Origin of the sequence: Vibrio sp. S/42/10 (assembly GCF_029890535.1) — a bacterium.
Classification (GTDB): domain Bacteria; phylum Pseudomonadota; class Gammaproteobacteria; order Enterobacterales; family Vibrionaceae; genus Vibrio; species Vibrio cyclitrophicus.
This window is the reverse complement of sequence record NZ_JAKMZC010000003.1, coordinates 288,358-346,028: the sequence shown is the minus strand read 5'-3', so window position 1 is coordinate 346,028 and position 57,671 is coordinate 288,358. Positions and strand designations below refer to the sequence as shown.

The 57,671-nt window shown below is 44.3% G+C and carries 54 protein-coding genes, 8 tRNA genes and 1 other RNA gene (2 of these 63 only partly in view); 51 read left to right on the top strand and 12 right to left on the bottom strand.

Annotation, left to right across the window (positions count from 1 at the left end; translation table 11 throughout):
• Positions 1 to 22: the end of a small-conductance mechanosensitive channel MscS gene (gene mscS / locus L8S15_RS05590; RefSeq protein WP_010435697.1), read on the top strand. The gene continues 845 nt to the left of window position 1, outside the view; the window shows 22 of its 867 coding nt (coding positions 846-867); the start codon falls outside the window, past its left edge; its stop codon occupies positions 20 to 22.
• 99 nt (positions 23 to 121) lie between these two features.
• Here the strand turns inward: mscS and L8S15_RS05585 are convergent, their stop codons facing one another.
• Positions 122 to 751, bottom strand: a complete 630-nt coding sequence (locus L8S15_RS05585) for a LysE/ArgO family amino acid transporter (RefSeq protein ID WP_016768180.1) — start codon at positions 749 to 751, stop codon at positions 122 to 124.
• Positions 752 to 893: 142 nt separating this feature from the next.
• Here L8S15_RS05585 and L8S15_RS05580 point away from each other — a divergent pair, with 142 nt between their 5' ends.
• Positions 894 to 1,790, top strand: coding sequence for a LysR family transcriptional regulator ArgP (locus tag L8S15_RS05580; protein ID WP_010435702.1), 897 nt, complete (start codon positions 894 to 896; stop codon positions 1,788 to 1,790).
• Positions 1,791 to 1,900: 110 nt separating this feature from the next.
• Complete coding sequence (locus tag L8S15_RS05575) at positions 1,901 to 2,614, top strand: oxidative stress defense protein (protein WP_016798247.1); 714 nt, start codon at positions 1,901 to 1,903, stop codon at positions 2,612 to 2,614.
• A gap of 119 nt (positions 2,615 to 2,733) precedes the next feature.
• On the opposite strand, the gene serA is transcribed toward L8S15_RS05575, so the two are convergent.
• The 5 genes from serA to zapA all read right to left on the bottom strand — a co-directional run bounded on the left by serA (position 2,734) and on the right by zapA (position 6,093).
• Positions 2,734 to 3,963: a phosphoglycerate dehydrogenase gene (gene serA / locus L8S15_RS05570; protein ID WP_280572064.1), complete on the bottom strand. Its 1,230-nt coding sequence runs from the start codon at positions 3,961 to 3,963 to the stop codon at positions 2,734 to 2,736.
• Between the two features lie 261 nt (positions 3,964 to 4,224).
• Positions 4,225 to 4,881: a ribose-5-phosphate isomerase RpiA gene (gene rpiA, locus L8S15_RS05565; protein WP_009847664.1), complete on the bottom strand. Its 657-nt coding sequence runs from the start codon at positions 4,879 to 4,881 to the stop codon at positions 4,225 to 4,227.
• A gap of 102 nt (positions 4,882 to 4,983) precedes the next feature.
• Entirely contained in the window at positions 4,984 to 5,583 is a 600-nt protein-coding gene (locus L8S15_RS05560; RefSeq protein WP_171386965.1) for a 5-formyltetrahydrofolate cyclo-ligase, read from the bottom strand.
• A 6-nt stretch (positions 5,584 to 5,589) separates the two neighbouring features.
• Positions 5,590 to 5,773, bottom strand: a non-coding RNA gene (gene ssrS, locus L8S15_RS05555) — 6S RNA.
• Positions 5,774 to 5,784: 11 nt separating this feature from the next.
• On the bottom strand, positions 5,785 to 6,093 hold the full coding sequence (gene zapA, locus L8S15_RS05550) for a cell division protein ZapA (RefSeq protein WP_004735366.1): 309 nt from the start codon (positions 6,091 to 6,093) through the stop codon (positions 5,785 to 5,787).
• Between the two features lie 309 nt (positions 6,094 to 6,402).
• Between zapA and L8S15_RS05545 the strand changes: the two genes are divergently transcribed.
• From L8S15_RS05545 to L8S15_RS05535, 3 genes are read left to right on the top strand one after another with little or no spacing between them, the layout of a single operon-like run.
• The gene (locus L8S15_RS05545; RefSeq protein ID WP_010435718.1) at positions 6,403 to 6,978 is read left to right on the top strand and encodes a YecA family protein; all 576 of its coding nucleotides are present in this window, start codon (positions 6,403 to 6,405) and stop codon (positions 6,976 to 6,978) included.
• A 24-nt stretch (positions 6,979 to 7,002) separates the two neighbouring features.
• Positions 7,003 to 8,181, top strand: coding sequence for a 2-octaprenyl-6-methoxyphenyl hydroxylase (gene ubiH, locus L8S15_RS05540; RefSeq protein WP_010435721.1), 1,179 nt, complete (start codon positions 7,003 to 7,005; stop codon positions 8,179 to 8,181).
• Between the two features lie 12 nt (positions 8,182 to 8,193).
• A complete protein-coding gene (locus tag L8S15_RS05535; protein WP_280572063.1) occupies positions 8,194 to 9,417 on the top strand; it encodes an FAD-dependent 2-octaprenylphenol hydroxylase in 1,224 nt (407 codons plus the stop codon).
• 120 nt (positions 9,418 to 9,537) lie between these two features.
• Here L8S15_RS05535 and L8S15_RS05530 read toward each other — a convergent pair whose 3' ends face one another.
• The 3 genes from L8S15_RS05530 to ygfZ all read right to left on the bottom strand — a co-directional run bounded on the left by L8S15_RS05530 (position 9,538) and on the right by ygfZ (position 11,745).
• Complete coding sequence (locus L8S15_RS05530; protein WP_010435728.1) at positions 9,538 to 9,744, bottom strand: DUF1107 domain-containing protein; 207 nt, start codon at positions 9,742 to 9,744, stop codon at positions 9,538 to 9,540.
• A gap of 563 nt (positions 9,745 to 10,307) precedes the next feature.
• Positions 10,308 to 10,769 (bottom strand): YbaK/EbsC family protein, encoded by a 462-nt coding sequence (locus L8S15_RS05525; RefSeq protein ID WP_016768186.1) that lies wholly within the window; start codon positions 10,767 to 10,769, stop codon positions 10,308 to 10,310.
• A 4-nt stretch (positions 10,770 to 10,773) separates the two neighbouring features.
• Positions 10,774 to 11,745 carry a tRNA-modifying protein YgfZ gene (gene ygfZ / locus L8S15_RS05520; protein WP_010435735.1) on the bottom strand — a complete coding sequence of 324 codons (972 nt, stop codon included), beginning with the start codon at positions 11,743 to 11,745 and terminating at the stop codon, positions 10,774 to 10,776.
• Positions 11,746 to 11,912: 167 nt separating this feature from the next.
• On the opposite strand from ygfZ, the gene L8S15_RS05515 reads away from it, so the two are divergent.
• Together L8S15_RS05515 and L8S15_RS21835 are read left to right on the top strand one after the other, a co-directional pair.
• A complete protein-coding gene (locus tag L8S15_RS05515; RefSeq protein ID WP_004735374.1) occupies positions 11,913 to 12,173 on the top strand; it encodes a succinate dehydrogenase assembly factor 2 in 261 nt (86 codons plus the stop codon).
• Complete coding sequence (locus tag L8S15_RS21835; protein WP_315897535.1) at positions 12,121 to 12,561, top strand: protein YgfX; 441 nt, start codon at positions 12,121 to 12,123, stop codon at positions 12,559 to 12,561. The genes L8S15_RS05515 and L8S15_RS21835 overlap by 53 nt, the downstream gene beginning before the upstream one ends.
• 82 nt (positions 12,562 to 12,643) lie before the next feature.
• Here the strand turns inward: L8S15_RS21835 and nadB are convergent, their stop codons facing one another.
• Positions 12,644 to 14,260, bottom strand: coding sequence for an L-aspartate oxidase (nadB, locus tag L8S15_RS05510; protein ID WP_010435737.1), 1,617 nt, complete (start codon positions 14,258 to 14,260; stop codon positions 12,644 to 12,646).
• A gap of 389 nt (positions 14,261 to 14,649) precedes the next feature.
• Between nadB and rpoE the strand changes: the two genes are divergently transcribed.
• The 11 genes from rpoE (at position 14,650) to acpS (ending at position 23,939) form a co-directional block, all read left to right on the top strand.
• On the top strand, positions 14,650 to 15,228 hold the full coding sequence (gene rpoE, locus L8S15_RS05505) for an RNA polymerase sigma factor RpoE (RefSeq protein ID WP_008223963.1): 579 nt from the start codon (positions 14,650 to 14,652) through the stop codon (positions 15,226 to 15,228).
• 26 nt (positions 15,229 to 15,254) lie between these two features.
• The gene (locus L8S15_RS05500; protein ID WP_010435744.1) at positions 15,255 to 15,878 is read left to right on the top strand and encodes a sigma-E factor negative regulatory protein; all 624 of its coding nucleotides are present in this window, start codon (positions 15,255 to 15,257) and stop codon (positions 15,876 to 15,878) included.
• A complete protein-coding gene (gene rseB, locus L8S15_RS05495) occupies positions 15,875 to 16,837 on the top strand; it encodes a sigma-E factor regulatory protein RseB (protein WP_016790280.1) in 963 nt (320 codons plus the stop codon). Before L8S15_RS05500 ends, rseB begins: the two co-directional genes overlap by 4 nt.
• Positions 16,834 to 17,304 carry a SoxR reducing system RseC family protein gene (locus tag L8S15_RS05490; protein WP_010435750.1) on the top strand — a complete coding sequence of 157 codons (471 nt, stop codon included), beginning with the start codon at positions 16,834 to 16,836 and terminating at the stop codon, positions 17,302 to 17,304. The genes rseB and L8S15_RS05490 overlap by 4 nt, the downstream gene beginning before the upstream one ends.
• Positions 17,305 to 17,441: 137 nt before the next feature.
• Entirely contained in the window at positions 17,442 to 19,235 is a 1,794-nt protein-coding gene (gene lepA, locus L8S15_RS05485; RefSeq protein WP_010435753.1) for a translation elongation factor 4, read from the top strand.
• Positions 19,236 to 19,332: 97 nt separating this feature from the next.
• Entirely contained in the window at positions 19,333 to 20,229 is an 897-nt protein-coding gene (gene lepB / locus L8S15_RS05480) for a signal peptidase I (protein ID WP_016790040.1), read from the top strand.
• Positions 20,230 to 20,255: 26 nt separating this feature from the next.
• On the top strand, positions 20,256 to 20,933 hold the full coding sequence (gene rnc / locus L8S15_RS05475; RefSeq protein ID WP_010435759.1) for a ribonuclease III: 678 nt from the start codon (positions 20,256 to 20,258) through the stop codon (positions 20,931 to 20,933).
• A complete protein-coding gene (era, locus tag L8S15_RS05470) occupies positions 20,926 to 21,897 on the top strand; it encodes a GTPase Era (RefSeq protein WP_010435762.1) in 972 nt (323 codons plus the stop codon). Before rnc ends, era begins: the two co-directional genes overlap by 8 nt.
• A gap of 103 nt (positions 21,898 to 22,000) precedes the next feature.
• Entirely contained in the window at positions 22,001 to 22,729 is a 729-nt protein-coding gene (gene recO, locus L8S15_RS05465) for a DNA repair protein RecO (protein ID WP_010435765.1), read from the top strand.
• Positions 22,726 to 23,463, top strand: coding sequence for a pyridoxine 5'-phosphate synthase (gene pdxJ / locus L8S15_RS05460; protein WP_009847651.1), 738 nt, complete (start codon positions 22,726 to 22,728; stop codon positions 23,461 to 23,463). The genes recO and pdxJ overlap by 4 nt, the downstream gene beginning before the upstream one ends.
• A gap of 95 nt (positions 23,464 to 23,558) precedes the next feature.
• Positions 23,559 to 23,939 (top strand): holo-ACP synthase, encoded by a 381-nt coding sequence (gene acpS / locus L8S15_RS05455; protein ID WP_010435769.1) that lies wholly within the window; start codon positions 23,559 to 23,561, stop codon positions 23,937 to 23,939.
• Positions 23,940 to 24,054: 115 nt separating this feature from the next.
• On the opposite strand, the gene barA is transcribed toward acpS, so the two are convergent.
• Positions 24,055 to 26,868, bottom strand: coding sequence for a two-component sensor histidine kinase BarA (barA, locus tag L8S15_RS05450; protein WP_010435772.1), 2,814 nt, complete (start codon positions 26,866 to 26,868; stop codon positions 24,055 to 24,057).
• A 165-nt stretch (positions 26,869 to 27,033) separates the two neighbouring features.
• Here barA and rlmD point away from each other — a divergent pair, with 165 nt between their 5' ends.
• The 13 genes from rlmD (at position 27,034) to rpoS (ending at position 41,255) form a co-directional block, all read left to right on the top strand.
• Positions 27,034 to 28,353, top strand: a complete 1,320-nt coding sequence (rlmD, locus tag L8S15_RS05445) for a 23S rRNA (uracil(1939)-C(5))-methyltransferase RlmD (protein WP_016768189.1) — start codon at positions 27,034 to 27,036, stop codon at positions 28,351 to 28,353.
• Between the two features lie 135 nt (positions 28,354 to 28,488).
• Positions 28,489 to 30,711: a GTP diphosphokinase gene (relA, locus tag L8S15_RS05440; protein WP_010435778.1), complete on the top strand. Its 2,223-nt coding sequence runs from the start codon at positions 28,489 to 28,491 to the stop codon at positions 30,709 to 30,711.
• A 261-nt stretch (positions 30,712 to 30,972) separates the two neighbouring features.
• Positions 30,973 to 31,770, top strand: coding sequence for a nucleoside triphosphate pyrophosphohydrolase (gene mazG, locus L8S15_RS05435; protein ID WP_016768190.1), 798 nt, complete (start codon positions 30,973 to 30,975; stop codon positions 31,768 to 31,770).
• A gap of 150 nt (positions 31,771 to 31,920) precedes the next feature.
• Complete coding sequence (locus L8S15_RS05430) at positions 31,921 to 33,561, top strand: CTP synthase (RefSeq protein ID WP_010435781.1); 1,641 nt, start codon at positions 31,921 to 31,923, stop codon at positions 33,559 to 33,561.
• Positions 33,562 to 33,645: 84 nt separating this feature from the next.
• Positions 33,646 to 34,944 (top strand): phosphopyruvate hydratase, encoded by a 1,299-nt coding sequence (gene eno, locus L8S15_RS05425; protein WP_010435783.1) that lies wholly within the window; start codon positions 33,646 to 33,648, stop codon positions 34,942 to 34,944.
• Positions 34,945 to 35,228: 284 nt separating this feature from the next.
• Positions 35,229 to 35,510, top strand: a complete 282-nt coding sequence (gene ftsB / locus L8S15_RS05420) for a cell division protein FtsB (RefSeq protein WP_010435786.1) — start codon at positions 35,229 to 35,231, stop codon at positions 35,508 to 35,510.
• Positions 35,510 to 36,211, top strand: coding sequence for a 2-C-methyl-D-erythritol 4-phosphate cytidylyltransferase (gene ispD, locus L8S15_RS05415; protein WP_010435790.1), 702 nt, complete (start codon positions 35,510 to 35,512; stop codon positions 36,209 to 36,211). The genes ftsB and ispD overlap by 1 nt, the downstream gene beginning before the upstream one ends.
• A 2-nt stretch (positions 36,212 to 36,213) precedes the next feature.
• The gene (ispF, locus tag L8S15_RS05410) at positions 36,214 to 36,693 is read left to right on the top strand and encodes a 2-C-methyl-D-erythritol 2,4-cyclodiphosphate synthase (RefSeq protein WP_010435793.1); all 480 of its coding nucleotides are present in this window, start codon (positions 36,214 to 36,216) and stop codon (positions 36,691 to 36,693) included.
• Between the two features lie 22 nt (positions 36,694 to 36,715).
• Entirely contained in the window at positions 36,716 to 37,762 is a 1,047-nt protein-coding gene (gene truD / locus L8S15_RS05405) for a tRNA pseudouridine(13) synthase TruD (RefSeq protein ID WP_280572062.1), read from the top strand.
• 75 nt (positions 37,763 to 37,837) lie between these two features.
• Positions 37,838 to 38,581: a 5'/3'-nucleotidase SurE gene (gene surE, locus L8S15_RS05400; RefSeq protein WP_010435796.1), complete on the top strand. Its 744-nt coding sequence runs from the start codon at positions 37,838 to 37,840 to the stop codon at positions 38,579 to 38,581.
• A complete protein-coding gene (locus L8S15_RS05395; RefSeq protein WP_010435798.1) occupies positions 38,582 to 39,208 on the top strand; it encodes a protein-L-isoaspartate(D-aspartate) O-methyltransferase in 627 nt (208 codons plus the stop codon). It begins immediately after the preceding gene.
• Positions 39,209 to 39,243: 35 nt separating this feature from the next.
• Complete coding sequence (nlpD, locus tag L8S15_RS05390; protein ID WP_016768192.1) at positions 39,244 to 40,176, top strand: murein hydrolase activator NlpD; 933 nt, start codon at positions 39,244 to 39,246, stop codon at positions 40,174 to 40,176.
• Positions 40,177 to 40,274: 98 nt separating this feature from the next.
• The gene (gene rpoS / locus L8S15_RS05385; RefSeq protein ID WP_010435803.1) at positions 40,275 to 41,255 is read left to right on the top strand and encodes an RNA polymerase sigma factor RpoS; all 981 of its coding nucleotides are present in this window, start codon (positions 40,275 to 40,277) and stop codon (positions 41,253 to 41,255) included.
• A gap of 109 nt (positions 41,256 to 41,364) precedes the next feature.
• On the opposite strand, the gene mutS is transcribed toward rpoS, so the two are convergent.
• On the bottom strand, positions 41,365 to 43,926 hold the full coding sequence (gene mutS / locus L8S15_RS05380; protein ID WP_016768193.1) for a DNA mismatch repair protein MutS: 2,562 nt from the start codon (positions 43,924 to 43,926) through the stop codon (positions 41,365 to 41,367).
• A 123-nt stretch (positions 43,927 to 44,049) separates the two neighbouring features.
• On the opposite strand from mutS, the gene pncC reads away from it, so the two are divergent.
• From pncC to L8S15_RS05285, 19 genes are all read left to right on the top strand, one after another.
• A complete protein-coding gene (gene pncC / locus L8S15_RS05375) occupies positions 44,050 to 44,544 on the top strand; it encodes a nicotinamide-nucleotide amidase (RefSeq protein WP_016768194.1) in 495 nt (164 codons plus the stop codon).
• Positions 44,545 to 44,683: 139 nt separating this feature from the next.
• The gene (recA, locus tag L8S15_RS05370) at positions 44,684 to 45,724 is read left to right on the top strand and encodes a recombinase RecA (protein ID WP_010435812.1); all 1,041 of its coding nucleotides are present in this window, start codon (positions 44,684 to 44,686) and stop codon (positions 45,722 to 45,724) included.
• A gap of 328 nt (positions 45,725 to 46,052) precedes the next feature.
• Complete coding sequence (alaS, locus tag L8S15_RS05365) at positions 46,053 to 48,635, top strand: alanine--tRNA ligase (RefSeq protein ID WP_010435813.1); 2,583 nt, start codon at positions 46,053 to 46,055, stop codon at positions 48,633 to 48,635.
• Positions 48,636 to 48,855: 220 nt separating this feature from the next.
• Positions 48,856 to 50,037, top strand: a complete 1,182-nt coding sequence (locus L8S15_RS05360) for an aspartate kinase (protein ID WP_010435816.1) — start codon at positions 48,856 to 48,858, stop codon at positions 50,035 to 50,037.
• Between the two features lie 92 nt (positions 50,038 to 50,129).
• Entirely contained in the window at positions 50,130 to 50,327 is a 198-nt protein-coding gene (gene csrA, locus L8S15_RS05355) for a carbon storage regulator CsrA (RefSeq protein ID WP_009847619.1), read from the top strand.
• Between the two features lie 475 nt (positions 50,328 to 50,802).
• Positions 50,803 to 50,895, top strand: a tRNA-Ser gene (locus L8S15_RS05350).
• A gap of 44 nt (positions 50,896 to 50,939) precedes the next feature.
• Positions 50,940 to 51,016, top strand: a tRNA-Arg gene (locus L8S15_RS05345).
• Positions 51,017 to 51,060: 44 nt separating this feature from the next.
• Positions 51,061 to 51,153 (top strand) — tRNA-Ser (locus L8S15_RS05340).
• 89 nt (positions 51,154 to 51,242) lie between these two features.
• Positions 51,243 to 51,319: transfer RNA gene (locus tag L8S15_RS05335), tRNA-Arg, on the top strand.
• A gap of 80 nt (positions 51,320 to 51,399) precedes the next feature.
• Positions 51,400 to 51,476, top strand: a tRNA-Arg gene (locus L8S15_RS05330).
• A 58-nt stretch (positions 51,477 to 51,534) separates the two neighbouring features.
• Positions 51,535 to 51,611 (top strand) — tRNA-Arg (locus L8S15_RS05325).
• A 57-nt stretch (positions 51,612 to 51,668) separates the two neighbouring features.
• Positions 51,669 to 51,745 (top strand) — tRNA-Arg (locus L8S15_RS05320).
• An 81-nt stretch (positions 51,746 to 51,826) separates the two neighbouring features.
• Positions 51,827 to 51,903, top strand: a tRNA-Arg gene (locus L8S15_RS05315).
• Positions 51,904 to 52,278: 375 nt separating this feature from the next.
• Complete coding sequence (locus L8S15_RS05310) at positions 52,279 to 52,536, top strand: oxaloacetate decarboxylase subunit gamma (protein ID WP_010435831.1); 258 nt, start codon at positions 52,279 to 52,281, stop codon at positions 52,534 to 52,536.
• A 31-nt stretch (positions 52,537 to 52,567) separates the two neighbouring features.
• Positions 52,568 to 54,352 carry a sodium-extruding oxaloacetate decarboxylase subunit alpha gene (gene oadA, locus L8S15_RS05305; protein ID WP_016768196.1) on the top strand — a complete coding sequence of 595 codons (1,785 nt, stop codon included), beginning with the start codon at positions 52,568 to 52,570 and terminating at the stop codon, positions 54,350 to 54,352.
• Between the two features lie 9 nt (positions 54,353 to 54,361).
• Positions 54,362 to 55,492, top strand: a complete 1,131-nt coding sequence (locus tag L8S15_RS05300; protein ID WP_010435846.1) for a sodium ion-translocating decarboxylase subunit beta — start codon at positions 54,362 to 54,364, stop codon at positions 55,490 to 55,492.
• A 170-nt stretch (positions 55,493 to 55,662) separates the two neighbouring features.
• Positions 55,663 to 56,616 (top strand): NADP-dependent oxidoreductase, encoded by a 954-nt coding sequence (locus tag L8S15_RS05295; protein WP_016785576.1) that lies wholly within the window; start codon positions 55,663 to 55,665, stop codon positions 56,614 to 56,616.
• 6 nt (positions 56,617 to 56,622) lie between these two features.
• The gene (locus L8S15_RS05290; RefSeq protein WP_010435850.1) at positions 56,623 to 57,084 is read left to right on the top strand and encodes a YqaA family protein; all 462 of its coding nucleotides are present in this window, start codon (positions 56,623 to 56,625) and stop codon (positions 57,082 to 57,084) included.
• A 9-nt stretch (positions 57,085 to 57,093) separates the two neighbouring features.
• Positions 57,094 to 57,671, top strand: partial view of a pitrilysin family protein gene (locus L8S15_RS05285; protein ID WP_016768200.1) — the beginning only. 2,281 nt of this gene lie beyond the right edge of the window; 578 of the gene's 2,859 nt are visible here — the first part of the coding sequence; the start codon lies at positions 57,094 to 57,096; its stop codon lies off the right edge, out of view.

The window sequence follows — 57,671 nt, the reverse complement described above, 5'->3', positions numbered from 1 at the left end:
CATGAATAAAGTAGAAGCTTAATCTCTAGTTCGTTTTTATAGCGATAAGCTTTTATAAAGAAAGGCGGATAACTTAAGTTATCCGCCTTTTTTGTGGGCTACGTTTTGTTTTGAAATCAGGTTACACGTATTGTTCAACTAGTCCGTTGGCAAGTACAAACGCAATAGCAAACATCATAGCCGCTACTGCGATATCGATGCCTTTCTTAACATTCGGTTTAGATAGCGTTGGGCCTAATTTTGCAGCGCCTAGTGACAATGAGTAAAACCACACGAATGAAGCCAAGATCGTCCCCATAGCAAACGCAATTCTGTCATTACCTTCAAATTGCCCACCGATTGAACCTAGAATCACTACGGTATCCAAGTAGAGGTGCGGGTTTAACACGGTCACCGCTAACGCACCTAAAACAACGGTACGCTTGCCACGAGCCAGTATCTCACCCTTTGATTCATTACTTGTACGTGTTCTAAATGCACTACGTAGTGATAACAACCCATAGACCGTTAGAAAGGTAATACCACCCAAAGTGACAGAGGTTAACAACAATTCATTTTGCGAAAGGATCGCTCCTCCGCCAAAAATACCCAATGAGATAAATAAGGTATCGAGCAGGCTACAAATTGTCGCTGTCGTTAAATGATGATTGCGCTTTATCCCTTGATTTAGGACGTACGCATTTTGAGCGCCAATAGGGATGATCATGCTCGCCCCTAGACCAAAACCTTGTAATAAAACCCAAAAATTCATTTTAACCTCCACTTATTTAACGATATTTATGTGCTATATGGCGAAGATACTCTGACCCTTTGAATAAGTATAATTAATGATTTTAATCTATTATTAGAGTTGCTAATGTAAAGGATGATTAGGTTAAAAAGGAAGCAAGTTGATGCGTGGGTTGGACTATAAGTGGATAGAAGCACTCGATGCTGTGGTAAAACAACGCAGTTTCGAAAGGGCCGCTGAGCAGTTATATATTTCTCAATCAGCGGTGTCACAGCGTATCAAGCAGCTCGAAAAGTGGATAGCACAGCCGGCTTTAGTGAGAGAAAATCCACCAAGGCCGACACCGGCAGGTAAAAAGCTTTTGGGTTTATATCGTCGAGTTCGCTTACTAGAGCATGAGCTTGTACCTGAGCTAATGAATGAAGAGGGTTCTCAACCATTATCGATCTCTATCGCAACCAACGCTGATAGCTTAGCAACTTGGTTGTTACCAGCATTATCGGATGTAATGACGTCGCGTCAGGTTGAATTGAATCTTGCGATTCATGGTGAATCGAGAACCATTGAGAAGATTAAAAGCGGTGAGGTTGCAGGGGCGATCAGTTTAGAGTCCCAAGCGATTCCGGGCTGCAGTGCAGACTATCTGGGTAGGATGGATTATGTGTGTGTATCTAGTCCGGATTTCCATGAACGCTATTTTTCTGAGGGTGTAAATTACGTAACGCTCAGTAAAGCTCCGGCTGTTTCTTATGATCAATACGATGATCTACATAAGAAGTTTTTGCATGATCATTTTAATGTGCCGAGAGACAGTGTGATAAACCATACGGTTGGCAGTTCAGAAGCATTTGTTCGCTTGGCGTTGTCGGGTGTCGCTTACTGCTTGATCCCTCGATTGCAAATTATTGAGGAGTTGGAATCTGGTGCTTTGATTGATATTACTCCCGGCTTCTTGTTGTCTTATCGAATCTATTGGCACCATTGGCAACTAGAGAGCGGGGTATTAAAAGAGATATCTCAAGCGATATTAAGCTATACCCACAATCACTTACCTCAGTAAGCTGTTGGTTTTTGCAGCGTCAAAGTTGTGTTAGAAGTCCTGCCGTGGGATTGGTTATGTGACAAATTGCTCTATGATAAAAGAACATTTGTTCAGCATAGGTCTACCTAATGAAGTTTGTACCAAAGATGTTAGCAACGTCTCTTACTCTTACTGCTGCGTTGAGTACTGTGAGTTTTCCATCATTGGCTAACTCACCATCTTTTCCGCATATCTCAACGACGGGCTACGGTGAAGTGATCGCAACACCAGATATGGCGACATTTTCCGTGAGAGTCGTAGAATCGACGATGACTGCTGAACAGGCTAAAAATACCGTTGATAAAGTGGTGACTGGTTTTCTTAACAAGCTGCATCAAGCTGGTGTAGATGAGGCGAGTGTGCACAGCTCGAACCTCTATTTATCGCCTCAGTACCATTACCCTAAAGATGGTAAGCCTGAATTGGTGGGCTATAGAGCTTCACGTAATGTGACAGTTCAAGTGAATGAGTTAGCAAATCTCAATGAGTATATGGATATTGCTATTGGGCAGGGCATTAACCAGATCGATAACATCCAGCTTCAAGTTCGTGACCAAGCTAAGTATCAAGAGCAAGCGCGTTTAGAAGCAATCAAAGATGCAAGATCAAAAGCCAAATCATTAGCGAGCGGTTTTGAACGAGAGTTAGGTGATGTTTGGCGCGTAGATTACAACGCACAATCTTCTCAGCCTGTATTGATGCGTTCAATGGCGATGGATGCAAGAACCGAGTCGAATTCTTATGAAGATTCGACGATCACCATTCGTGACCGAGTGAATGTGATCTACCAACTAGAAGAGTAGTGAGCGTACTTCAAAGAGTCGTTAGATCATCATGATCTATTTACCTACGGTAGACTAAATACTAAAAAGGCTCTCATTGTGAGAGCCTTTTTGTTGTTACTTAAGATCTAATTCGATGATTAGTGAAGTAAACGAGCGCGGATTGTGCCTTCAATTTCTTTCAACTTAAGTAGTGCTTCTTCTGAACGGTTTGCTTCTACATCAATAACCACATAACCCATATCTGCTGCAGTCTGTAAGTACTGACCTGCGATGTTAATCCCTTCTTCAGCGAAGATGGTATTAATTTGAGTTAGGATTCCTGGGCGGTTTTCGTGAATGTGAAGTAGGCGAGAAGTACCTGTATGCAGTGGCAATGATACCTCTGGGAAGTTAACGCTTGATAGTGTTGAACCGTTATCTGAGTATTTAGCTAACTTACCTGCAACTTCTACACCGATATTCTCTTGTGCTTCTTGTGTTGAACCACCTACATGAGGAGTAAGAATCACGTTATCGAATTGCATCAATGGCGACTCAAATGGGTCGGCATTGGTTTTTGGTTCTGTTGGGAATACATCAATTGCTGCACCTGAAAGGTGACCAGAATCTAGAGCGCCACACAGAGCCGGAATATCGACTACAGTACCGCGTGCTGCATTGATAAAGATAGAGCCAGGCTTCATGCGCTCGAACTCTTCTTTACCCATCATGTTCTTCGTTTCATTGGTTTCAGGTACGTGTAAAGAGATCACGTCACACTTATTCAGCAATTCAGTCATGGTATGGACTTGAGTTGCGTTACCTAGAGATAGTTTGTTTTCAATATCGTAAAAGTAAACGTGCATGCCAAGGTTTTCCGCAATAATCCCCAGCTGAGTACCAATGTGGCCGTAACCAATAATACCGAGACGCTTACCACGAGCTTCGTTTGAGTTATCGGCACTCTTTTTCCAAATGCCGCGGTGAGCAAGTGCGTTCTTTTCAGGAATACCACGTAATAGTAGTAGAACCTGGCCAAGAACCAGCTCAGCCACGCTTCGAGTGTTTGAGAACGGTGCATTGAAAACAGGAATACCGCGTTTTGCTGCCGCTTGAAGATTGACTTGGTTAGTACCAATACAGAAACAACCAACTGCAACTAGCTTTTCAGCGGCATCAATCACTTCTTGGGAGATGTTTGTGCGAGAACGGATACCAATGAAATGAGCATCTTTAACTGCTTCAAGAAGTTCATCTTCAGGTAGCGAGCCTTTATGGTACTCAATATTTGTGTAACCAGCGGCTTGCAGTACTTCTACAGAAGAAGGGTGAAGACCTTCCAGAAGTAGAATTTTAATCTTTTCTTTTTCCAGTGAAACTTTGGCCATTGTTCTCGTCCTTAAAATGGAAAGGTTGGGCAAATGCGGCGCACGTGCTACAAAATGGCTGAAAGGGGAACAAATTCACCACTTTGTCAGGAGACAAACGTTTTCCCTGTGCGTCTTCTGAACAATAAAGTAACAAAAAAAAAATGTTTTGGGTAAGAAAATTACGGAATAAGACATAATTTTACAGACAGAAAGCAAAAAAAACGGCGCCCTTGGGCACCGTATGTAATGAAGTAACAGAAAAACTCAATTTTCTATTATTTATTCTTCGATTTTTGCACCTTCAGGTGTGCCAGTGATTACCACATCAGCACCACGGTGAGCAAAAAGACCAACCGTCACCACACCTGCGATACCATTGATGATATCTTCCAGTTGTTTTGGATTTTCGATGGCCATGCCGTAAACATCTAAGATCACATTGCCGTTATCGGTTGTGCAGCCTTCGCGGTAAACTGGGTCACCACCAAGTTTTACTAGTTCACGTGCAACGTATGAACGTGCCATCGGGATAACTTCAACAGGCAGTGGGAATTTACCCAATACATCAACGGCTTTAGTACCGTCAACAATACAAATAAACTTATCAGAGATCGCTGCTACGATTTTTTCACGGGTCAGTGCAGCGCCGCCGCCTTTGATCATGTCACGTGAACCGTTAATCTCATCTGCGCCGTCGACATAGATGTCTAGTTTGAACACGTCGTTGCACTCAAAAACTTTGATTTCTAGTGCTTCTAATTTTTCAGTAGAGGCTACAGAGCTTGAAACCGCACCTTTGATTTTGTCTTTCATTGTGCCAAGTGCGTCGATGAAGTGATTTACTGTAGAGCCAGTACCTACGCCGACAATGCTGCCTTCTTCAACATATTGAAGTGCTGCCCAGCCAGCTGCTTTTTTCATTTCATCTTGAGTCATGCCATTCTCCTGAATAAGGTCTTGCGCTTTGAATTAATCGTTCGCGTATTGAAGTTAACGTTTATATATCGAGGTTAACGTTTGCGGCGCGATTATAGCGCTTTAATGGTTGTTTTCCCATTGCCAAGTTTTACTCGGAGTCACGATTTTAGGTAACGGAATGTCCCATTCTTCAATCGGTAGGGTATCAACATGCTGGCAATCATGAGCTAAACCAATGGGAGTTGCGCCTTCCCCTGTCTCGAACCACTTCGCCAAGGTGCGATCGTAATATCCGCCGCCCATACCTAGGCGATGGCCATGGGAGTCAAAGCCGACAAGGGGCGTAAGAATAAGGTCTAGTTGTTGGCACGGCTTAACGAGCAATTTATTGAGCTGAGGTTCGACAATACCGTATTTATTCAACACAGTGGGTGTGGTTGGCGAGTAGTGCAGGAACAGAATATGTCCGGCAGAGAAGGGGTGTAATACTGGTAAATAAGTTTGCTTACCTTGCGCCCATAACCATTCGACTAAAGGCTGAGTATCGAGTTCGCCATCAATGGAGATATAGAGGGCAATATGTTGAGCTGACTGAATCTCATTGAGTTGAGAACATTGCTTTACTAAGTCGATACCGGATTGAGTTTGTTGTTCGCCAGATAAGGCATTGCGTTTGATACGGATCTGTTTGCGAAATTCGCTGCGTGTGAGCGTCTTCATAAGAAGGGATACCCCAAAGTGCCGTTGAGAATAGATGGCCCTTGAACCAGCGAGTTCAAGGCGGATCAGCAATGATTACCGTAGGCTTCTCGGTCAGGCCGAGCATGCTCAATAGCACTCAAGTACTAACCCTTAGGGATTGCTTATCGGCTCGGGGACGTGAATCCTCTGACAAACACTCCAGGGTAAATTTTGTGTACGCTATTGCTGTCCGTGCTTAACTTTACTGAGAACATCTGAAAGTGATGTCGTGAGCTGTTCCATTCGCTCGGTCAGTGCGTTTTGTTCGTCATTTGCTTCAAACTTCTTCGTTTGTAATTCGTAGCAAATATTCAGAGCTGCAATCGTTAGCAGCTTCACTTCATTGGTTACCTTAGTACGTTCAGCCATCTCTTTCAATCGATTATCAAGATCGGCCGCCGCTGCAATCAATGACTCTTCTTGCCCTGGGGGACAATTCACTCGAGTCAGTTTTCCTAATATTTCAACGTCTACCGCTTGATTACTCATGATGGATGAACTCTTTAACGCGCTATTTTTAAGGCTGCTGCTCTTTATCATTTTTTTTAAAAGAAAAAGTGCAAGTACCGATGAGGAAGCAATCTCCTCTGAGGGAGAAACTATAGGTAAACCGCTATTAAGATTCAAGCTTTTCAGAGTGACTGTTTGTAAATGAGAGCTTGAGCACACAGTAATTCAGCAAATTGAACAATTGGTAGTCAGTCATCCTTCAATTGCTCAGGATCGATGCTTACCAGAATTGGGGTGAAGTGGTACGATTAAACTATCGATATAAAGAATAACTGAGCGAGCTATCTGATGAGCGAAACTACTTTACCTGACTACCTAACGGTTGCGACTGAACTTCAATCGGCAAGTCTAGCCGTAACCCCTGCTGAGATGCATGGTTTATTAACGGGTATGTTGAGCGGAGGCTTAAACCTAACAGATAAAAGCTGGCAACCACTTATCTTTGATTACACCAACGAAGGTATGGGATGGCCAGATCGTGCTTTGACATTAGCGGAAGCGACACTAAAAGTAACGACCAGTGAAATCACAGGTTCAGGTATGGAACTATCTATGTTGCTGCCTGATGAAGATGCAAGTGCAAGCTTGTTTGATTTGGCGGATGGCGTTTCTGACTGGATTAACCACTTTATTTCTGGTTTAGGTCTGGTTGGCGCTCAATTAAACAAAGCGTCTGACGGTACTAAAGAAGCATTAGCTGATCTTGAAGAGATGGCAAAGCTCGGTATCGACGAAGAAGATGATCTAGAAGAGCAAGCACAGTTGCTAGAGCATGTTATTGAGCACGTAAAAGCGTGTGCATTGACAATTCATGCTGAATTCGGTGCTCGCCCATCTGAAGATGTGGCTCCAACCATTCATTAATCCGTTTGTCGGTTTGAGGTTATGATGGCTCAGTATGATGTTGTAATTGCTGGTGGTGCAATGGCAGGGGCTACGTTAGCTCTTGCTCTGAACCAATTAAGTCAAGGTTCCTTGTCGATTGCGGTAGTGGAGCCTTATCAGGTTAACCATCAAGCTCATCCAGGGTTTGATTCTCGTTCGATTGCTTTGTCTTATGGCACGGTACAGATCCTCGATTCTTTGCACTTGTGGCAAGCTATTGCTCCGGTTGCGACTCCGATTAAAGATATTCACGTATCGGATCGAAGTCATGCCGGAATGACAGATATCTACAGTGAAGAGCTTGCGGTAGATGCACTTGGCTATGTGGTTGAATTGGCGGATGTGGGGCGAATCTATCAGCAAAAGCTTGAATCAGAAGCCACAATTACGATGCTTTGCCCTGAGTCTGTCAGTAACGTGGTACGTGATGAAGCACTAACTACCATTGAACTGACAAGTGGAAAGACAGTCACAACCAAATTATTGGTTGCTGCTGATGGTGCTATCTCAACCTGTTGCCAGCAACTGAATATACCATTGAGTGAACATGACTTTGAGCAAGTCGCTGTGATTGCTAATATTGTGGCGAGTGAACCCCATCAAGGTCGAGCATTTGAGCGTTTTACTCATCATGGGCCCGTCGCTCTATTACCGATGAATGACAACCGTTTGTCGCTGGTTTGGTGTTTGTCACCGGAACAAGCACATCAAGTTATGGCTTTAAACGATGACGAATTTCTTGAGCAGTTGCAGAATGACTTTGGTTGGCGACTTGGCCGATTAAAGAAGGTAGGCAAGCGTGCTAACTACCCATTGATTCTTCGCCACCGCCAACAAAATATTTCTCATCGATTCGCGATTATAGGTAATGCAGCTCAAACTCTTCACCCGATTGCCGGGCAAGGTTTTAACCTCGGTATTCGTGACGTCGCTTCATTAGCTGAAGAGCTGTGTTCTCAATTGGATGACGTGGGTCGTTATACCGGTCTTGTTAACTTTAGAAAGCGTAGAGAACAAGACAGAGATACCACGATAACGCTGACATCAAGCCTAGTCCACCTGTTTTCAAACGATTTTTTGACTGCTCGTATTGGGCGAAATCTTGGGTTAGCTGTCATCGATAACCTCCCACCTCTTAAAGGTCCACTTTTGCGTCATACGCTTGGCCTAGTAGAAAGATAAGGTAGAAAAATAATGATGCAAAGTGTTGATATCGCCATTGTTGGCGGTGGCATGGTTGGTTTAGCACTCGCTGCAGCACTGAAAGACAGTGACTTAAGAATTGCTGTTATTGAAGGCAAGGCACCTAGCGAAGGGCTTAGTGAATTACCTGATGTTCGAGTTTCGGCTCTGAGTCGTTCGAGCGAATTGATTCTTCGTAATTTAAGCGCATGGCAAGGCATTGAACAAAGGCGCGCTGCACCTTACCAAGCGATGGAAGTATGGGAACAAGACAGCTTTGCTCGCATTGAGTTTGATTCAACGCGCTTGGCTCAGCCTAATCTTGGCCACATTGTTGAAAACCGTGTGATCCAATTAGCTTTGCTTGAGCAGGTTAAGAAGCAAGACAACGTTAGCCTATACATGCCTGCAATCTGCAAAACGATGGCGATTGGTGAAAGCGAAGCATGGTTAACATTAGATAATGGACAAGCACTGACAGCCAAGTTGGTCGTTGGAGCGGACGGTGCAAATTCTTGGGTTCGTAAGCAGCAAGACATCCCTCTGACACATTGGGATTACGGCCACAGTGCGATTGTCGCGAATATCAAGACCACAGAGCCGCATCACAGCGTTGCTCGTCAGATATTCACACCACAAGGGCCTTTGGCATTCCTACCAATGCAGCCAAGCCATATGAGCTCGATTGTTTGGTCAACGGATCCTAATCGTGCAGAGAAGCTTGTATCAATGTCAGATACTGATTTTAACAAGCAACTGACTGCTGAATTTGACTCAAAACTTGGCTTATGCGAAGTGGTTGGTGATCGTTTTGCCTTCCCTCTGCGCATGCGTTATGCACGTGACTTTGCTGTAGATCGTGTTGCTTTGGTGGGTGATGCTGCTCATACGATTCACCCGTTAGCAGGGCAAGGCGTGAACCTTGGCCTATTAGACGCAGCAAGCTTAGCGCAAGAGCTATTAACGTTATGGGGTGCTGGTGAGGATATTGGTACCAAGCGCAATCTTCGTGGTTATGAGCGCTGGAGAAAAGCAGAGGCGGCGAAAATGATTGCTTCAATGCAGGGCTTTAAAGATCTGTTTGAAGGCGATAATCCAGCCAAGAAGTTGATTCGTGGCATCGGTATGAAGCTAGCGGGTCAACTGCCTGGCGCGAAAGATGAAATCATGAAGCGGGCACTTGGCTTATCAGGTAATCTTCCTGATTTAGCCAAACGTCCCGTATCGCAACGATAGTCGCGCACGACGAGTCATTGTTGATAGCAAATAGAAGATTTTAGTCATTGCATCACAAACACGAAAAAAGGGTTGGCATAATGCCAACCCTTTTTGTTTTTAATTCTTTAGGTAATCAGATCATGCGTATGCGCAGCGCAGTTTCATAATTTCACTATTTATCTCTTTCACAGTTTGAAAGTGACGTTTTTCTGCTCGATCTGGCAGCACTAGTTTACCGTTATCAAACTCAAATTTTCCTACGCCGTAAATGTAGATTCGTCCTTTGAAAAGTCGACTTACATGTTTAGCAATCATACCCGGTGTATAGCGCTTAAACAGTCTCATTCTAAATTATCCTTATATTTACCTAGCCTGCATATTATAGAAAAACTCCGAGATAATAAGTGTGACAAGTATGGAGTTATATGCAGTAGAGTTAACGTGAATTAGATATTTGTGCTGCTCTAGGCACTTTCTTCAGTAAATATCTATTTTTACGTGAGCTCCTCCCCAAAATAATACTGAGTAGTGAACTGCTGTGAACTTTCCTGTCCGGTATTAAGCAGTGGTAATGTTACAAGTATAAGAATAGGCGGGATTTTTTTGTTTGTGTAATCAAATTGTAAATTTTAAGTATAAAAAAAGCCCGTCTAAAACGGGCGAATAGTCACAGATGCATTACACAAAAGTGGATACTGATGTTACTCAGTGGATTCACTTGTACTGATTTGCCTTAAGGCGAGTCAGTAAACCCACAATAACGCAAATTCACCCCTGTGACTACTTATGCTTTTATTTTGATTAAATATTTACTACTACAGTGCTCTTCTTATGACAAACTTCACACTAAAAATGTACTCAATGCAAAGTTGTAGTTAAGTTTGAGAGCGAAGGCGCGATCGAAAAGATCATCGACTGATGTCTGCAACGATTGGTGCACAAAGTGCCATTAGATCATTGGGATTCAGCGCAACTCCAGCCATTCGGTCACCGGAGCTAATAGTAACGGTCGAGTTTTTTTGAATGGAAGGATCAAAAATGATCGGCATGTGTCTCTTCAGAGCAATCGGCCCGACACATCCAGCTTTAAAGCCGGTGATGGCTTCAACATCTTTCAGTGATACGCAGGTCATTCGACGGCAATTCAGTACCGAGCGTACTTTCTTCGGGTCGATAGAGCGATCACCAGCAATACAAGCTAACGCATACTGGTTTCCCATATCCTTGAGCAGGATGCACTTGACCATTTGAGAGGCATCGATGCTTCGTTCTTGCGCTGTCTCTTCAATGCTGGTGGTTGGTTTGCTTTGCATCAGCAGGCGATAGTCCACCTGCTGTTGATCTAACCATTGTGTTATCAGTGTTTCCACGTGGTCACTCTTCGTCAAGGCTGTAAGGCAGTGGCAGAATGTTCCACACTTGGTCAGGTTGTGCTGTCAATCGAAGCTGAACATCGTCATCAAGGTTGTTTGGTAGCACCATCAAACCAATCGCGTAGTTATCAGCAAATTGATACACGTTTAATAGTCGACCTGCACCACGCCAGTTTTCACCCACGCTGCGTTCTAGTTCAATCGTATTCTCAAGAGACAGTACATCTGAAGTCGTTCCTGAAACAATGCGCATTTCACGCTTGTTCATGCCACGATACTTAGCACGAGCAACCGTTTCTTGACCTGTGTAGCAGCCTTTTGAAAAGCTGATACCGCCAATCGCTTGCAGGTTAAGTGCTTGAGGAATGTGTTCGTTTTGCTCTGCTTTCGATAGGTTAGGCTGAGCATCAAGAATTTCATGATACTGCCATAGCGCTTCTGATACTTTCTCCGCAGCGCTGTTTGATACCAAGGCTTCAGCGGCTTCTTCTGTAACAAGTAGAGCCCAGCGGTTATCTGATACTAGAACAGCCGTACCACCAGAGATAGCACGTACATTACCTTGGCTTTCTGAAATAGAATCAATGTATTGATTAGCAGACGCACCCATCACACCGATAACAACGTCAGACGTTTGCTCGATATCAACCTTAGAGAATACGGCGTATTTCTTGATTTCAACTAATTCGACTTCAATCGCAGACTTAGGCTGCATGAGTGCGTAGCCACCGTTGTGGTGGAACAAACGAAAGATACTCCATACCTTTCCTTTCGCATCACAATGTGCACCTAATGTAGATTCATCATTAGGAAGAGTGACGACATCGCACGTAACTTGACCTTGTAGGTATGATTTTTTGTCATCGCCTATCATGGTAATTGCGCTCCAATCCGACACGTGTGTCATCATCAGCTCTGGAAGCGATTCATTTTGCGTATGAGCGAGCGGCTGAAATGTGTTTTTCCAATCCATTTTATCTTTCCTAAGAATTTTATTTGGCTCTATGTTAATCCGGTTCTGTTTCTTTGTCAGCCTAGGTTTTTTTGTGAGCTTAGATAGGGACTGTGACTCACATAGTAGTTGCAGAGCGTATGACTTGTTACACTCCGAGAAAGAAAAATTATAGGTGAGGATAGCCAATGTACACTGCAGAGCAGAAAGCACGAATTAAATGGGGTTGCCGTCGTGGCATGTTAGAACTTGATGTTGTCATCATGCCATTTTTTGAAGAGTGTTTTGATTCATTGCAAGAGCAGGAACAGCGTGAGTTTGTTTCTCTACTTGAGTGTGATGACCCAGATTTGTTTACTTGGGTGATGGGACACGGACGCAGTGAAAACCTAGGCCATGCATCAATGGTTGATAAAATTGTCGCACACAACCTCAGCAAGGTTCGTTAAGCTTCAGCTTAACCCTTCGTATTTCGCATTATTTGCAAAAGGCACTATTTTTGGGTGCCTTTTGTTTTTCATTGTCCTATCTTCTATTCCGCTCGTTGTCGCTCTCTATTGTTTATCTCTAATTTTCAGCTTGTTTAGATCCGATCATGTGATCCTTAATACCGCACATGGATACTTTGATTACAAAGAAGATGGTGAGATTCGCCTGAATGATCAATCCTACAAATTAAAGTCAGTCGATAAGACCTGGGCACAGTTTTTCGTTAAGTTAAAATTTGAATGTGGGCACTCGGTACTGCTTTGGCGTGATAGCTGTTGCGAACGTGAATATCGCCATTTTCTGACGAACTTACAACGACCGCATGAGGTTAATGAGAACACTCGATAAAAAGAAAAAGGAGCACTAGGCTCCTTTTCGTTTGATTGCGTTTAGTTAAATAATTGATTCACTAGTCGCTTTTAAATAATGATTATGACTGGTTTTTCTCTGGCGTCAGAATCGTTGGGCCACTGTCTTTTGCAAGCTCAGGGTAATCCAATGTGTAGTGTAAACCGCGACTCTCTTTACGCTGCATCGCACAACGCACCATCAGTTCAGCAACTTGTAATAAGTTACGCAGCTCTAGCAGGTTATTTGAAACCTTAAAGTAGCTGTAGTACTCATGAGTTTCTTGTTGCAACATTTGGATACGACGTAAAGCTCGCTCTAGTCGTTTATCGGTTCGAACAATGCCCATGTAATCCCACATGAACAGGCGTAGTTCGTGCCAGTTATGTTGAATGATAACTTCTTCATCACTGTTGGTGACTTGGCTTTCATCCCATGCTGGCAGTTCAGCACAAAGCTGAGACTGATCGATGTTTTCAACGATGTCTTTGGCTGCAGCCCAGGCGTAAACCACACATTCAAGCAGTGAGTTAGAAGCCATACGGTTCGCACCGTGTAGGCCGGTATAGCTCACTTCACCAATAGCATATAGATTGGTTAGGTCAGTTTGACCTTGCTTATTGACCATGACACCACCACAAGTGTAGTGCGCTGCAGGCACTATCGGGATAGGCTCTTTGGTCATGTCGATACCAAGGTCCATCAAGCGAGTGTGGATCATTGGGAAGTGCGTTGTGATGAAATCTTCAGGCTTGTGGCTGATATCGACATACATGCAGTCAGCACCTAGGCGCTTCATTTCGAAGTCAATCGCACGAGCGACTACATCGCGAGGCGCCAGTTCACCGCGCTCATCGAAGTCCTTCATGAAACGAGAACCATCTGGGCGACGCAAGTAAGCGCCTTCACCACGCAGTGCTTCCGTTAGCAAGAAGTTACGTGCTTCTGGGTGGAACAAGCAAGTTGGGTGGAATTGGTTGAATTCAAGGTTTGCTACTCGACAACCCGCGCGCCAAGCGATAGCAATACCATCACCTGAAGAAACATCTGGGTTAGACGTGTATTGATAAACCTTTGAAGCGCCACCAGTTGCTAGTACAACAAATTTAGCGCGCACGGTTTCCACGTGTTCTTGGTTACGGTTCCAGATGTAGGCACCGATAACCTTGTCTTTTGAACCACCAACTTTATCTTCAGTGATCAAATCAAGTGCATTGTGGCGCTCGAAGATCTCGATGTTTGGGTGATTATTGACGTTATCTTGTAGTGAGGTTTGCATCGCCATGCCAGTGGCATCGGCCGCATGCAGAATTCTTCGGTGGCTGTGACCACCTTCACGAGTGAGGTGGTATTTCGGTTGACCTTCGGTACTGTTCTCATCTTTATCAAATGGAACGCCGCCATCAATCAGCCACTGAACACACTCTTTTGCATTTTCAGCAATGAATTGAACGGTATCTTCTTCACATAACCCAGCCCCAGCAATTTGAGTATCTTCTACGTGAGACTCAATACTGTCCGACTCATCGAACACCGCGGCGATACCACCCTGTGCGTAATACGTCGATCCTTCGCTGCGTGGTCCTTTGCTCAATACAATTACTTTTGCATGTTCAGCTACACGTAAGGCTAATGACAAGCCTGCCGCACCACTTCCTACCACTAATACATCACACTGATGTTCACGGTTTGCGTTCATAACACTTATTCAATCCCGGGCTATAGTCGAGTTGTCCACTCTCAATTGACTTTGTCTTGTTCTAGGAGATGCGCTAAGACTGTTATAATCTTCCTTGAGCCATCCTAAAACGCTATGCAAAATCAAGATATAGACAGCTATCTAGAAATATTTAATTGCTCAATACCATTGCTTTTGCTCAAGTTTCCCCAAATTTATAGGGATAGCTGTTTTTATTACATCACATTGTGAAACAATAATGGCAAATAATTTTAAGAAAGTTGGAACTTTCGGTATTTGGCTCAGTCACAATAGTGCTCTTGTAGACGGTGGTGTCAATACTACATTTCGCATAATTAGTACCCATATCTGTGAAGGTAAGGGTTATAACAATAGGAGTACCCGCTCGAATGAACGAGCAGCTAACCGATCAAGTGTTGATTGAGCGAGTTCAGAGTGGAGATAAGCAGGCATTTAACTTACTAGTGGTTAAGTATCAAAACAAAGTTTGTAATCTTATCTCTCGATACGTGAATAATTCCGGTGATGTACCTGATGTAGCACAAGAAGCTTTTATTAAAGCTTACCGCGCGATACCTAACTTTCGTGGCGAGAGTGCCTTCTATACATGGCTGTACCGAATTGCCGTGAACACCGCTAAAAATCATATTGTTGCCCAAAGCCGTAGGCCGCCAGCAACAGATGTAGATGCAGAAGATGCAGAATATTACGAAACAGGCAGCGCTTTAAAAGAAATATCGAACCCTGAGAACTTAACGCTGTCAAAAGAATTGAAACAAGTCGTTTTTGGAGCGATTGAAGCGTTACCAGAAGACTTAAAAACTGCAATGACGTTACGTGAGCTTGAAGGTTTGAGCTACGAAGAGATTGCAGAAGTAATGGATTGCCCTGTAGGAACCGTACGTTCGCGTATTTTCCGAGCTCGTGAAGCGGTGGAAAAGAAAATTAAGCCTCTTTTGCAACGCTAGAACTTGTAATAATTATGGTGAAAATAATGGCTGATAAAGAAAAGCTTTCGGCACTCATGGATGGTGAAACGATCGATAAAGCTCTCATAGTAGACCTAGAATCTGATCAAGAAAGCATGGATACCTGGCAGAGTTACCATTTAATTGGTGATGTTATGCGTGGGGATGCGCCAGAAACTCCAGAGTGGAACATTGCTAACAGTGTTGCGGCAGCGCTTGATAATGAGCCTGCTCATGGTTCAATGTCGAATCTGCACCAAGTGAATTTAGAACCGGCTGTTACTCCAATTGAAGAGCAGCCCAAACCTCAGCAAGCGAAGCGTCAGCTTCCTGCGTGGTTACAACAGTTTGGACAAGTTGCCGTGGCAGCGTGTGTTTCTCTGGCCGTTGTTCTAGGTGTTCAGCAATATGGTGGTAGCGATCCAGCAGCACCAGAACAGTTGCCTGTGCTACAAACGATTCCATTTGCGGGCTCTGCTGAACCAGTAAGCTTGACTCGTGACTCTGTTGAAAAGCCTGCATCTGAAGCTAACTTGCAAGAGCAGCGTAAACGCGTTCATGCAATGCTAGAAGATTATGAGCTACAACTAAGATTAAACAGTGATGCATCGCCAATGCAAGATGCACATCTAGAATCGGACATTGAATGAAGAAAATCCTGGTCAGTGCACTGACACTGTTCAGCTTGATGTCTCCAACAGCCTTTGCAGAGGAAACTACTGCAAAGGCATTGTTACATCAAATGAACGAGGCCAGTCAGCATCTAAATTACGAACTCTCCTACATATTGATAAAGAAGAGCAGTATCGAACCTCTGGTTTATCGACATGCAGTTAAAGACGACCAACAACTTGCACACCTTGTTTATCTGAGTGGCCCTGTTCGTGAAGTCATTCGACGTGGCAATGAAGTTAGCTATATCGAACCGGGAACAGAGCCTTTTACTATTCAGTCTGGCAGTATGGTTGCACCTGTTATTCCAATGATTAATCGAGATATCGAATCTCTTAATCAGTTCTACGACTTTGTAAAAGTTGGACGTTCTCGTGAGGCGGGCAGCACCACTCAAGTCCTACGTGTCGTGCCGAAAGACGGCCTTCGTTACTCTTACGTGGTTTGGGTTGATGAAAAAACGAGCCTTCCATTGCGTGCAGACCTTCTTGACCGTGATGGCGAAGTGCTTGAACAGTACCGCACCATCTCTTTCGTGGTGAGTGACAAGATTGCCGAGGCTATGGGAGGCTTGAATCAAGCTCAGTTACCTAAGGTTCTATCACTGCCAGAAGGTCTTGTGAGCGAAACTAACTGGCAAGCTGCCTGGATTCCGGAAGGGTTTAAGTCAAAAGAGCTTAGTCGTTATCAAATGGCAGCGACCGATAAAATGGTCGAAAGTCAGCTGTTTAGTGATGGGTTGTTTAGCTTTTCTGTGTATATCGCCGATAAAGATGAGCATTCATTGAAAGGGCAATTGGTACGCCAAGGGCGCAGAACCTTACACAGCTTAGTGATTGGCGATAAAGAAATCTCTGTCGTTGGTGATATTCCGCCAGCAACCGCCAAACGTGTAGCTCAATCTGTGACGTTCAACAAACAGGTGTCAACGCAATGATGACCGCGTTAGCGACCGTTAGCTCGGTCGAACGAACAGGTAAGCAATATTTTGTTCAGCTGAGCTGTGAACAACAAACTAGTTGTAGCAGTTGCTCTTCTCAAAAAAGCTGCGGCACGGGTATTGTGACTAAGGCTGTTGGCAATAAATCTTTGTTTTGGCAGCTTAAAACCAAAAGTTTAGTCAAAGCAGGACAAATTGTAGAAATTGGCTTTCCAGAAAAAAGCCTACTTCAGTCGGCTGCGATCGTTTATCTCATCCCACTTTTCATGTTGATGATTGGTGCTGGTTTTGGACAACTCTTGTTACAACCCTTGCTCCAAGGGGGCGAGGGGATAGTCATACTCAGTGCAGCGCTGTTTACTGCTGGTGGGATTGCCTTAGCGAAGCGGTTGGCCAAACCTATGGAAGACAAATCCAAGCAAGAAGTCGTATTGATTCGAATTCTAGGTGAGTCTCTCGTCTAATTTATGATGCTTCTTGCCCTTAAATTGGGTAGAATCTGCCAACTTGATTGAAATGCCGCCACCAATGCTAAATCTAGATTGGACGTGTCGCGGCTTTCTTATTATCCCTATTCAAAGAGTTTAGTCACACCAAGCCTATGAAGCACATTCGTAATTTTTCGATTATCGCCCACATCGACCACGGTAAGTCGACCCTTTCTGACCGCTTAATCCAAGTTTGTGGAGGATTAAGTGAACGTGAGATGGCAGCTCAAGTCCTCGATTCTATGGATATAGAACGCGAGCGTGGTATTACAATTAAAGCGCAGAGTGTGACTTTAGATTATAAAGCTAAAGATGGTGAAACTTACCAACTTAACTTTATCGACACTCCTGGACACGTAGACTTTTCTTACGAAGTGTCTCGTTCTCTAGCAGCTTGTGAAGGCGCACTTCTTGTAGTGGATGCTGGCCAAGGTGTTGAAGCTCAGACTCTAGCTAACTGTTACACCGCGATTGAAATGGAACTGGAAGTAGTGCCAATCTTGAATAAGATTGACTTACCTGCAGCTGAACCAGAACGTGTTGCAGAAGAAATCGAAGAGATCGTTGGTATCGATGCGATGGAAGCGACTCGCTGTTCTGCGAAAACAGGTTTGGGTGTCGACGACGTTTTAGAGAACATCGTGACGGCAATCCCGCCACCGGAAGGTGATCCTGAAGCGCCGTTACAAGCACTGATCATTGACTCTTGGTTCGATAATTACCTTGGTGTTGTTTCTTTGGTTCGTATTAAAAACGGTAAACTGAAGAAGAACGACAAGATTAAAGTTATGTCGACAGACCAAGTTTGGGGTGTTGATCGTCTAGGTATCTTTACTCCTAAGCAAATCGACACCACTGAGCTAAATACTGGCGAAGTAGGTTGGGTTGTTTGTGGTATTAAAGACATCCTAGGTGCACCGGTTGGTGATACGTTGACGCTTGCTAAAGGCGGCAGCACTGAACGTCTACCTGGTTTCCAAAAAGTGAAACCTCAGGTATATGCAGGCCTATTCCCTGTATCATCTGATGACTACGAGAACTTCCGTGACGCGCTAGGCAAATTAAGCCTGAACGATGCATCGTTGTTCTACGAACCAGAAAGTTCAGCAGCACTTGGTTTTGGTTTCCGTTGTGGCTTCTTAGGAATGCTTCACATGGAGATCATTCAAGAGCGTTTAGAGCGTGAATACGACCTAGACCTAATTACGACTGCACCAACAGTAGTATATGAAGTTGTAAAAACAGATAAAACGGTTCTGTACGTTGATAGCCCGGCTAAACTGCCAGCAGTTAATGACCTAGAAGAAATTCGCGAACCAATTGCACGCTGTAATATTCTGGTACCTTCTGATTACCTAGGTAACGTAATTACACTGTGTGTTGAGAAGCGTGGCGTACAAGTCGACATGGTTTACCACGGTAACCAAGTTGCTGTGACGTATGATCTTCCTATGGCAGAAGTCGTTCTAGACTTCTTCGACCGTCTGAAGTCAACGTCTCGCGGTTACGCATCATTGGATTACAACTTCCAACGCTACGAGCCATCAAACATGGTACGTGTCGACGTATTGCTGAATGGCGAAACCGTTGATGCATTAGCGATCATTACGCATAAAGATATTGCCCAGTCTCGTGGTCGTCTACTGGTAGAGAAGATGAAAGAATTCATCCCTCGTCAGATGTTCGATATCGCGATTCAAGCAGCGATTGGTAACCACATCATTGCTCGTTCTACAGTGAAACAACTGCGTAAGAACGTAATCGCAAAATGTTATGGTGGTGATATCAGTCGTAAGAAGAAACTTCTTAAGAAACAAAAAGAAGGTAAGAAGCGTATGAAGCAGATCGGTAACGTTGAACTGCCTCAAGAAGCTTTCCTTGCAATCCTTCATGTTGGAAAAGACTAACTTTATCCAGCATTAAACGAATAATTGAAAGTGAAAGAGTAGCTCGCTACTCTTTCACTTTCGTTATTTTTAAAGAAATGAAATTTAAGGGATATCAATGGCTAACACATTTTCGCTTATCTTAGTGATCGTAACTCTAGTAACCGGCATTGTATGGACGTTGGAAAAGTTTGTGTGGGCGAAGAAGCGCCAGCAAAAGCTTGCTGACGTTGAAGCACAATCGAATGGCCTAGACGCTGAAATCAGCGCAAAAGTTACGGCTCAGCCTTGGTGGGTTGAGAACAGTGTGTCCATTTTCCCGGTAATTGCATTTGTTTTGATCTTGCGTTCATTCATCTATGAACCGTTTCAAATCCCTTCTGGCTCGATGATGCCAACCCTTTTGGTTGGTGATTTCATCTTGGTAGAGAAGTACGCGTACGGTCTGAAAGACCCAGTATGGCGAACTCAATTGGTAGAAACAGGCAAACCAGAACGCGGTGACTCAATCGTATTTAAGTATCCACCTCAGCCGAACATTGACTACATTAAGCGTGTTGTCGGTATGCCAGGTGATACGATTCGCTACAGCAGTCGTAAAGAGATCTGTATTCAGGCGAAGGGTACAAGTAGCTGTGAACCAGTGAAACTAAGTAACGTTGAAGAAAGTCAATTTATTCAAGATGGTGTGCCTCTGATTCAGCTGAACGAACAGCTTGGAGACGTAGAGCACCAGATTTTAGTTAACCCATTACGTCGTGATCGTGTGCAAGCATATCAGCCTCGCAATGGTGTTAATGAATGGGTCGTTCCAGAAGGCCAATACTTTGTGATGGGTGATAACCGTGACAACAGTGCCGATAGCCGTTACTGGGGCTTTGTCCCTGAAGCAAACCTTGTTGGTAAGGCTGTTGCTATTTGGATCAGCTTCGAATTCGAACGCGGTTCAGACAGTATACTTCCAACATGGATTCCTACTGGTGTGCGTTTTAATCGCATCGGTGGGATTCATTAATCGATCACATAACACATCGAGAGAGCATGAATTCTCCAATTGATAAACTAGAGAGAAAGATTGGCTATCAGTTTAATGATGCCGATCTTATCCACTTGGCGCTGACTCACCGCAGCGCCGCAGGTAAACATAACGAACGTCTTGAGTTTCTGGGCGATTCAATTTTAAGTTTTGTTATCGCTGATGATCTTTACCACCGTTTTCCTAAGGTAAACGAAGGTGATATGAGCCGCATGCGCGCAACATTAGTACGTGGTCATACATTGGCAGAACTAGGTCGTGAATTCGAACTAGGAGATTACTTAAAATTAGGTCCAGGTGAGTTGAAGAGTGGCGGTTTCCGTCGCGATTCTATTCTAGCGGATGCTGTCGAAGCGATCATCGGTGCTGTCTATTTAGATAGTGACACCGAAGTGGTTCGCGGCATTATTTTAAGCTGGTACCAATCTCGCCTAGATGCTATTCAGCCTGGAGTATCTCAAAAAGATCCGAAAACTCGTCTACAAGAGTTTTTGCAAGGTCGAAGAAATCCTCTACCTGTCTACACAGTGACTAATATTAAAGGTGAAGCACACAACCAAGAGTTTACGGTTGAGTGTGAAGTGGCAGGTGTGGATAAACCTGTTATCGGTAAAGGCACTAGCCGCCGCAAGGCAGAACAAGCGGCTGCTGAAACAGCATTAGAGCAACTAAGCAATGTCTGATAACAACCAAGATTTCGATATCGATGCATTCTTTTCATCTGATAGCAAAAAAACGGGCCTACCGGAAAACCAACACTGTGGCTTCATCGCTATTGTCGGTCGCCCAAACGTAGGTAAGTCGACGCTTCTGAACCATATTCTGGGACAGAAAATTTCTATTACATCACGTAAACCTCAGACGACACGTCACCGTATTATGGGCGTAGAAACTGAAGGTGATTACCAAGCGATTTTTGTTGATACTCCTGGACTTCATATTGAAGAAAAGCGTGCAATCAACCGCTTGATGAACCGTGCGGCGAATAGCTCACTGAGTGATGTGAACCTAGTATTCTTCCTTGTTGACGGTACACATTGGACTGAAGATGATGAAATGGTATTGAATAAGCTGAGAAAAACAGATTTCCCAGTGGTACTTTGTATTAACAAAGTAGATAACGTTCAAGACCGTACAGATGTAATGCAACACATGATGGAAGTCTCTAAGAAGATGGAATTCGTTGATGTTGTACCTATTTCGGCGAAGCAAGGTAAAAACATTGATGTACTGCGTAAGCACGTACGTGAGCATTTACCGAAAGCGACACATCACTTCCCTGAAGAGTATGTGACTGATCGCTCGCAACGTTTTATGGCATCTGAAATCATCCGTGAAAAGCTAATGCGCTTTACAGGTGATGAGCTACCTTATTCGGTGACGGTTGAAATCGAACGTTTTGATTACAACCCAGATAACGATGGTTTCCATATCAATGCACTGATTCTTGTTGAGCGTACTGGTCAGAAGAAAATGGTGATTGGTAAAGCGGGTGAGAAGATCAAGACGATTGGTCGTGAAGCGCGTATCGATATGGAAGAGCTATTCGGTCGTAAGGTTTACCTAGAGACTTGGGTCAAGGTTAAATCTGGTTGGGCTGATGATGAACGTGCACTTCGTTCACTAGGTTACATCGACGATCTATAATATAGGCTGAGTATCACTTTCTTCGATAAGAAAGTTGAACTAAATATAAATCCAAGAGAGAGTGCGAACTCTCTCTTTTTGTATCTGTAATAAGGGTAAGTGATTGAGCGAAGGGTTACAGCGATGCTTTGTGTTGCACCGTCGACCATACAGTGAGTCGAGCCTGATTCTGGATGTCTTCAGTGAAGAGTTCGGTCGGGTGACGTTGATGTCTAAAGGCGCTCGAAGTAAGCGTTCCAATTTGAAAGGTGCATTGCAACCTTTTACGCCGCTACTGCTTAAGTGGTCAGGCAATGGTTCAATGAAAACGTTACGCCAAGCTGAGCCTATTAGCTTAGGGCTTCCCCTCGCCGGTATCAATCTGTATTCAGCTATGTATGTGAACGAGTTAATCGGCCGAGTATTGATGGCTGAAGTCGCCATGCCTGCTCTTTTTCACGACTATCTTCATGCTTTAACAGAACTGGCTCATAATGAGAACCCTGAGCCAGCGCTGCGTCGTTTTGAGTTGGCTCTATTATCCGCTATGGGATACGGCGTCGACTTTTTACATTGCGCGGGCACCGGTGAAACGATTGATCCTAGTATGACTTATCGCTATCGAGAACAGAAAGGCTTCATCGCTTCGATACGCAGAGATAACCTGACATTCATGGGCGATGAACTTATCGCAATCAGCGAACGTAGGTTTATCACTAAAGAGCAGTTAAAAGCGGCAAAACGCTTTACACGCATAGCCTTAAAGCCGTATCTTGGCGGCAAACCATTAAAAAGTAGAGAGCTATTTATGCCAACAATAGCTCTCTCTAGAGCACGGAGTATTGGAAAATGAGCTCAATCCTTTTAGGCGTTAATATCGACCATATTGCAACACTGCGTAATGCACGTGGTACTAAATACCCAGATCCAGTACACGCAGCTGAAATTGCTGAACGTGCGGGGGCAGATGGCATTACCATTCACTTGCGCGAAGATCGCCGTCATATTGTTGATCGCGATGTACGTATTCTGGCTGAAACTATTCAAACTCGTATGAATTTAGAGATGGCAGTGACGGACGAGATGGTTCAAATTGCACTCGATACTAACCCTGAGTTTGTTTGTCTGGTTCCAGAAAAGCGTGAAGAACTGACGACTGAAGGTGGCTTGGATGTGGTTGGTCAGCTTGAAAAGATCAAAGCGGCGACAGAGAAACTGTCGGCTGCTGGTATCAAAGTATCTCTGTTTATCGATGCTGACCGTGAGCAAATCGATGCGGCAAAAGCGTGTGGCGCACCGTTCATTGAACTGCACACTGGCCACTATGCTGACGCGAAAACAGAAGAAGACCAACAAGACGAACTGAAAAAAATTGCAGCAGGCGCAAGCTACGCTGATGATCTTGGTATTACAGTTAATGCAGGTCATGGTCTGACTTACCACAACGTAGCACCGATTGCGGCACTTCCAGAGATCTATGAGCTGAACATTGGCCACTCGATCATGGGACGCGCAGTCTTTGATGGTTTAAACAAAGCCGTTGCAGACATGAAAGCCGTAATGGAGACAGCACGCAACAACGCTTAGTTCTTTAACGAGTAAGTAGTTTAGTCGTAAGCGTTAAGCGGTTAATCAGTAAAATAGTTAAAGTTAATCGATAGAAATTTGGTAGTAGGGTAAACATGGCTGTTGTTGGACTAGGTACAGATATCGCAGAAATTGAACGTGTCGAAAAGGCGTTGTCGAGAAGTGGTGACGCTTTCGCACAGCGAATTTTGACGGATTCTGAGTTTGAAGTATTTCAGCAACTCAAGCAGAAAGGGCGTTATCTTGCGAAGCGTTTTGCGGCAAAAGAAGCTGCATCTAAGGCGTTAGGCACCGGCATCGCGCTTGGTGTGACCTTTCACGACTTTGAGGTTTCTAATGATGAGCATGGCAAGCCCGTATTGAGTCTGCATAAAAAAGCGCGTGAAATTGCGGAAGCAAGTGGAACCAAGTCGATCCATCTGACTATTTCCGATGAGCGGCATTATGCAGTAGCAACGGTCTTACTCGAATCATAAACAAATTACCGCTAATCTTAATCTAGTTCGAATTCAGAATTAGAAAAAAAAGCAGAGCTCATAGGCTCTGCTTTTTATTGGTCTACATTTAGAGCGCTCAGCCATTCTACCGCTGTTATCTCTTGGCCGGTTTCAAATAATGAATTGCGGTTGCTTGAACCTTATCTAATTCATCTTGAAGTTCAAAAAGTTCTGGCTCGATATCTTCAACGGAAGTGCCGGAACGTAACTCTTTCTCTATCGTCGCACAAACCGATTTTAGCCTTGGGACACCACTGTATGAACTGCTGCCATGCATCTTATGGATTATGTGTATCAACTGTTCAACTGGGTAATCACTGTCTTCAATGGCCTTATCTGCGGCCTCATAAACCTCAGGGATAAAGTCCACTAGCATCTTCAGCATATCGCGTGCGAGATCTTCTTTGTTGGCGGCTTGTTTCATTGCTGCTTGCCAATCAATGATGATGTTCTTATGTTCGTTCGCTTCTGTTTCTGATATTTGGCTACTGTCTATTTCAGTGGATACCGCCGGATGCGCTGGATCTATTTTTTCAATGTGCTCAACCTCTGATGTCGAACTCCAATGTATCAATACCTGTTGTAAAACGTGCTCTTCAATTGGCTTGGTGAGGTAGTCATCCATACCTGCTGCAAGCAGTCGATCACGTTCGCCAATCATGGCATGAGCTGTCACGGCTATCACGGGTGTATTCGCATTATTAGCCAGTTTCTTAATGTTCTGACAAGCGGTTACACCGTCCATTTGAGGCATTTGAATGTCCATGAAGACGATATCAAAGTGTGTTTCTGTTGCCTTGTCGATCGCTTGCTGACCACTGGTGCAACTTATGACCGTTTCTACACGTTCTTTTAGCAACGCGGTAATCAATTTAAGGTTGGCTGGGTTGTCATCAACCGCTAATACCGTGAGCGGCAACTTCTCTTCCGAGTGAGTCTCAATCGCTGGTGCAATCAAAGTTGGCGCCTGATTAGAGACGAGAGTTTGCAACAGTTTTTTACGAGAGAGAGGTTTGGTTATGCACTGAACATCGACCTCTTTCATTAATTGCTCACCCAGCGCGAGTTCGGTACTTGGTGTTCCTATAATTACATTTTGAGCGATCTTCTTAGCGCCAATAGCCCAACCACTTACGGTATCAAATTGGTATTCTTGATTTGCAGCAAGGTTGAGTAGAACGTAGTCATACGAGGTAGACTCGTCCGGCATCACCGAACGATAAGTGACCACTAAGCCTTCTTGGGTCAAGATCTGCTGAGTGATCGATGCCGCTTGCATATTTGGTTCGATCAGCAGGAGCTGTTTGTCTTGTAGGCACTGTGTTTCGATAAGCTCTGTCATTGGCATATCGGTAGAAGAAAGTCTCAACGTAAACCAGAACGTAGAACCTTGGTGTAGGCGACTGGTTAAGCTTATCTCTCCTCCCATCTGGCTCACCAGCTTTTGGGTAATAACTAGGCCTAAACCAGTACCTCCATAACGACGAGAAATACTTGCATCGGCTTGGCTGAACGCTTGGAATAGTTGAGCTTGTTGGCGCTCAGAGATACCAATGCCGGTATCTCGAACCATGAACTGTAGCTCAATGCTATCTTCGGTTTGAGAGCGTAGTTCAACACTGATGTCTATGTTGCCACGCTCAGTGAATTTAATTGAGTTACCTACTAGGTTGGTTAGAATTTGCTGGATTCGGAGTGGGTCTCCTACCACACCTGGTGGAACTTTCGGATCGATCTTAAGCGTCAGCTCTAGCCCTTTCTCATGAGCATTGGTTGCTTGAAGGTTCACTACCTCTTCAAGGCTAGCTTGGAACTCAAATGGAATGTTCTCTAGAGCCAGTTTGCCGGCTTCAAGTTTCGAGAAGTCCAAGATATCGTTGATGATGCTAAGCAGGTTGTTGGCTGATCGTTCAATGGTTTGCAGGTAATCAGTTTGACTGTTCGATAGGTGCGTCTTAAGCATCTGACGAGTAAAACCAATCACCCCGTTCAGCGGCGTTCTCAGTTCGTGAGACATATTCGCTAAAAATTCAGACTTAACTCGCGCCGCTTCTTGAGCTCGTTTTTTCGCGATGTCTAACTCAACGTTTTGAATTTCTAACTGCTCCAGCGTTTCACGTAGATCTGAGGTCGCTTGGTCGATACTGTGCTGCATTTCGACGTGGTATTCTGATAGCGATACCGCCATCGCGTTGATACCGTTTTTCAATGAGTCTAGCTCACCATGCATTTTTCCTTCGATACGCACATCGAGATGACCACGACGAATTCGGTCGACCATATTTTTCATGTGTGTGATCGGTTGCGTTACGTCATGCATCAAGCGAAAAGCAAATACACCAGAGAGCCCAAGCCCAAGAATTAATACCAAGAAAGCAGAGAACACCTCTTGATACTGCTGTAATCGCAGTGATGACAGGTCTAACTCTATCGCAATATAACCGATCGCTTGGTTGGCTTGAGACTGCCCATTGGCTGAGTTGATGTACTGACCCTCAGCGATGATAGGCGTCCGAAGAATCAGCGTGTTATCGAGTAGGTTCGATGAGCTTAAATGCGGAATCGGTTTATCTTTAGGGTAGGTAAGGCTTTCGAAGTCTGGGTGGAAGTTTGAGGTTACAAACAGCTCATGGCGTTCATCAAATACCGCGATACTGCGCACCAGTTTAGAATTTTTTCGATGCGCATAGCTAATCAACTGACGAACAGACTCTCGACTTTCGAGTTTCATGCCTGATTCACTCGCAATCGCCAGTGGTTCAATGATGCTAGTACCAGTATTAACCACTTGACCCTCAAGGTCTTGATAGCGGTTAAATGAGAAAAATGCACTCAATAGCAGCCCAATAATCAGGGTTGGAGCTAGAGTTAAGGTAATTACACGGGCTCTTAAGCCATATCTGGTCATGTTCTTTAATTACATCGAGGTCTGGATATGGGAAAATAACGCACACAATGGCGGTTAAGTGAACGGTAAGCTTAATCAAAGCCGTGACGTTCGACAATGATTCCAAGACATAATAGTGAGTCCTGGATACCAATTACTTATTAAAAGATACATTAGGCACAAGCAATGGCACGTTTTTTCCAACCAAAAAAGAAAACTCAACTCGAGACCAAGCATCAATCGGTTTTGGTTGAACGAATGGATCACAATGGCGCTGGCATCGCTTATCAGAAGAATAAACCCGTTTTCATTGATGGCGCATTGCCAGGTGAGCAGGTGGTTATTCAACTTACTGAGAGCAAAAGTAAGTTTTCGCGAGCAAAACTCATCAAATTACTTAAACCGAGTGAGCTGCGATTAAAGCCATTTTGTAAGCACTTTAATCAGTGTGGTGGCTGTCACCTTCAACATCTTGGTTACTCTTCTCAGGTTGAGCATAAATCACAATCTTTGACGCATTTGATGAGCCAATATCAAACGGCGAATACTGAAGTTACTCAGCCGATTGTAGGTGATGAAACCGGTTATCGACGTCGCGCGCGTATCAGCCTATTTGTTGACAAGAAGACACAGCAGCTTCAATTCGGTTTCCGTAAGAAACAAAGTAAGCAGATTGAAAACATCACCGACTGTGCTGTACTGGATCCTCACCTTAATATATTGCTGCCAAAGCTGAAAAGTTTACTCAATACTTTCAGCAACCTTACGTCTTTAGGACACGTTGAATTGGTTTTGGGCGATACTGGCCCTGTTATGGTGCTACGTCATCTTAAGCCTTTGGTTGAGAAAGATGAGCAAGCATTGATTGCACTCGCTAAAGTTGAAGGTGCTACGTTGTATACTATGCCAGAAACGGACAAGCTTATTCGTTTAGTTGGCGATACGCCTTCTTATAGCGAAACTGGCGTAATGTTACCGTTTGAACCAAACCACTTTATTCAAGTAAACCAGAAAGTGAACCAGAAAATGGTTGCTCAAGCGATTGAATGGCTAGAACCTCAAGCCGATGAGCGAGTGCTTGATCTGTTCTGCGGCCTGGGTAACTTCAGTTTACCGATCGCGCAACAATCGGCATTTGTGGTGGGTGTTGAAGGTGTAGATGAAATGGTCCAACAGGCCACATCTAATGCAGCATTAAACCAGTTAAGCAATACGGATTTCTACCAAGCTAACCTAGAAGAAGAGCTGTCTTCACAACCTTGGGCAAAAGAGAAATTTGATAAAATATTGCTTGACCCTGCCCGTGCTGGAGCGAGTGGGATCGTTGATCAAATTTCAGCGCTAGGAGCGAAGCGTGTGGTTTATGTTTCGTGTAATCCTGCTACTCTAGCTAGAGATTCTGAGAGCTTAGAAAAACAAGGCTATCAATTGGCCAAATTGGGTATGCTAGACATGTTCCCGCACACCAGTCATCTAGAATCGATGGCTCTCTTTATCAAGGCTTAGAGGCCTATAAATAAGGCTTCAAAATGAATCAAAAAGGTGCAGGAAAGCCTGCGCTGATATCAATATGGTCGAACTAACTTGGAATCAGTTAGTCATATTGAATTGGGTATAAAACATAATAACTAGGAAGGCATGATGGTTGCGGTAAGAAGCGCACATTTAAACCCAAGCGAACAGTTTGAGCTAGAAAGTTGGATTGCGTCATTGAATCAAGACGCAAAGACCTCGAATAAACTGATCAAAGTTTATCGTCACTGTGAAGAGCTGTTAAAAGATCACGATCAAGCGTCTCTCCTGCTTTGGCGTGGGCGTGAGATGATCGAAATCTTGGTTACGCTGTCTATGGACCGTGCGACGTTGATCGCTGCACAACTTTTCCCAGTCGTCTCAAGTGGTGTTTTTGAGCGTGAAGCGTTTGAAGAATACTACGGCAAAGAAACCGTAAAGCTGATTGATGGCGTTGAAGAAATGGCGGCGTTAGGCCAGCTAAACGTGACCCTTGAAGGCAGTGCTGCCTCGGGTCAAGTCGATAACGTTCGTCGTATGCTACTGGCGATGGTCGATGACTTCCGCTGCGTAGTCATCAAGCTAGCAGAGCGAATTTGTAACCTTATTGAAGTGAAAAAGGCCCCTGATGCTGTGCGCCGTGCGGCAGCAAAAGAGTGTTCTAATATTTATGCTCCACTTGCTAACCGTTTAGGTATTGGTCAGCTGAAGTGGGAAATCGAAGATTACGCGTTCCGTTATCAACAACCCGACACTTATAAGCAGATTGCTAAACAGCTGTCTGAGCGTCGTATCGTCCGAGAACAATACATCACAGACTTTGTTGATGACTTAACGGCAGAAATGAAGCGTTCAAGCATTAATGCGGAAGTCAGCGGTCGACCAAAACACATCTACAGTATCTGGCGTAAAATGCAGAAGAAAGGCTTAGCGTTTGATGAGCTTTTTGATGTGCGTGCAGTGCGTATTATCGCAGACCAACTGCAAGACTGTTATGCCGGTTTAGGTGTGGTTCACACCAAATACAAACACTTACCAAGTGAATTTGATGACTACGTGGCGAACCCTAAGCCAAATGGTTACCAATCAATTCATACTGTAGTTCTGGGCCCTGAAGGCAAGACCATTGAGATTCAAATCCGTACCAAGCAGATGCATGAAGACTCTGAGCTTGGTGTCGCTGCGCACTGGAAGTACAAAGAAGGTGCTTCAAGCGGACGCAGTGGTTACGACGAGAAAATTACTTGGTTGCGTAAACTTATCGACTGGCAAGAAGAGATGTCTGATTCTGGCGAGATGCTGGATGAAGTTCGTAGCCAAGTATTCGATGACCGCGTTTATGCCTTTACACCACGAGGTGACGTGGTTGATTTACCTATGGGTGCAACCCCACTGGACTTCGCTTACCACATCCACTCGATGGTTGGACACCGTTGTATCGGTGCCAAAGTTGCTGGTCGAATCGTCCCATTCACTCATAAGCTATCAATGGGTGATCAAGTTGAAATCATCACCCAGAAAGAACCGAACCCTTCACGTGACTGGCTAAACCCAACCACAGGCTTCGTTCATTCTGGTCGTGCTCGTGCAAAAATTAACGCATGGTTCCGTGCTCAAAGTCGTGAGAAAAATCTAGAAGCGGGTCGAGACATCCTTGAGGTTGAACTAGCCAAAGTGGGTGCAACCCTAAAAGATGCCGATCAATATGCTTTGAAACGTTTCAATGTAAATACGCCAGATGAACTCTATGCTGGTATTGGTAGTGGCGATTTGCGTATTAACCAAGTGGTTAATCACATTAATGCCTTGGTTAACAAACCAACAGCGGAAGAAGAAGACAAAAAAGCGTTAGAGAAACTGCTTGAGTCAGAAAACAAACCCGCGCAACAAAGCCGCCCTAAGAAAGATGCGGTTGTCGTTGAAGGCGTTGATAACCTGATGACGCATTTAGCGCGTTGTTGCCAACCTATCCCTGGCGATACAATCAAAGGTTATATCACTCAAGGGCGTGGTATCTCAGTTCACCGGGCTGATTGTGAGCAATTAGGTGAGCTTCACCTGCACGCACCAGAGCGTATCATTGATACCGTCTGGGGTAATGGCTTCGTTGGATCATATATCCTAACGCTGCGTGTTGAAGCGCTAGAGCGGAATGGCTTATTGAAAGATATCACCTCTTTGTTTTCAAATGAAAAGATTAGTGTGACGACAATGAAGAGCCGTATCGACTACAAACGTCAGCTATCGGTGATGGATTTTGATTTGGAAGTGACCAATATTGAAATTCTGAGTCGAGTGACTAGCCGAGTAGAACAAATCAAAGATGTCATGAGCGTAAAACGCCTAGGCTAAAATTCTCGTCATACTTGAAGCTGATGGCGTTGTTGCCTGAGCGCACTCGCTCAATCACATAGACAAGCTATGCTCAGGAGTTTCGCTTGCTTGTCGCCTAGCCACAGTTTCAATTATTTAGAGAATTAGACAGTATCAACAAAGGTGAGTGGTTTTGGCTGCTCACCTTTTTTAGTTCTAATATCTTTTAGTTTGAGTACCTTTTAGTTTCAGTGAAGCTATAAATTTAAAAAATCAAAGACAGTGAATAGGAAGAAAATGATGAATCACCCGATTGAACAACTTGAACAGATTATGACTAAGCTGCGCGATCCTGAAGGTGGCTGTCCTTGGGATTTGAAACAAAACTTTGAAACAATTGTGCCGCATACTATCGAAGAAACATATGAGGTGGTGGACGCGATTCACAACAAAGACTGGCCGAACCTGCAAGAAGAGTTGGGTGACTTGTTGTTTCAGGTAATCTTCTACAGCCAATTAGCAAAAGAGCAGGGCTTGTTTGAGTTCTCTGATGTGGTCGACGGTATCAATGAGAAACTAACACGCCGCCATCCGCATGTTTTTTCTGATACCGAATTTGCAAGTGATGAAGAAATTAATGCTAACTGGGAAGCTGAAAAGGCCAAAGAAAAAGCCGAGGCAGGAAAAACTCAGGAAAGTATTCTAGACTCAATACCAAACTCTCTGCCTGCACTTTCGCGTGCTACAAAGATTCAAAAACAAGTCGCAAAATACGGCTTTGATTGGGACTCTATCGGTCCAGTTGCAGATAAGGTTTTAGAGGAAGTCGATGAGGTGCTAGAAGAAGCGCTTCAAGTGACACCAAATGAAGACCTGGTTGAAGAAGAGTTGGGTGATTTACTGTTTGCGACGGTTAATTTGGTCCGACATCTGGGAAAAAATCCGGAATCGGCTCTGACAAAAGCAAATCTGAAATTTTCACGACGTTTTAAAGGCGTCGAACAAATAGTTCGCCAACAAGATAAGGATTTAACCGATTTTTCACTACAACAGCTTGATTCTATGTGGGATGAAGTCAAAGTGGCGGAGAAAAGATAACCAAAGCATTTATCATGAATTGATTTGAAGCAAAAAATAAAAAATAGCAGTGTGATAGATTTCACGTTGTGGCGATAAGGGGCTTCTGGTATATTTTCATCCCGTCCAGAAGTAATCCATTTCCCTCATTCAACCAATTTCAGGTTAAACATGACGACAAATTACATTTTTGTTACTGGCGGGGTTGTATCCTCTCTAGGTAAAGGTATTGCAGCAGCATCTCTTGCGGCTATTTTAGAAGCTCGTGGTCTTAAAGTGACTATGATGAAGCTTGACCCTTACATCAACGTTGATCCAGGCACTATGAGCCCGACTCAACACGGTGAAGTGTTCGTTACGGAAGATGGCGCTGAAACTGACCTTGACCTTGGTCACTACGAGCGATTCATTCGCACCAAGATGACTAAGCGTAACAACTTCACAGCAGGTCGTGTTTATGCTGACGTTCTACGTAATGAACGTCGCGGTGATTACCTAGGTGCAACAATCCAGGTTATCCCTCATATTACTAACTCTATTAAAGAACGCGTAATCTCTGGTGCTAAAGGCCACGATATCGCGCTTGTTGAAGTTGGTGGTACTGTTGGTGACATCGAATCTCTACCATTCATGGAAGCGATTCGTCAGCTAGCTGTCGAATTAGGTCGTGAACGCGCAATGTTCATGCACTTAACTCTAGTTCCTTACCTAGCGGCTGCAGGTGAAGTGAAAACTAAGCCAACGCAACACTCTGTAAAAGAGCTACTTTCTATCGGTATCCAACCTGACATCCTAGTTTGTCGTTCAGATCGTGTTATCCCAGCAAACGAACGTAAGAAAATTGCTCTTTTCTGTAATGTACAAGAAAAAGCCGTTATCTCGATGAAAGACGTAGATTCTATCTACAAGATCCCACAGTTAATCCGTGCACAAGGCATTGATGATCTTGTGTGTACGCGTTTCGGTATCAATGCACCAGAAGCTGATCTGTCTGAGTGGGAACAAGTAATTTACGAAGAAGCTAACCCAACGGGTGAAGTGACGATTGGTATGGTTGGTAAGTACATTGAACTACCTGATGCATACAAATCAGTAAACGAAGCACTTAAGCACGCAGGCTTGAAAAACCGCCTAAGCGTCACAATTAAATACGTAGACTCTCAAGATGTTGAGTCAAAAGGCGTAGAAATTTTAGAAGGCCTAGACGCAATCCTAGTTCCTGGTGGCTTTGGCGATCGTGGTGTTGAAGGTAAGATTCTTGCTGCTCAATACGCTCGTGAAAACAAAGTACCTTACTTAGGTATCTGTCTGGGTATGCAAGTTGCTCTTATTGAGTACGCTCGTAACGTTGCGAAGATGGAAGGAGCACACTCTTCTGAATTCTGTAAGGAAACTAAATACCCTGTTGTTGGCCTAATCACTGAATGGATCGACGGCGAAGGTAAAGTTGAAGAACGTACTGAAAAATCCGACCTAGGTGGTACTATGCGTCTAGGTTCACAGCTTTGTCACCTTGCTAAAGGTACTAAGGCTTACGAATTATACGGTAGCGCGACGATCCATGAACGTCACCGTCACCGTTACGAAGTGAACAATAATCTTCGTCCACAAATTGAAAAAGCGGGCCTAAAAGTATCAGGTCTATCTGCGGACAAGAAACTGGTTGAAGTTATTGAGAACCCGAACCACCCATGGTTCGTTGCTGCTCAATTCCACCCAGAGTTCACTTCAACACCTCGCGATGGTCACCCATTGTTTGCAGGTTTCGTTAAAGCAGCTGGTGAATATCAGCGCGGCGAATTAGAAAAGTAAAAAGGAATACAGGTAGCTGCGTAAGTTGTGCTGCTACCTTTTAAATTTGACATTTATATATATTCAACGAGAAGGAAACATTCAATGTCTAAGATCGTTAAAGTTCTAGGTCGTGAAATCATCGATTCACGTGGTAACCCAACTGTAGAAGCTGAAGTACACCTAGAAGGCGGTTTCGTAGGTATGGCTGCTGCTCCATCTGGCGCATCTACTGGTTCTCGCGAAGCTCTTGAGCTACGTGACGGCGACAAATCACGTTTCCTAGGTAAAGGTGTTCTTAAAGCTATTGAAGCTGTAAACGGCCCAATCGCTGAAGCTCTAGTAGGTTCTGACGCTAAAGCACAAGCTGACGTTGACCAAATCATGCTTGACCTAGACGGTACTGATAACAAGTCTAAGTTTGGCGCGAACGCTATCCTAGCTGTATCTCTAGCTAACGCAAAAGCTGCTGCTGCTGCGAAAGGCATGCCTCTATACGAGCACATTGCTGAGCTAAACGGTACTGCTGGTCAGTTCTCTATGCCTCTACCAATGATGAACATCATCAACGGTGGTGAGCACGCAGATAACAACGTTGACATCCAAGAGTTCATGATCCAACCAGTTGGCGCTAAAACTCTTAAAGAAGGTCTACGTATCGGCGCTGAAGTATTCCACAACCTAGCTAAAGTTCTTAAGTCTAAAGGCTACAGCACTGCAGTTGGTGATGAAGGTGGTTTCGCTCCTAACCTTAAGTCTAACGCTGAAGCTCTAGAAGTTATCGCAGAAGCTGTTGCAGCTGCTGGTTACGAACTAGGTAAAGACGTTACTCTTGCTATGGACTGTGCAGCATCTGAGTTCTTCGACAAAGAAGCTGGTATCTACAACATGAAGGGCGAAGGTAAAACTTTCACTTCTGAAGAGTTCAACCACTACCTAGCTGAGCTAGCGAACAACTTCCCAATCGTTTCTATCGAAGACGGTCTTGATGAGTCAGATTGGGATGGCTTCAAGCACCAAACTGAACTTCTAGGCGACAAGCTTCAAATCGTTGGTGACGATCTGTTCGTTACAAACACTAAGATCCTTGCTGAAGGTATCGAGAAAGGCGTAGCTAACTCTATCCTTATCAAGTTCAACCAAATCGGTTCTCTAACAGAGACTTTAGCTGCTATCAAGATGGCTAAAGACGCTGGCTACACTGCAGTAATCTCTCACCGTTCTGGCGAAACTGAAGATGCAACTATCGCTGATCTAGCGGTAGGTACAGCTGCAGGTCAAATCAAAACTGGTTCTATGAGCCGTTCTGACCGTGTTGCTAAGTACAACCAACTTATCCGTATCGAAGAAGCTCTAGGTTCTAAAGCTCCTTTCAACGGTCTTAAAGAAGTTAAAGGTCAATAATTCCTAGCGAATTATTCATCTAAGCTTTTTAAATGCCTCGCTTATGCGGGGTATTTTTTTGCCTGTATAAAAGTGAACTTATTAAACTGTCCTTTTTATACCTACAATTCGTCATTCTCGAGACCTACGGAGGAGGGCGTTGATAATCTCATCGCGTGTTACGAACAATAATAGTCCCCCCGACTTATTTATTCCCTAGCTCCACATATCTCGCACCAATAAGCGCATTATGGTATATATGTGCCTTATTCTAGTTCCTTCTTTTTCAACCGGCGAAAGGTGTTATGCGAATTTTTGCTTTAGTACTGCTCATAGTGTTTGGCTGGCTACAACATACACTGTGGCTCGGTAAAAATGGTATTTCTGATTACTACGGTGTGAACAACGAAATCCAAGTTCAACAACAAGTAAATGAAAAGCTGCATATTCGAAATGCAGAAATGTTTGCTGAGATTGATGATCTGCGCCAAGGCTTAGACGCAATAGAAGAGCGTGCTCGTCATGAGCTTGGGATGGTGAAAGAAGGCGAAACGTTTTACCGCATAATTGGTGAGGAATCTCATTAATGTCTACACAACTTCAAAGCGTTGTAGCGGTCGTACCAGCAGCTGGTATTGGTAGCCGAATGAAGGCTGACCGACCTAAGCAATATCTTAAGATTCACGGCACAACCATTTTAGAGCACACCGTTGAGAAGTTACTTTCTCATCCACAAGTGTCGCAAATTGTGGTTGCGGTTAGTGACGATGATCCTTACTACCCAGAGCTTACGCTTAATCATAATCCACAAGTGCTCAGAGTGTCTGGTGGGAGCGAGAGAGCTGATTCCGTCCTCTCTGCCTTAGATTATATCGCGCGACAGCAACTCGGTGATTGGGTTATGGTCCACGATGCAGCAAGACCTTGTGTTCAATTGAGTGATATCGACAAGTTGATTTCAGGTGCGATGAACCATGAGGTAGGGGCTATTTTAGCTGCGCCTGTTCGCGATACGATGAAGCGAGGTGCCCAAGGGCAGGTTGAGCATACCGTTGATCGAGCCGATTTATGGCACGCCCTTACACCACAAATGTTTCGAACTAAGCCTTTACGTAACGCATTGAGTCAGGCGTTAGAGCAAGGTGTTTCAATTACAGATGAAGCCTCTGCTTTTGAGTGGAAAGGTTTATCTCCAGCCTTAATAGCGGGGCGTTCAGATAATTTTAAGATTACTCAGCCTGAAGATTTAGCTTTGGCTGAGTTTTATTTAAGTCAGAATAAGGAATAATGATGATTCGTATTGGTCACGGCTTTGATGTACATAAGTTTGGTGGTGAAGGCCCGGTAATTATTGGTGGCGTTAGTATTCCTTACGAGCAAGGGCTTATCGCACACTCAGACGGTGATGTTGCCCTACACGCATTATGCGATGCTTTACTGGGTTCAATTGCAGCGGGTGATATTGGTCGTCATTTCCCTGATACGGATGATGAATGGAAAGGCGCAGATAGTCGTGAATTGCTTAAAGATGTGTACCGTCGAGTAAAAGAGCAAGGTTATGTGATTGGTAATGCAGATATTACTATCATGGCGCAAGCGCCTAAAATGGCTCCTCATATAGACTCTATGTGCCAAGCTATTGCACAAGATTTAGAAACCAGCATTGGCAATGTGAATGTAAAAGCGACGACTACTGAGCGTTTAGGTTTTACAGGTCGCAAAGAGGGCATTGCATGTGAAGCGGTAGTCCTAATTACTAAAAGTGCGTAAGCACCAACACGAAAAGAACAGCATGTCAGATATTTTATCTTCATTGGCTTACCTAAACGGTAAACCAACTGCGAAAGCAAAACTAAAAGCAAAAGCCGAACACTTTGTCGTTAATGAAGACTTAGGTTTTGAGTTTACTGGTGAAGGCGAACACCTAATGGTTCGTATTCGTAAAACTGGTGAAAACACGAGCTTCGTAGCAAATGAGCTGGCTAAAGCATGTGGTGTTAAGTCGAAGGACGTGAGTTGGGCTGGTTTGAAAGACCGTCACGCGGTTACCGAGCAATGGTTGAGCGTACACCTACCTAAAGGTCAGCCTGACTTTTCAGATTTCTTAGCACAGTATCCAAGCATTGAGATCTTGGCGATGGCACGACACAACAAAAAGTTACGTCCAGGTGATTTAGTTGGCAACCAATTTGAGCTGACTTTGTCTGAAGTAACTGATTGTGATGATGTGGTAAAGCGTTTAGAAAAAGTCGCTCAAGTCGGCGTGCCAAATTACTTCGGAGCTCAGCGTTTTGGTAATGAAGGTAACAACTTATCTGAAGCTCGACGTTGGGGGCGTGAAAATGTTCGTACGCGTAATCAGAATAAGCGCAGCTTGTACCTTTCTGCAGCTCGTTCTTGGATTTACAACCTGATCCTTTCAGACCGTATCAAGCAAGATGCGTGTGCATCGGCACTGGTTGGCGATATTGTCGTGAAAGACGGTGCTCAACTAGTGGTAACTGCGGATAATATCGAAGCGGTAAATCAAGACATCGAGAACGGCTCTTCGTTTATTACGGTTGCTTTGGCTGGAGATAATGCGTTACCTACAATTGATGCGTCTCAAGCTTTAGAGCAAAAACACCTTGATGCTGAACCGGATCTAATGGCGCTTATTTGCGGTAACCGCATGCGCCATGATCGCCGTGAAGCTTCGTTGAAGCCTACTGGTTTAACTTGGGAAGTGGACGAAGATAATATTACTCTTAAGTTTTCTCTTGATGCGGGTTGTTTTGCTACCGCTATCGTTCGTGAACTTGTCGAAGAAGTTCACGTAGAGAGAAGCTACGAGCAGTAATGATTCAGTTTGGAGCTAAGTGGCTTGATATGGGAATTTGAGTCACTTGGCATGGAACAAAAGAAAGGAAACAAGATGAAGATTTTACTCAGCAACGATGATGGTGTGCACGCTCAAGGTATTCATGAGCTGGCAAATGAATTACGTGATCTTGCTGAAATTATCATTGTTGCACCTGATCGTAATCGTTCGGGAGCTTCAAATTCATTAACTTTAGAACAACCTCTTCGTGTTCAAGAGATTGCTGAAAATACCTATTCGGTACAAGGGACACCAACAGATTGTGTGCATTTTGCGTTAAATGAACTACTCAAAAATGAGATGCCTGATCTGGTTTTAACGGGTATTAATCACGGTGCTAACCTTGGTGATGATGTGCTTTATTCAGGTACAGTAGCAGCAGCAATGGAAGGGCACTTTTTAGGTGTTCAGTCAGTGGCGTTTTCTCTGGTTGGAAAAAAACATTTTAAGACAGCGGCAGTTATTGCTCGTCGTATCGTCGAACAACATTTAGCAAATCCAATCCCGACCAATCGCCTACTAAACATTAATGTTCCTGACTTAGCCTTGGATCAACTGTCTGGTACTCAAGTGACGCGCTTAGGAGCTCGTCATCATGCTGAAGATATGATTAAGCAGAAAGATCCTCGCGGGCATGATATTTATTGGCTTGGTCCTCCGGGAAAAGAACAAGATGCTGGTGAAGGTACGGACTTTTATGCGATAGAGCATGGTTTTGTATCGGTAACACCGCTACAGGTTGATTTAACGGCGCATGAGTCGTTGGGTGCGATGGCGACATGGTTAGGAGAGAAGTAAGTGAGTAATCCACAAGCAGAGCGTTTAGTTACTTTTCTGATTGAAAATGGCATTCAAGATCAGAAAGTGCTTGATGCGATTTACCAATTACCAAGAGAGAGTTTTTTGTCGCAGGCGATGCATCATCAAGCTTATGATAATAATGCGCTGCCTATTGGACAAGGGCAGACGATCTCTCAGCCGTACATCGTTGCTAAAATGACAGAGTTACTTGAACTACAACAAGATAGCCGTGTTTTGGAAATTGGCACGGGTTCTGGTTATCAAACCGCTGTACTAGCTCAACTTGTTGACCATGTGTATTCGGTTGAACGAATAAAGTCTCTACAATGGGATGCTAAACGCAGGTTGAAGCAACTCGATTTCTACAATATTTCAACCAAACATGGTGATGGCTGGCAAGGATGGTCTTCCAAGGCGCCTTTTGATGCGATTATTGTCACCGCAGCTGCAGAGTCGATTCCTCAGGCTCTTTTACAGCAGTTGAAAGATGGCGGCCGTTTATTAATCCCTGTTGGTGATGACGAACAACAATTGTTGAAGATTGTTCGCCATGGTGACGAGTTTTTATCGAGCGTGATCGAGATGGTGAGATTTGTACCTCTTGTTCCCGGTGAACTAGCTTAATAACAAGACTAATGGTGTAGGTGGGTAGAGAGTCGATGCGTTCGAAGTTGTTAAAAGTAAGTGCTTTACTACTTAGCTGTGCCCTTGTTGGGTGTGCAGCGAATTCGCCTGCGCCAGTTTCAAGCTTAAATAAAAAATACTCTTCGATTGATCGTGGCAGCTATCGCGGTAGTTACTACGAAGTGAAAAAAGGCGATACGCTTTATTTTATTGCTTATGTGACGAACAAAGACGTTAACGATTTAGTTAGTTATAACAAGCTCTCTGCTCCTTATACAATCCACCCAGGGCAGAAGCTTAAGTTGTGGCGCCCGAGCTACAGCGCACCAGCGTATGGTAAATCAACAGTGGCGGTTGCAGCAGTTGCTGCGCCTGTCGCGGCATCCACTACATCATCGGCATCCACTACGTCATCGACAGCAAGTACCCCTAAAACTACGCCTAAAAAGAGTAAAAACTCTAAACCTGCGCCAACTCAAACTACGACTAAAGTGGTTAAAAAAGATCCACCAAAGAAGGTTGAACAATCCAAATCAAAGGAGTATGTTGGTTCTAAAGGTAAACAGAATGTTACACCGTCCACCAAACCAACAAGTGATAAAGTATCCAAATGGTTATGGCCAACTAAAGGGAGAGTAATCAAGAATTTCTCTGTAGGCGAACAAGGAAATAAAGGCATAGACATAGCAGGACAGCGAGGTCAGCCAATAGTATCTACTGCAGGGGGAACGGTTGTTTATTCGGGTAATGCATTACGAGGCTACGGCAATCTAGTGATTGTGAAGCATAATGATAATTACTTAAGTGCATACGCGCATAACGACCGACTATTAGTATCTGAAGGGCAAAGTGTGAAACCAGGGCAGAAGATTGCAACAATGGGAAGCTCTGGAGCCAGCAGTGTTAGGCTGCACTTTGAGATTCGTTACCAAGGTAAGTCCGTTAATCCAAAACGATATTTGCCTTAAATACAATATGCAAATAATACATATTGTATGGAGTGACATAGTCATTTAGCGACATATAAAGTTGTGATGTCATGCTAATTTCGCCAGGGGGAGGCGTTATGAGTATAAGCAATGCAGTAACCAAAGAAGAGTTCGATCTTAACCAAGTAACCACGGAATCGGAAACACTTGGAAAAGCAAAACGAACAGTCACTAAGAAAACCGAAGCGAAAGAAGAAGCTGAAGTTACGTCTAAAAGTTTAGATGCTACTCAACTCTACTTAGGCGAAATTGGTTTCTCACCACTACTAACCGCTGAAGAAGAAGTGCTTTATGCACGTCGAGCTCTACGCGGTGATGAAGCGGCCCGCAAACGCATGATTGAAAGTAACCTGCGTTTGGTGGTTAAAATATCTCGTCGTTATAGCAACCGTGGTTTGGCACTTCTCGATCTAATTGAAGAAGGCAACCTAGGCTTGATTCGCGCCGTAGAGAAGTTTGACCCAGAGCGAGGTTTCCGCTTTTCAACTTACGCGACATGGTGGATTCGTCAAACCATTGAACGTGCTTTAATGAATCAGACTCGCACCATCCGTTTGCCAATCCATGTTGTGAAAGAGCTGAACATCTACCTACGTACAGCAAGAGAGTTATCACAAAAGCTTGACCATGAACCAACGGCTGAAGAAATTGCTACTAAGCTAGACAAGCCAGTTGGTGATGTGAGCAAGATGCTTCGTTTAAACGAGCGAGTGAGCTCCGTTGATACGCCAATTGGTGGTGACGGTGAGAAAGCACTGTTGGATATTATTCCGGACATCAACAATTCCGATCCTGAGGTTTCAACTCAAGATAGCGATATCAAGAACTCGTTGATTTTCTGGCTAGATGAGCTGAACCCGAAACAGAAAGAGGTGCTTGCACGTCGCTTTGGACTACTTGGCTATGAACCGTCAACGTTAGAAGAAGTAGGCCGTGAAATCTGCCTGACTCGTGAACGTGTTCGTCAAATCCAAGTTGAAGGTCTTCGCCGTCTACGAGAGATTCTGATCAAGCAAGGTCTGAACATGGAAAACCTGTTTAACGTTGAAAACGACTAAACGATATTCCACGATCTCGAAATAATAAAACGCTGACCAAATGTCAGCGTTTTTTAGTTTTTGGTCTAGCTCTATCTTAGCTAGAAAACACAGCGCTTGGTTATTTTAATTAGAGTAGTTTCTTCAAGCGGTAGAGCTCTTCTAATGCTTGGCGAGGGGTTAGATCATCAGGATCAACATTCGCCAGTGCTTGTTCTACTTCACTTGGTTCAGGTATCAGGCTCAGTTGGTTCGCTATATCGACGCCGCTTGGCTTTGAGGTTGGAGAGTCGATACTCAATGACTCTAACTGAGTCAGCTTCGTGCGTGCATTCTTGATGACCGCTTTAGGTACACCAGCCAATCCAGCTACAGCGAGGCCGTAAGATTTACTTGCAGCACCTTCTTGCACTGCGTGCATAAAGGCAATGCTGTCACCGTGTTCAACTGCGTCTAAGTGTACGTTCGCTAAGGTTGGAAGTTGGTTAGGCAGTTCAGTTAGTTCAAAGTAGTGCGTTGCAAATAGTGTCATCGCATTGATTTGATTAGCTAGCCATTCAGCACTTGCCCAAGCCAGTGATAGGCCATCATAAGTGCTGGTGCCGCGGCCGATCTCATCCATTAGCACAAGGCTATTTGGTGTAGCGTTATGCAGAATATTCGCGGTCTCTGTCATCTCAACCATGAAAGTTGAACGACCCGAAGCTAAATCATCCGATGCGCCAATACGCGTAAAGATACGGTCGATAGAGCCAATCGTCGCGCTTTCTGCTGGTACATAACAACCGATATGAGCCATCAGCGCAATGAGTGCGGTCTGACGCATGTAGGTCGACTTACCACCCATGTTTGGACCTGTGATGATCAGCATTTTACGTTGATCATTGAGGTCGATAGGGTTCGCAATGAAAGGTTCGTCCATCACTTGTTCCACTACAGGATGACGACCTGCTTGAATTTGCACACCAGCTGACTCTGTCATCGTTGGACGGCAGTAATCAAGAGTGTCTGCACGTTCGGCTAAGTTTTGCAGAACATCAAGCTGAGATACAGAAGAAGCGATATTTTGCAGTTGCTCTAGATAAGGCAGTAACAAATCAAATAACTCTTCCCACAACTGCTTCTCGATAGCCAGGGCTTTCGATTTTGAGTTGAGGACTTTATCTTCATGCTCTTTTAGCTCGGGAATAATGTAGCGTTCTGCATTTTTAAGCGTTTGACGGCGAACATAGTGTGGTGGCACAAGATGGCTCTGCCCGCGGCTTACTTGAATGAAGAATCCGTGTACGTTGTTGTAGCCAACTTTAAGCGTGTCGATGCCATGGCGTTCACGCTCTTCTTGCTCAAGCTTGTCAAGAAACTCTGTTGCGCCCGCTGCAAGGTCACGCCATTCGTCTAACTCGGTATTATAGCCTTCTGCAATCACACCACCATCTCGGATAACCACCGGTGGGTTTTCTTTGATCGCACGCTCAAGTAGTTCAGAAACTTCACCCAAAGGAGAAGCATATTGAGCAAGTTGAGTAAGATATGGGTGTTTAAGTTGCGTCAGTGTTTCAGCAAGCTCTGGTAAGTATTCCATTGCTTGGCGAAGACGAGCCATATCGCGAGGACGCGCTGAACGAAGTGCTAATCGAGCAAGAATGCGTTCGATATCACCGATCTGTTTTAAGGTTGGTTGTAGCTCTGTGAATAGAGCCAAATCTTTCATTTCACCTATCGCGTCTAGGCGCTGATCGAGTGCTGAGATATTGCGCATTGGTTGATGTAACCAACGCTTAAGCATACGACTGCCCATAGCGGTTGCGGTGTGATCAAGCACTTCGGCAAGGGTATTATCAGTGCCGCCCGATAAGTTTTGAGTGATCTCTAGGTTACGGCGAGTTGCCGCATCAAGGATCACTGAGTGATCTTGTTTATCCATTGTGAGTGAACGGATATGCGGAAGGGCTGTTCGTTGGGTATCTTTAACGTATTGGATCAGACAACCCGCAGCACACAAACCGAGCTTCGCATTTTCTACGCCAAAGCCAACAAGATCGCGAGTACCAAATTGTTGATTGAGTTGTTGCTTAGCTGTATCTAATTCAAATTCCCATACTGGACGACGGCGATTGCCATTACGACTTGCCATCAAATTTACAGGTTCGAAATCTTCAGGGAATAGCAGTTCACGTGGTGACGTTCTCTGCAATTCTGCCGCCATTGCTTCTTCGGTTTCCGGCTCACATAGCTGGAATCGACCAGAAGTAATATCAAGCGTCGCGTAGCCAAATTTACCATTGTGGTGGTAAATAGCGGCGATTAAGTTGTCGACTCGCTCAGAAAGCAGGGCTTCGTCGGTTACGGTACCCGGTGTCACGATACGCACAACCGCGCGCTCAACAGGGCCCTTTGAAGTTGCTGGATTACCAATCTGCTCACAAATTGCTACGGACTCGCCCAACTGCACTAACTTCGCAAGATACCCTTCAACAGCATGGTATGGAACACCCGCCATAGGAATTGGCTCACCATTTGAAGAGCCACGCTTAGTCAGTGAAATATCGAGTAGTTGAGAGGCTTTTTTAGCGTCATCGTAGAAAAGCTCGTAGAAATCGCCCATGCGATAGAACAGCAGAATTTCTGGGTTTTCTGCTTTGAGTTTCAGATACTGCTGCATCATGGGAGTATGTTTTTGATCGGCTTTCACAGTTAACTTCTTTCGTTTATTTCTATTGCGGCTTAGGATACGTGAAAGCGTTTCGTGCGAAAAGCGACACATGCGAAAAGATGCAAATCCAAATGATATGACCGTAGATAAAGGAAGCCGATGATGTATACGATTCAAGTTCTTAGTGAACAGCTTGGACATTTACTCGCTAAACACCAACATATCTTAGTGACGGCTGAATCTTGCACTGGTGGAGGTGTAGCGACCGCTATTACAGATATTGCTGGAAGTTCAGCATGGTTTGATCGCGCCTTTGTTACCTACAGTAATGAAGCAAAGCAAGAGATGATCGGTGTTCAGTCTGAAACCTTAGTTAAGTTTGGTGCTGTCAGTGAGCCTGTAGTAATCGAAATGGCTGATGGTGCGTTGCAAAATTCAAATGGCACAATTTCGGTATCGATAAGTGGTATTGCCGGTCCTGGTGGTGGCTCGGAAGATAAACCTGTAGGGACGGTGTGTTTTGCTTGGAAGGCCTGTGATGGGTGGAATAAAGTAGAAACGAATGTATTTACAGGTGATAGATCACAAGTACGCCAACAAGCGACGCACCATGCCCTGCAAGTTATTTATGATTACCTCTCAATGGAAGACAGATAACATTTGTACAAATTATTTTCACACAGGTATAGACACTGTATGAATCAACAGTATAATGAAAGCCAATTAGTCACCCCTATGTGGGTTAGAAATAGATTCTAAATCGCTTGTTGAGACAACCGATTATGTGGAGATAGAAATGGACGAGAATAAACAAAAAGCGTTAGCCGCAGCCCTTGGTCAGATTGAAAAACAATTTGGTAAAGGTTCGATCATGCGTCTTGGTGACAACCGCACAATGGACGTAGAAACTATTTCTACAGGTTCTCTATCTCTAGATATCGCACTAGGTGCTGGTGGCCTTCCAATGGGTCGTATCGTTGAAGTTTACGGCCCAGAATCATCAGGTAAAACAACGTTAACGCTTGAGCTTATTGCTGCAGCACAGAAAGTAGGTAAAACGTGTGCATTCGTTGATGCGGAGCACGCACTTGACCCTATTTACGCTCAGAAGCTTGGTGTTGATATCGACGCGCTTCTTGTTTCTCAACCTGATACGGGTGAGCAAGCATTAGAAATCTGTGACGCTCTAGCTCGTTCAGGTGCTATCGACGTTCTTGTTATTGACTCAGTAGCTGCACTGACACCTAAAGCGGAAATTGAAGGCGAAATGGGCGATAGCCACATGGGTCTTCAAGCTCGTATGCTTTCTCAAGCAATGCGTAAGCTAACAGGTAACCTTAAGCAGTCTAATTGTATGGCTATCTTCATTAACCAAATTCGTATGAAGATTGGTGTGATGTTCGGTAATCCAGAAACAACAACTGGTGGTAATGCGCTTAAGTTCTACGCATCTGTTCGTCTTGATATTCGCCGTACAGGTGCGATTAAGGATGGTGATGAAGTTGTTGGTAATGAAACGCGTATCAAGGTTGTTAAGAACAAGATTGCTGCACCATTCAAACAAGCTGAAACTCAAATTCTTTATGGCAAAGGCTTCAACCGTGAAGGTGAGCTTATCGACCTAGGTGTTAAGAATAAGCTAGTAGAAAAAGCAGGCGCTTGGTACAGCTACAAGGGCGACAAGATCGGTCAAGGTAAAGCTAACGCTGGTAAATACCTACGTGAAAACCCAGAGGTTGCTCTTGAGATCGATACTAAACTTCGTGAGTTGTTATTAACTCCTGCTGTTCTTGAAGAGAAGGGCGCAGAGAAAGAAGAAGAAAGCGAAGAGCTATAAGCTAACGTTTTATAAAGTGAATGCTTGAAATAAGCATTCACTTGGAAAGAATTTAAAGCCTCGCATATTTTGCGGGGCTTTTTTATTGGAATAGCCTATCGGATATCTCTTTAATCAACTCTCTCTCGTTACCTGAGTTTTTAGTGATTATGTCGCCAATTTAGTTCTGCTTTTCTACGGCTAGATATAGTGGAATATTCTACGTTTTATCGAATTTCAACTAAAATCCTGCCCAAGGGTGTCTTTTCTACAAGAAAACTAGTCGAAGCCTTAACCATGATCTACAATACGGCAAAATTCTAACTCGACTATTTTCAGGAAGAGCTGCATGTACATGAGCACTGATGAGGTTCGCAACGCGTTCCTTAAGTTCTTTGAGAGCAAAGAACACCAAATCGTAGACAGTTCATCGTTAGTTCCACATAACGATCCAACCCTGCTATTCACTAACGCAGGTATGAACCAATTCAAAGATTGCTTCTTAGGCGCCGAAAAACGTGCCTACACTCGAGCAACTACGGCTCAGCGTTGTGTACGTGCGGGTGGTAAACACAATGACCTTGAAAACGTAGGTTTTACGGCTCGTCACCACACGTTCTTCGAAATGCTAGGCAACTTCAGCTTTGGTGACTACTTCAAAGAAGAAGCGATTGGGTTTGCTTGGGAATTCCTGACGGAAACTCTTCAACTGCCAAAAGATCGTCTACTAGTAACGGTATACGAGACAGATGATGAAGCATTCGATATCTGGAACAAGAAAGTAGGTGTACCTGCTGACCGTATCGTTCGAATCGGCGACAAAGAAGGCGGTAAACAGTTCGAGTCTGATAACTTCTGGACGATGGGTGACACAGGTCCTTGTGGTCCATGTACTGAAATCTTCTACGATCACGGTGAGCACATCTGGGGCGGCCGTCCTGGTACACCTGAAGAAGATGGTGACCGTTTCATCGAGATCTGGAACAACGTATTCATGCAGTTCAACCGTCACGCTGACGGCACAATGGAACCGCTACCTAAGCCTGCTGTAGATACAGGTATGGGTATTGAGCGTATTTCTGCAATCATGCAGGGCGTTCACTCTAACTACGAAATTGATGTATTCCAAAAGCTAATCAAAGCGACAGCGGAAGTTGTGGGTCATGACGATCTATCTAACCAATCGCTACGCGTTATTGCTGACCACATCCGTTCTTGTTCATTTTTAATCGCTGACGGCGTTATGCCTTCAAACGAAGGTCGTGGCTACGTTCTACGTCGTATTATTCGTCGTGCAGTTCGTCACGGTAACAAGCTTGGCGCACAAGGCGTGTTCTTCCACAAACTTGTGGGTGTACTGGCTGAAGTGATGGGCTCTGCGGCAGATGAACTTAAGAAACAGCAAGAGCTTGTTGAAAAAGTACTTCGCATTGAAGAAGAGAACTTTGGTCGCACGCTCGAGCGCGGCATGGTTATCCTTAACGACGCACTAGACGCACTTGAAGGCAAAGAGCTTGACGGTGAAACAGTATTCAAACTTTACGATACATACGGCTTCCCTGCTGACCTTACGAACGATGTAGCTCGTGAACGCGACTTTACCATCGATGAAGAAGGCTTTGAGAAGGCGATGGAAGCACAGCGTAAGCGTGCACGTGAAGCCGGTCAGTTCGGTACTGATTACAACGCGACGATCAAAGTAGACACGAACACTGAGTTCTGTGGTTACACAAGTACTGAAGGTGCTGGTGAAATTTCTGCGCTATTCGTTGACGGTGAAGAAGTATCTTCACTATCGGCTGGCGACAAAGCAATCATCATCCTTGAAGAGACACCATTCTATGCAGAGTCAGGCGGTCAATGTGGTGACGCTGGTACGCTAAGCACTGCGTCGGGTCTCTTCAAAGTACAAGATACTCAGAAGCTAGGTAACGCATTTGCACACCACGGCGAGCTAATTGAAGGCGTATTTGCTCAAGGCGATAAAGTCGAAGCGCGCGTTGATGCTGAGCGTCGTGCTGCTATTTCACTGAATCACTCTGCAACTCACTTACTTCACTCTGCACTGCGCGAAGTGCTAGGTGAGCACGTTGCTCAGAAAGGTTCTTTAGTTAAGCCAGACAATCTACGTTTTGACTTCTCCAACCTTGAAGCGGTAACACCGGCACAGATTAAAGAAGTAGAACGCTTGGTTAACGCACAAGTTCGTAAGAACCACGTGATTGAAACCAACATCATGGACATCGAGTCAGCGAAACAAAAAGGTGCAATGGCACTGTTTGGCGAGAAGTACGATGATGAAGTTCGCGTTCTATCTATGGGCGATTTCTCTACTGAACTTTGTGGTGGTATCCACGCAAGCAATACGGGTGATATCGGCCTATTCAAGATCACTTCTGAAGGTGGTATTGCTGCGGGTATTCGTCGTATTGAAGCGGTAACGGGTGAAGCAGCTCTAGATGCAGTAGAAGCTCAGGCTAACGCTTACGAAGAGAAGCTTGCTGAATCAGCTAAGAAAGCAAAATCGCTAGAGAAAGAAATCCAACTGCTTAAAGAAAAGATGGCTGCGGCAGAAAGCGCAAACATCATGGGCAAAGTAGAAGATATCTCTGGTACTAAAGTTTTGGTTGCTGCAATTGAAGGCGCAGACAACAAGAACCTACGTACTATGGTTGATAACGCTAAAAACCAAGTAGGTAGCGGCATCATCCTTATCGCGAATATCGCTGACGGCAAAGTTGGCTTGATTGCTGGCGTAACCAAAGACCTTGTTGGCAAAGTAAAAGCGGGTGACCTCGTTAAGATGGTTGCTGAGCAAGTTGGCGGTAAAGGCGGTGGTCGTCCTGATATGGCTCAAGCGGGTGGTACAGACGTTGAAGCACTACCAGAAGCGCTTAAATCGGTACGTACTTGGCTTGAAGAGCGCCTTTAAGCTTAAGTAATTGATATAAAGATGCCCAATCAATTGATTGGGCATCTTTTATTTTGCCTATAGCAAGAGCTTTTAAACAAGGTTTGATTGAGATTAACCAAGAAGTCTAATGGTAACGTTAGACTCCTTGGTTAATTTTTTATTGCTTCGCTATGACGCGGAGCGAGTGTTTTTTTGTCATATATAGACATTGGTCTTGGGAAGGTGAGGAAGGGTGAAAATGCCTCTTATCGTGCAGAAATTTGGTGGAACGTCGGTGGGTTCAATAGAGCGAATCCATCATGTAGCAGATAAAATCATTGAAGCGAAAAATGAAGGTAACCAGGTAGTGGTTGTCGTTTCTGCTATGTCAGGTGAAACAAATCGGTTAGTTAACTTAGCCTCGCAAATTGATAGCGTACCAAACGCTAGAGAACTGGATGTGCTGTTAACGGCTGGAGAGCAAGTTTCCATGGCTTTGTTGGCGATGACGTTGCACAAGTTAGGTTATGAAGCGACATCGATGACGGGTTATCAAGCTAAGATACACACCGATTCAAATCATAATAATGCGACGATTGAGCGTATTGATACCGCTCCAATTCAAGCCCTGTTAGATGATGGTCAAATTGTCGTAGTGGCTGGCTTTCAAGGTTTCAGTGCCAAAGGCGATATAACGACATTAGGCCGTGGCGGTTCAGATACCACGGCGGTTGCACTAGCGGGCGCACTGCAGGCTAAAGAGTGCCAAATCTATACTGATGTTGATGGTGTTTATTCTTGTGACCCTAGAGTCGTTAAGCATTCTAAAAAACTGGATACTCTAGATTTTCCCTCGATGGAAGAGATGGCCCGTAGAGGCGCTAAAGTGCTGCATCTACCGTGTGTCCAGTATGCGTGGCAACATAATCTGCCATTGAGAGTGCTATCTAGTTTTGAATCAGGCGAGGGCACGTTAATTGCGGGCAATCAGTGTTTGAATGAGATCGCTGGCATCGCCATTCAAAGAGATATGGTGCGTATTGAGTGTTTGAATGATGATTTACCGTCTTTTATATCGCAATGCCATTTGTTAGGGATCGAAGTCTGTAGTGTGATCGAGGAAACAGAACGGGCAGCGCTCATTATTAAACAAGACATAAGTGCTAAATTAAAACTAGTTTTTGCCGAAAAAATCCGTAATAGTGAACAGGTTAGTTTGTTAACTGTGGTAGGAAGCCGAACACAAGATATTGTGGTCAGTTCACATGGATTGTTGTCTGAAGGCGAAATTGATGTACAACATCACTTATTGCAGCAGCAGTCTTTAACTTTGGTGATATCACCAACGCAAGTCGATATGGCTGCTAACATATTACACAATGCATACATCGTAGCGCGTGAAACACAGGATTATCCTAAAAAAGAAGTGCATTTTGGTTAAATAAACTCAATCGATAGTTTACGAAAATATAACTTTTGTTGGATAATGCTCTCGTAGCTAGATAAATTTAGAGATTACTCAAGGAGCAAAGAATGCTAATTTTGACTCGCCGCGTTGGCGAAACACTGATGATTGGTGATGAAGTAACAGTTACTGTACTGGGCGTTAAAGGTAATCAAGTACGTATCGGTGTTAACGCACCTAAAGAAGTATCTGTTCACCGTGAAGAGATTTACATGCGCATTCAAGCTGAAAAAGGTAATGGTAACGTTGCACCTGGCAACTACTAATACTTTTGCGTAGAGAAGAGGCTAGCATTATTGCTAGCCTTTTTTGATCTTGCAGAATAGAAAAGAGTATTTCTATATAAATTGATGACCAGCTAGATGATCACTGCGGCAGTGAAACGAATACTTCATAAAGTGGTGAGACACAGACGTGATTGAAGTCGTTCGTTTGACGGTTTATTTGTTGGCTAAAACTCAAGTTTTGTTAGCTTACCCTATGGCGCAATAATGCATCCCGTAGTATGGTGCAAACAGCGGTAACACTTGTTACTGGATAAAATAGATAATTGTTTTCGACTGTTTATTATCGTCAATCTTTCGCCTTAATTTTTAAGGGAAAATGCGTTAAATTGATCTTGGAAGTTCAATTTGCAAGCGCTTTGATTAAATAGCAAACGGTTGAGTGTTTTTGTCCAATTTTTTTCAATAAAGTGTTTGACATATTTTCGGTAAAACGTAATATGTGCCTCCGCAAGACGGTGAGGTGGCCGAGAGGCCGAAGGCGCTCCCCTGCTAAGGGAGTATGTGGTTTGTAGCTGCATCGAGGGTTCGAATCCCTCCCTCACCGCCATTTCTTGCGAGTCTAAAATTAGCAACTTAGACAAATGTAAATGTGCGTCCTTAGCTCAGCTGGATAGAGTACCTGGCTACGAACCAGGCGGTCGGAGGTTCGAATCCTCCAGGACGCGCCATTCTCTTTTCTCTTACTTGTAAGTGATTTGGGAATAATGAATTAGGTGAGGTGGCCGAGTGGCCGAAGGCGCTCCCCTGCTAAGGGAGTATGTGGTTTGTAGCCGCATCGAGGGTTCGAATCCCTCCCTCACCGCCATTCATTACAGGCCGATGGCCTTTTTTTTTCTTCGTAGCAAGAAGAATGTGATATATTTCACAACTTCATTCTAAGTGAATGAACACCGTGCGTCCTTAGCTCAGCTGGATAGAGTACCTGGCTACGAACCAGGCGGTCGGAGGTTCGAATCCTCCAGGACGCGCCACTATTTAAGGGCTTCTTTCTTACGAGAATGAAAATCCTTGTATTGAATTGTTGATTACAACAAGTTGATACTAAAACCGTGCGCTCTTAGCTCAGCTGGATAGAGTACCTGGCTACGAACCAGGCGGTCGGAGGTTCGAATCCTCCAGAGCGCGCCACTATTTAGGGTTTCTTTTATGAACCCCTGATATTGGGAATACCGATATCGAAAACTGCGCGTCCTTAGCTCAGCTGGATAGAGTACCTGGCTACGAACCAGGCGGTCGGAGGTTCGAATCCTCCAGGACGCGCCACTCTTTAGGGTTTCCTTGTGAACTCCTGATATTGGAAATACCGATATCGAAAACTGCGCGTCCTTAGCTCAGCTGGATAGAGTACCTGGCTACGAACCAGGCGGTCGGAGGTTCGAATCCTCCAGGACGCGCCATTCTTTAGGGCTTCTTTCTTATGAGAATGAAATCCTTATATTGATATGTTGTTACTAACAATAAATTGATATTAAAACCGTGCGCTCTTAGCTCAGCTGGATAGAGTACCTGGCTACGAACCAGGCGGTCGGAGGTTCGAATCCTCCAGAGCGCGCCACATTATTAAAAAAAGCCTCGTTTATGCGAGGCTTTTTTTATACTTGCCATAAAATTGTTGCTGTAATGTTAAATTTAATGATTATTTAACTTATTGTATTTTAAGTAGTTCTTGAGTGCTTCCTTCTTATTCTACCTTTCTCATATCATTTCTCAGAAGAGCCCCGTTTAAGTCACAGTTTAAATATCTAAAAATGACGTATTTAACAGATTTATGTGATCTGATAGGCGAATAATTAACCTGATGTGTGCGTTATCCGTAACAGAACCTTAAACAAAATTGACAAACTTTTAGCAATCGAGATAATCCATGGGTCGGGATAACTATTCGCTGAAATCCTGCGCACATGTCAGGATGACGAAGAAAGGAAGCAACATGACTAATATTGGAAGCCTGCTAGGAGATGCGGCAACTCTAATGATAACGGGTATGTCCGTTGTCTTTATTTTCCTAACTATTCTAGTTTACCTCGTTCGGTTGATGTCAAAACTGGTACCAGAAGAAGTACCTGAACCGATCGCAGCACCTAAAAAAATTAAAAAATCACAATCAAACCCTTCAGCTGTTAGTCCACAAGTTGTGGCAGCAATTTCGGCCGCGGTTCATCAATACCGTGCGTCTACTGCTAAGTAGCATTTAAAGGATTAAAAAGGAGTTTATGAGCATGTCTAAACCACTAGCTATCACAGATGTGGTACTTCGTGACGCGCACCAGTCACTATTTGCTACTCGTATGCGTATCGAAGATATGCTGCCAATTGCGGCAGAACTGGATAAAGTCGGTTACTGGTCATTAGAGACTTGGGGCGGAGCGACGTTTGATTCGTGTATCCGTTTTCTTGGAGAGGATCCATGGGAGCGCTTGCGTGAACTGAAAAAAGCGATGCCAAACACACCAATGCAGATGCTACTGCGTGGTCAAAACCTGCTGGGTTACCGTCACTACGCGGATGATGTAGTCGAAAAATTTGTTGAACGTGCACACCAGAATGGTATGGATGTTTTCCGTATCTTTGATGCGATGAATGATGTACGTAACTTTGAAACAGCAGTGAAAGCAACGATCGACGTTGGTGGTCACGCTCAAGGTACTTTGTCTTATACAACCAGTCCGGTTCACAACTCAGATACTTGGGTTGATTTGGCTAAACGCTTAGAGGATTTAGGGTGTCACTCTCTATGTATTAAAGATATGTCCGGCTTATTGAAGCCGTATGAAGCTGAAGAGCTGATTACTCGTATCAAAGCGTCGTGTGACGTGCCTCTAGCGCTACATAGCCACGCGACAACCGGTCTATCGACAGCAACCGCGGTTAAAGCCGTTGAAGCGGGAATCGATATTCTAGACACCGCTATTTCTTCAATGAGCTGTACCTACGGTCACACGCCAACTGAAACTGTTGTGGCGATGTTAGAGGGTACTGAGCGCGATACTAACCTTAAACTTGATCAGATTGAGCCTATTGCATCTTATTTCCGTGATGTACGTAAAAAGTACGCAAAATGGGAAGGTCAGTTAAAAGGTGTGGATTCTCGTATTTTAATTGCTCAAGTTCCTGGTGGCATGCTAACCAATATGGAAGGCCAGCTGAAAGAGCAAGGTGCGGCCGATCGTATGGATGAGGTACTGGAAGAGATACCACGCGTACGCAAAGAGCTTGGGTACATTCCTTTGGTAACACCAACTTCTCAGATTGTCGGTACTCAAGCGGTTATCAATGTGCTAACGGGTGAACGCTATAAGAGCATCACTAAAGAGACGGCTGGTCTACTGAAAGGTGAATACGGTCAAGCTCCTGCTGAAGTTGATACTGAACTGCAAGCTAAAGTTCTCGATGGTGCTGAGCCAATCACTTGTCGCCCTGCTGATTTACTTAAATCAGAGATGGATACGCTAACGACAGAGCTTTTAGAAAAAGCAAAATCAGACGGTATTTCATTAGCTGAAGACACGGTTGATGATGTTCTTACTTACGCATTGTTCCCACAAGTAGGTCTTAAGTTTCTTAAAAATCGTCATAACCCTGAAGCATTTGAGCCTGCGCCAACACTAGAAACAGCGTCTCCAGTTGCAGCAGCTCCTGTACAAGCTTCTGGTGGTATTGAAAGCTATAGCGTGAAGGTTGATGGTCAAGTTTATGATGTTGAAGTTGGCCCACAAGGTGAACTTACATCAGTAACACCATCGGCAAAACCGGCTCAAGCGACTCAAACGGCACCAGTGGCAGCGTCTGATGCAGAATCCGTACCTGCGCCATTGGCGGGCAACATCTTTAAAGTTATCGTTCAACCGGGTGCGGAGGTTGCTGAAGGCGATGTTCTGCTTATCTTGGAAGCGATGAAGATGGAAACGGAAGTTCGTGCTGCTCGTGGTGGTATCGTTCAAGAATTGAATGTTAAAGAAGGCGATGCAGTTACTGTAGGCGCTCCACTACTAAGCTTGGCGTAAGGGAGTACCATGGAAGGATTGATGACCTTATGGTCTGAAACAGGAATTGCTAACTTTGAGTTCGGCCAAATCTGTATGATGCTGGTTGGTTGCTTATTGTTGTTTTTGGCAATTCGAAAAGGGTTTGAACCTTTATTGTTGTTACCTATTGGTTTTGGTGCAGTATTAGCAAACATTCCAAATGCTGGATTTACTGAGCCTGGTGGTTTGCTTTACTACGTCTACTACGTAGGTATTGAGACGGGTATTTTTCCACTACTAATCTTTATGGGTGTTGGTGCTATGACGGACTTCGGTGCGTTAATTGCGAACCCTAAAACACTGTGGCTAGGCGCTGCTGCTCAGTTTGGTATCTTTGCAACATTATTTGGTGCAATCTTGCTGAATTATGTTCCTGGAATGGAGTTCTCGATGGCAGATGCTTCGTCAATTGCGATCATTGGTGGTGCCGACGGCCCAACTGCGATCTTCTTGGCGAGTAAGTTATCTCCTGATCTATTAGGCGCAATCGCCGTAGCGGCATATAGCTACATGGCTTTGGTTCCTATTATTCAGCCTCCAATTATGAAAGCGTTAACGTCACCGGAAGAACGTAAGATTAAGATGGCTCAACTTCGTCATGTTAGCAAAGCAGAGAAAATTCTTTTCCCGCTGGCTGTGCTATTGATGACGATTTTGTTCCTACCTTCAGCAACACCTCTCGTAGGTATGTTCTGTTTGGGTAACTTAATGCGTGAAGCTGGTGTAGTGGATCGTCTTTCAAAAACAGCCCAAAATGAACTGATTAACATCGTGACTATTTTCCTAGGTCTAGGCGTTGGTTCTAAGCTTCAAGCAGATACGTTCTTGAACCTAGAGACGCTTGGTATTCTCGGTTTAGGTGCCGTGGCGTTCAGTATTGGTACGGCCGGTGGTGTCTTGATGGCGAAGGTGCTTAACCGCTTCTCGAAAGAAGACATTAACCCACTTATTGGTGCAGCTGGTGTATCAGCCGTTCCGATGGCGGCTCGTGTTGTGAACAAGGTTGGACTTGAGGCAAACCCTCAGAACTTCTTGTTAATGCATGCAATGGGACCTAACGTGGCTGGTGTACTTGGTAGTGCGGTTGCTGCGGGTATTTTATTAGCGCTAGTAGGCTAATAAAATACTAGGTCATGTATCGTTACGTTAATTGGTCGTCAATTTACGAATGAGCGGTTAACTTAGCCTTATTAAATGGTTTATAGTCAAAGGGATGCTTTCGCATCCCTTTCTTTTTATCAATTAGGGTGTTTGCTCACTAGGGCTTTATCAATCAAGGAAATGTGGAAATGGAAAATAAACAGATAGCGATTACTCAATTCGGCGGCGTCGAAAACCTTAGTATTCAAACCCGTGCTATTCCTGAGCCTAAAGCTGGAGAAGTGGTGGTTAAAGTTTCTTTTTCGGGCATTAATCCGATTGATGTTAAAACTCGTGCAGGCCTCGGTTGGGCCGCGGCGCAGAACAAAGAGAACCTTCCTTGGGTTCCTGGTTACGACATTTCAGGGCAAATCGTCACGGTAGGCGATCAGACTGAGCGCTTTGCTATTGGCGATAATGTAGCTGGCTTTATTGGTTTCCCACTGCAAGGTGGCGGCTACAGCCAGTATGTGTGTGTTCCAGAAGCAGCCTTAAGCATGGTACCTGATTCAGTTACGCTAGAAGCGGCAGCTGCACTGCCACTCGCTAGCCAAACAGCAGCACAAGCACTAAACAAAGCTGAAGTGAAAGAGGGCGATCGCGTACTCATTCTGGCGGGGGCAGGCGGCGTTGGTCACCTAGCGGTTCAAATCGCTGTGGCGGCAAAAGCTGAAGTCTACACAACTTGTAGTGAATCCAACCTTGATTACCTAGCGACATTAGGGGCTCATGCGATCAACTATAAATTTGCTCCGGCATCTGAACGAGTCTCTGATGTTGATGTTTTGATCGATCTTGTCGGTGGAGACACCGCTCTTGATGCACTGAAGTGCTTAAAAGATGGTGCAAGAGTTGTGACAGTCCCAACTTTATCTGCTGAATTGATTTGCGAAAAAGCAACATTATTAGGCTTTACTGCATCAGGTATGCTGGTTGAGCCAAACCCAGAGCAAATGGATACCATGCTTTACATGGTTAGCGTTGGATTGCTCAAAACAGAAATTCAAGGTATTTACCCGTTAGACGAAGCGCAGTCGGCTCACCTACAGGTTGAAACCGGACACACCAGAGGCAAGGTACTACTTAAAATGCAAGAAGGTTGATATGCAGTGCTAGAGTTTTTCAATTCTCTTTTTGAAAATATAGCGTTGTGGTTTTCAGATTCAGCGCTATGGGTACTCTTCATCAGTGGCTTTTTGAGTGCCACATTGTTACCCGGCGGTTCAGAAGCAAGCCTTGTGGCTGCCTTGAGCTTAGATCAGTTCTCAACATCATCGATTATCCTTTTGGCGACACTTGGCAATACCTTAGGCGGCTTGACCAATTATTGGATTGGTTTGTGGTTGCCTAACCGAACTGAATCTGAAAAACATGGTCATAAGGCTATGGCTTGGCTGAGCCGCTATGGTTATTGGACTCTGTTGTTTAGTTGGTTACCGATCATTGGTGATCCGTTGTGTCTTGCTGCGGGTTGGCTAAGAATGAAATTCATCCCTAGCGTTATCTTGATAGCAATTGGCAAGGCCGCTCGCTATAGCTTACTAGCTGCTATTTACTTCGGTTTTTTCTAAGGAGAACCTATGAAAAAGGTTTTACTTGGTACATTTTCTCTTATCGCCATCGTAGGCTGTTCTTACAATGTACCTAGCTCAACACCCTTCTTTTCTTCATTACCGGAAGGCGTAACTTTATTAGAAGAAGTTAAACCTTCCAAAGATAAAGTTGTGATCCCTTATACTAAGTATCAACTTGAGAATGGTCTAACTGTTATTCTTTCCCCTGATGATTCTGATCCATTGGTGCATGTCGATGTGACTTATCACGTCGGTTCTGCTCGTGAACAGATTGGGAAGTCGGGCTTTGCACACTTCTTTGAACACATGATGTTCCAAGGCTCTGAGAACGTCGGTGACCAGCAACACTTTAAGATTATTACCGAAGCGGGTGGTTCGCTAAACGGCACTACTAACCGCGATCGTACCAATTACTTTGAAACGGTTCCTTCTAACCAACTTGAGAAAATGTTGTGGTTAGAATCAGACCGAATGGGTTTCCTATTGGACGCGGTTTCTCAAAAGAAATTTGAGGTTCAAAGAGGCACGGTTAAAAACGAACGAGCTCAGAGTTATGAAAACCGCCCTTATGGTTTAATGTGGGA

Excerpts from the sequence above, each read along its gene's own strand:
- L8S15_RS05585 (WP_016768180.1), bottom strand. The coding sequence starts at position 751 with ATGAATTTTTGGGTTTTATTACAAGGTTTTGGTCTAGGGGCGAGCATG.
- L8S15_RS05580 (WP_010435702.1), top strand. The coding sequence starts at position 894 with ATGCGTGGGTTGGACTATAAGTGGATAGAAGCACTCGATGCTGTGGTA.
- L8S15_RS05575 (WP_016798247.1), top strand. The coding sequence starts at position 1,901 with ATGAAGTTTGTACCAAAGATGTTAGCAACGTCTCTTACTCTTACTGCT.
- serA (WP_280572064.1), bottom strand. The coding sequence starts at position 3,963 with ATGGCCAAAGTTTCACTGGAAAAAGAAAAGATTAAAATTCTACTTCTG.
- rpiA (WP_009847664.1), bottom strand. The coding sequence starts at position 4,881 with ATGACTCAAGATGAAATGAAAAAAGCAGCTGGCTGGGCAGCACTTCAA.
- L8S15_RS05560 (WP_171386965.1), bottom strand. The coding sequence starts at position 5,583 with ATGAAGACGCTCACACGCAGCGAATTTCGCAAACAGATCCGTATCAAA.
- zapA (WP_004735366.1), bottom strand. The coding sequence starts at position 6,093 with ATGAGTAATCAAGCGGTAGACGTTGAAATATTAGGAAAACTGACTCGA.
- L8S15_RS05545 (WP_010435718.1), top strand. The coding sequence starts at position 6,403 with ATGAGCGAAACTACTTTACCTGACTACCTAACGGTTGCGACTGAACTT.
- ubiH (WP_010435721.1), top strand. The coding sequence starts at position 7,003 with ATGGCTCAGTATGATGTTGTAATTGCTGGTGGTGCAATGGCAGGGGCT.
- L8S15_RS05535 (WP_280572063.1), top strand. The coding sequence starts at position 8,194 with ATGATGCAAAGTGTTGATATCGCCATTGTTGGCGGTGGCATGGTTGGT.
- L8S15_RS05530 (WP_010435728.1), bottom strand. The coding sequence starts at position 9,744 with ATGAGACTGTTTAAGCGCTATACACCGGGTATGATTGCTAAACATGTA.
- ygfZ (WP_010435735.1), bottom strand. The coding sequence starts at position 11,745 with ATGGATTGGAAAAACACATTTCAGCCGCTCGCTCATACGCAAAATGAA.
- L8S15_RS05515 (WP_004735374.1), top strand. The coding sequence starts at position 11,913 with ATGTACACTGCAGAGCAGAAAGCACGAATTAAATGGGGTTGCCGTCGT.
- L8S15_RS21835 (WP_315897535.1), top strand. The coding sequence starts at position 12,121 with ATGCATCAATGGTTGATAAAATTGTCGCACACAACCTCAGCAAGGTTC.
- nadB (WP_010435737.1), bottom strand. The coding sequence starts at position 14,260 with ATGAACGCAAACCGTGAACATCAGTGTGATGTATTAGTGGTAGGAAGT.
- rpoE (WP_008223963.1), top strand. The coding sequence starts at position 14,650 with ATGAACGAGCAGCTAACCGATCAAGTGTTGATTGAGCGAGTTCAGAGT.
- L8S15_RS05500 (WP_010435744.1), top strand. The coding sequence starts at position 15,255 with ATGGCTGATAAAGAAAAGCTTTCGGCACTCATGGATGGTGAAACGATC.
- rseB (WP_016790280.1), top strand. The coding sequence starts at position 15,875 with ATGAAGAAAATCCTGGTCAGTGCACTGACACTGTTCAGCTTGATGTCT.
- L8S15_RS05490 (WP_010435750.1), top strand. The coding sequence starts at position 16,834 with ATGATGACCGCGTTAGCGACCGTTAGCTCGGTCGAACGAACAGGTAAG.
- lepA (WP_010435753.1), top strand. The coding sequence starts at position 17,442 with ATGAAGCACATTCGTAATTTTTCGATTATCGCCCACATCGACCACGGT.
- lepB (WP_016790040.1), top strand. The coding sequence starts at position 19,333 with ATGGCTAACACATTTTCGCTTATCTTAGTGATCGTAACTCTAGTAACC.
- rnc (WP_010435759.1), top strand. The coding sequence starts at position 20,256 with ATGAATTCTCCAATTGATAAACTAGAGAGAAAGATTGGCTATCAGTTT.
- era (WP_010435762.1), top strand. The coding sequence starts at position 20,926 with ATGTCTGATAACAACCAAGATTTCGATATCGATGCATTCTTTTCATCT.
- pdxJ (WP_009847651.1), top strand. The coding sequence starts at position 22,726 with ATGAGCTCAATCCTTTTAGGCGTTAATATCGACCATATTGCAACACTG.
- acpS (WP_010435769.1), top strand. The coding sequence starts at position 23,559 with ATGGCTGTTGTTGGACTAGGTACAGATATCGCAGAAATTGAACGTGTC.
- barA (WP_010435772.1), bottom strand. The coding sequence starts at position 26,868 with ATGACCAGATATGGCTTAAGAGCCCGTGTAATTACCTTAACTCTAGCT.
- rlmD (WP_016768189.1), top strand. The coding sequence starts at position 27,034 with ATGGCACGTTTTTTCCAACCAAAAAAGAAAACTCAACTCGAGACCAAG.
- relA (WP_010435778.1), top strand. The coding sequence starts at position 28,489 with ATGGTTGCGGTAAGAAGCGCACATTTAAACCCAAGCGAACAGTTTGAG.
- mazG (WP_016768190.1), top strand. The coding sequence starts at position 30,973 with ATGAATCACCCGATTGAACAACTTGAACAGATTATGACTAAGCTGCGC.
- L8S15_RS05430 (WP_010435781.1), top strand. The coding sequence starts at position 31,921 with ATGACGACAAATTACATTTTTGTTACTGGCGGGGTTGTATCCTCTCTA.
- eno (WP_010435783.1), top strand. The coding sequence starts at position 33,646 with ATGTCTAAGATCGTTAAAGTTCTAGGTCGTGAAATCATCGATTCACGT.
- ftsB (WP_010435786.1), top strand. The coding sequence starts at position 35,229 with ATGCGAATTTTTGCTTTAGTACTGCTCATAGTGTTTGGCTGGCTACAA.
- ispD (WP_010435790.1), top strand. The coding sequence starts at position 35,510 with ATGTCTACACAACTTCAAAGCGTTGTAGCGGTCGTACCAGCAGCTGGT.
- ispF (WP_010435793.1), top strand. The coding sequence starts at position 36,214 with ATGATTCGTATTGGTCACGGCTTTGATGTACATAAGTTTGGTGGTGAA.
- truD (WP_280572062.1), top strand. The coding sequence starts at position 36,716 with ATGTCAGATATTTTATCTTCATTGGCTTACCTAAACGGTAAACCAACT.
- surE (WP_010435796.1), top strand. The coding sequence starts at position 37,838 with ATGAAGATTTTACTCAGCAACGATGATGGTGTGCACGCTCAAGGTATT.
- nlpD (WP_016768192.1), top strand. The coding sequence starts at position 39,244 with ATGCGTTCGAAGTTGTTAAAAGTAAGTGCTTTACTACTTAGCTGTGCC.
- rpoS (WP_010435803.1), top strand. The coding sequence starts at position 40,275 with ATGAGTATAAGCAATGCAGTAACCAAAGAAGAGTTCGATCTTAACCAA.
- pncC (WP_016768194.1), top strand. The coding sequence starts at position 44,050 with ATGTATACGATTCAAGTTCTTAGTGAACAGCTTGGACATTTACTCGCT.
- recA (WP_010435812.1), top strand. The coding sequence starts at position 44,684 with ATGGACGAGAATAAACAAAAAGCGTTAGCCGCAGCCCTTGGTCAGATT.
- alaS (WP_010435813.1), top strand. The coding sequence starts at position 46,053 with ATGTACATGAGCACTGATGAGGTTCGCAACGCGTTCCTTAAGTTCTTT.
- L8S15_RS05360 (WP_010435816.1), top strand. The coding sequence starts at position 48,856 with ATGCCTCTTATCGTGCAGAAATTTGGTGGAACGTCGGTGGGTTCAATA.
- csrA (WP_009847619.1), top strand. The coding sequence starts at position 50,130 with ATGCTAATTTTGACTCGCCGCGTTGGCGAAACACTGATGATTGGTGAT.
- L8S15_RS05310 (WP_010435831.1), top strand. The coding sequence starts at position 52,279 with ATGACTAATATTGGAAGCCTGCTAGGAGATGCGGCAACTCTAATGATA.
- oadA (WP_016768196.1), top strand. The coding sequence starts at position 52,568 with ATGTCTAAACCACTAGCTATCACAGATGTGGTACTTCGTGACGCGCAC.
- L8S15_RS05300 (WP_010435846.1), top strand. The coding sequence starts at position 54,362 with ATGGAAGGATTGATGACCTTATGGTCTGAAACAGGAATTGCTAACTTT.
- L8S15_RS05295 (WP_016785576.1), top strand. The coding sequence starts at position 55,663 with ATGGAAAATAAACAGATAGCGATTACTCAATTCGGCGGCGTCGAAAAC.